Consider the following 57,204-nt stretch of genomic DNA (forward strand, 5'->3'; position numbering starts at 1 on the left):
CCTGCCGTCGGTGGCGCCCTGGGCGTTCAGCTCGCTGCGGAACTCGGCAAGCAGCGCGGTGAGGTTCTGCTTGTCGCTCGGCGAGGAGTGGTTGCCGACGTGACCGCCACCGCCCGGGTACTCCCAGTCGATGTCGAAGCCGTCGAAGATGCCGGCCGCCGTGCCGGTGCCGCCGTAGCCGTTGCGCACCGGCAGGTTCCCCTTGATGAACATGTCGATGCAGGAGGAGACCAGCTTCTTGCGCGAGGCGTCGGTGGCTGCCGCGTCCGAGAAGTACTTGGAGTAGGTCCAACCGCCGATGCTCAGCAGCACCTTGAGATTGGGGTGCTTGGCCTTCAGCTCCTGCAGTTGGTGGAAGTTGCCGGCCAGCGGCTGGTTCCAGGTATCGGTCGAGCCGTCCACCGAGGTGCCGTTGGCGAAGGTCTTGCCGTAGTCGGCGTACGAATCCCCGGCACCGTCACCCGCGTTGGGGTTGTTCTCGTCCTGCGAGGCGGCCGAGTCGGCCTCGAAGCAGGTCAGGTTGACGGGGTCGATGTTCTCGAAGTCGTAGATCAGGTAGGTGAGTTTGCCGGCCTCACCGGTGGTGTCCAGGTTCTTCGGGTAGAACGCGTTCTGGTAGACCGACCACTGGTCGTAGTAGGCGACGTTCATGCCGCCCGAGGTGGCCGGCGCCCCGGTGGTGTTGCCGGGCACGGCCGCCGGGGCGCTCGCGGTGGCCTGGGCGTGCGCCGTGCCCAGCACCGAGAGGGCACCGCCCAGCAGGAGTCCGGCCGCGGAGGTCACCGCCCAGGCCGTGCGACTGCTTCTGCGCATTCGGTTCTCTTCCTTCTCTCTTCGTGGGGGGAGAGATGACGGGGTGTGGGGCCCCGTGCCGAGGTCAGGGCATGCTGTGGAGGTGGCCACCGACCGAGTTGGCGATGGAATTGCCGTTGCCCGCATCCCAGTTGGTGGACCAGGTCATCGCGCCGCCGATGCCCGGCCAGCTGGTGGGCGGCTTGAAGGAGCCGCAGCCGGTGCCGCTCGCCAGGCAGTCCAGCGCGTTGTCCACCACGCTCGGCGGGACGTAGCCGCTGCCCGCCGCACTGGTGGAGGCCGGCACGCCGATCCCCACCTGACTGGGCGCCAGGCCGCCCTGGAGCTGGATGCAGGCCAGCGCGGTGAGGAAGTCCTCGCTGCCCTGGGCGTACACCTTGCCGTCGCAGCCGTTCATCGAACCCGAGTTGTAGTACTGGGTGTTGACGATGGTCAGGATGTCCTTCGCGGCCAGCGCCAGCTTGAAGTACTCCATGCCGGTGGACTGCATGTCGATGGTCTGCGGCGCCATGGTGAGCACGAAGCCGCTGCCCACCCGGCTCGCCAGCGAGTGCAGCGCCTGGCTCAGATAGGTGGAGTTGACGCCGTTCTCCAGGTCGATGTCGACACCGTCGAAGCCGTAGGTCTGGATCAAGGCGTAGGCACTGTCGGCGAACGCGGCGGCGGAGGCGGAGTCGCTCACCGAGACGGTGCCGTTCTGACCGCCGACCGACAGCACCACCTTCTTGCCGGCCGCGCGCTTGGCCGCGATGTCCGCCTTGAACTGGGCGTCGGTGTAGCCGCCCAGCTTGCCGGCGAGGGTCGGATCCAGGCTGAAGCCGATCGCACCCGGCGTGCCGGTGGCGTTGGCGAAGGCCACCGCGATGATGTCGTAGGCGGGGTTGACGTCGCTGATCCGCTGGTCGGTGGCGCCGTTGTCGAAGTCCTGCCAGTAGCCGGTCAGCAGGTGCTTGCTGCCGCCCGGGGGCTGGGAGGTCGGCGGCGGCGTGGTGGGCGGCTGGGAGGTCGGCGGCGCCGTGGTCGGCGGCTGGGAGGTCGGCGGTGCCGTCGTGGGGGTCGGCGAGCCGGTGCCGCCCGGCCCGGAGAGCACCAGGTCGTCCGCTCCGTAGGCGCCGGTGCCGTACCAGCCGTGCAGGTAGACGGTGACACTGGTGGTGCCGGCGCCGGTGGTGAAGGTGGTCTTCAGCTGGTTCCAGGCGGAATTGCTGCTCCAGGTGGAGGTGTCGGTGCCGCCGGTACCGCTGTCGCCCAGGTAGACGTAGTTGCCCCGCACCCAGCCGCTCAGCGTGTACGTCGAGTCGGGCAGCACCGCGACCTGCTGGGTGCACTGCGCGTCGTCGCTGCCCGCCGGGGTCGCCTGCAGGGCGTAACTCCCGCTGTGCACCGGGCTGGTGACCGCGGCGCCGGAGTTCGCGGTACAGCTCCAACCGGCCAGGGTGCCGGATTCGAAACCGGGGTTCTGCAGCAGGTCGGCGGCGTCGGCGCCGGCGGCGCTGCCGGTGGTGAGCAACACGGCGCCGCTCACCACGACGGCGAAGGCCGCCACGCCCGCCAACGCGGTTGCGAGCACGGGTCTGCCGGGCGGCTCATGGCCGTGGATCTGTCTGGTCGCTCGGTGCACGGGGCAACTCCTTGATGGCGGATGCGGGCGTGGGGGTGGGAGTGCGAAGCAGGCCGAGAGCACCTCCGGCCCGTTCGCACGCGGGGGCGGGGGGCCGGGGGCCGGGGCCGGGGCCGGACTCAGAATGGACTAGACCAAATGGGCGGTCAAGGGGACTGCGGGGCCCGATGGCACCGGGATTCCATCCGCCGTCCATCCGCCGCACGCCCGTAGAGAGCGGTCAGCGGGTGCAGCCGCGGTCGCCCGTCCGGGGAGGCCAGCAGCAGCCCGTACTCCACCAGCAGCTCCGCGTGCTCCTCCGGCAGCGCGGCCAGCCTCCCCGCCAACTCCCCCGGCGCACACCGGCAGAGCCGTCGGAAGGCCGCCAGAGCGGCAGGCCCGCCCACCGCCCGGTCGAGGCGCCACTCGGCCGAGCCGAGTGCCTGCGCCACTCCCCGTCCGCCCAGCCCGAGTTCGGCCAGTCGCCGGCTCTCGTCCGCCAGCCGGGCGGCCAACGGGCCGAGCCCGCGCCCCGGCCGCGCGGCGGCTCGCGCGGCGGCCGCCCGCAGGGCCAGCGGTAGTCCGGCGCAGGCGGCCACCACCCGCTCCTCGTCCGGGAGTTCCGGCGCCCCCAGCAGTCGGCGCCAGAGCCGGACGGCCTGCGCGGCGGGCAGCACGTCCAGGGGCACACCGCGGGCCCCCGGCAGCCCGGTCAGCCGTCCGCGACTGGTGGCCAGCACCGCGCAGCTCGGCGACCCCGGCAGCAGCGCGGCCAACTGTCCGGCGTCCGCCACGTCGTCCAGCACCAGCAGCAGCCGTCGCCCGGAGCAGAGCGACCGCAGCAGCGCGGCGCGCCGTTCCGGCTCGACGGGCTGTGCCCGCCGTTCGACCCCGAGATCCGCCAGCAGCCGGCCGAGCAGCACCCCGACATCGCCCGGCGTGCCGTCCGGCTCGTGCAACGCGGCATACAACTGCCCGTCCGGGAACCGCTCACGCACTCGGTGCGCGGCGTGCACGGCGAGCGCGGTCTTGCCCACCCCCGGCGGCCCGCTGACCACCACCAGCGGCACCGGCCCCGAGCGCCGCCCCGCAACCAGACTCCGGGTGACAACCCGCAGCTCCCCGGCCCTCCCGGTGAAGCCCGGCACGTCGGACGGAAGTTGAGCGGGCGGGCAGAGCACCGCAGGCCCGGGCCGCGGCGCGACGGGCTGCTCCAGTGCCGGGTCCGAGCGCAGGATCCGCTGCTGGAGCCTGGTCAACTCCCGTACCGGTTCCAAGCCTTGGTGCTCGATCAGGAACTGCCTGGTCTGCCCGTAGACCGCCAGCGCCTCGCCCGGCCGACCGGCCCGGTGCAGCGCCAGCATCAGCAACGCGCGCAGCCGCTGGCGGGCCGGATGGGCGACGGCCAGCAGGCCCAACTCGGCCACCGCCTCGTGGTGGTGGCCGAGCAGCAGCGCCAGCTCGAACCGCTCCTCCACCGCGGACAACCGCAGTTCGGCCAGCCGCCCCCGGTGCAGCGCGGCGAACGGCCCGGGCAGCCCGTCCAGCCCGCTGCCGCGCCAGAGCGCCAGCGCCTGGTCGAGCACCGCCAGCGCCTGCTCGGGGGCTCCGGCCGCCCGGCACTCCCCGGCCCGCCGCCGGGCCGCCTCGAAGTCGTGCAGATCGAGCTCGCCCGGGCCGACCGCGAGCCGGTAGCCGGCTCCCCGAGTGGCGAGCAGCCCGTCCACGGTGCGCCGGGGCCGGTCCGGCTCCAGCACCTGGCGCAGCCGGGAGACGTAGGTGGCCACCAACCCCGGCGCGGTGGCACCGGCCCGCGCGCCCCAGACCGCCCGCACGATCTGCTCCCGGGGCACCGGTTCGCCCGCCCCGAGCAGCAGCACGGCCAGCACCGCCCGCTGCATCGGCGGCCCCGGGTCCACCTCCCGTCCGGCCCGCCGCACCACCAGCGGCCCCAGCAGCTCGTAGCGGAGCGGCCCGGCCGCGCGCGCCGAGTCCATGCCGTCCTCCCCTCCGACCCGGGGCGGCCGCTGCCGGGTCGGAGCACACGGTGGACTAGACCAAAGGTGGCGTCAACGGGGTCCGGCCATCCTTGTCCGGATCGCGACGAACGCACGACGAGCCCGCTGGCGGGGCGGACTGGGTGGGGGCGGACTCGCGTGGGGAGCGGAAACACCGAAGGCCCGGAGGCGAACCTCCGGGCCTTCGGCCTGAGTAGCGGGGACAGGATTTGAACCTGCGACCTCTGGGTTATGAGCCCAGCGAGCTACCGAGCTGCTCCACCCCGCGTCGTTGTGGGACAACCATAGCACGGTCGCGGCGGCCCCCGCGCACACCGCCCGTCCCGGCGGGAGCGCGGAGGCACAGCTCAGCGGCTACGGCGAGGGGCTGGCCGACGGACCGGGGCCGGTCGAGGGCGGCGGCGCGGCCGCCGGCGCGGGGCCACCGGAGCCACCGGTACCGCTCGGTCCCCCGGCGCCACCGGGGCCGCCCCGGCTCGGTCCACCGGGGCTTGCCGACGACGGCGAGGCCGGTGAGGCCGGCGAGGCGGGGGGTGAGGCCGACGGCGAGGCCGGGGATGGGGCCGACGGCGAAGCCGGGAGCGAGGCCTGCGGCCCGGTGACGGCCCCCTCGTTCAACGCCTCCTGCAGCGCCTTCTCGGCCGCGCCGTACGCCGCCCAGTCACCCGCCCTGAGGGCGTTCTGGGCGTCCGTGTCCGCCTTCCGGGCGTCCTCCAGCGCCTTCCGCAGCGCGGAGTCGACGTCCCCGGACACCGCCGGCGGCGCGGCCGACGCACCACCGGAACCCGCCGACCCCCCGGCCCCGCCAGGCGGTGCCACCCCGCCCGCCCCGCCGCCGCCGTCGAACAACGCGGCCAGCGCGTCGTGCAGGGTGTCGTCGAACACCACCGTGTCCGTGCCGTAGACCGCCAGCACCTTCTGCAGCACCGGGTACCTGGCTCCTCGCGCCTTGACGTACACCGGCTCCACATTGAGGAACCCGCCTCCCACCGGCAGCGTCAGCAGATTGCCGTACTCCACCTGGGAGTCGCCGCCGTTCTTCACCTGGCTGAGCCAGACGGCCGCGCTGCCGTCGGAGTTGAACTTCGCCTGCACCTGGCCGGGCCCCGGGGTGCCGGAGTCGCTCGGCACCTGGAGGATCCGGATCGTCCCGTAGTCCGGCCCCGGATCGGAGTCCACCGCCATGAAGGCCGCCAGGTTCTCCCGTTTGCTGGGCACGAAGGTGCTGGTCAGCGAGAAGGCGGCGCTCTGGGCGCCGGGCATCCGCACGGTCAGGTAGTACGGCGGCTGGGCCTGGCCGCGGTCGCTGGTCGGGTCCGCCGGCACCTGCCAGATGTCCGTCCCGCTGAAGAAGGAGCTCGGGTCGGTCATGTGGTACATGCCCAGCATGTCGCGCTGCACCTTGAACAGGTCCTGCGGGTACCGCAGGTGCGGCAGCAGCCCGGCCGGGATCGCGGAGCGCGGCTCGACCGTGCCGGGGAAGGCCTTCATCCAGGTCTTCAGCACCGGGTCCTGGGCGTCCCACTGGTACAGCGTCACCTCGCCGGTGTAGGCGTCCACCGTGGCCTTCACCGAGTCGCGGATGTAGTTGACCCGGTCGGCGCCGATCGCGGTGCCGCGGCTGCCGCTCAGCGAGTCCTCGGTGGCCGAGCCCAGCGTGGTCCTGGACGAGAACGGGTAGCCGTCCGAGGTGGTGTAGCCGTCCAGCACCCAGAGCAGCCGGCCGTTCTGCACCACGGGGTACGGGTCCGCGTCGACGGTCAGCCAGGGGGCGACCTTGGCCACCCGCTGCTCCGGGGTGCGGTCGTAGAGCACCCGGGCGCCGCCGCCGATCGCCCCCGAGTAGAGCAGCTGCGGCTCGCCGAACTCCACCGCGTAGGCGGCCCGGGTGATCGGATCGTCCAGCGACACCCCGCTGTCGCCCTGGTAGCGGTAGGTCTGCTGGCCGTTGTCGGAGGTGTAGTCGATCTCGCGGTTGGTGCCGCCGACGATGGCGTAGTCGGTGGTCTTCTCGCCGTAGTAGATCCGCTGCTCGAAGCCGCCCAGCGCGCCGGTGGCCGGCAGGCCGGACTCGGTGAAGACCGGCTGGCCGCGGTCGTCCACCTGGTTGGCCTTGGCGGCCACCACGCCGTAGCCGTGGGTGTACTTGAAGTGGTCGTTGATCCAGTTGCGCTGCTGCACCCCGCTCAGGTCCAGCTCGCGCACCCCGATCACGGTGTCCTGCACGCCGCCGTCGGCCGTCGGGTAGCGGTCCACGTCCAGGGTGCTCGGGAAACCGTAGTAGGAGCGCTGCTGCTCCAGCTGCTGGAAGGTGGGCGAGACGATGTTGGGGTCGAGCAGCCGGATGTCGGCGATGGTGTGCGCGTCCGGGGCCGGCGCGCCGGCGCCGGCCGACTCGGCCGGGACGGGCCGGCTGGTCCGCACGTCGGAGATGCCGTACGCCTGCCGGGTGGCGTCGATGTTCTGCCGCAGGTAGGGCGTCTCCTTGGCCTGCTCATCTGGCTTGACCTGGAACTGCTGCACGATCGCGGGGTAGAGGCCGCCGATCAGCACGGCGGAGAGCACCATCAGACCGAACCCCAGCAGCGCCGGCGCCCAGGTGCGCCGCACCGGCGTGAGGAAGAACAGCACGGCACAGATCAGCGCCACGCAGCACAGGATGGTCTTGGCCGGCAGGTAGGCGTTGGCGTCCACGTAGCGCAGCCCGGTGTAGCCGGCGACACCCTTGTAGGCGCCGGTCTTCACCGCCAGGGCGTACCGGTCCAGCCAGTAGCCGACCGCCTTCAGCAGCACGAACAGCCCCAGCAGCACCGCCAGCTGCCCCTGCGCCCCGACGCTGGCCCGCCGCCCGGGCCCCTGCAGCCGCAGGCCCCCGTACAGGTAGTGCACCAACAGCGCGCCCAGCACCGAGACCACCACCACGCTGAACGCGAAGGCGAGCAGGAACTGGTACCACGGCAGGTCGAAGGCGTAGAACGCCACGTCCAGGTGGAACTGCGCGTCCCGCACCCCGAACGGCGTGCCGTCGGTCCACAGCAGCCACAGCCGCCAGTGCCCGGCCGCCGCGCCGCCCGCCACCAGGCCCATCAGCAGCGAGACGCCCAGCAGCAGCCGGCGGCGGTGGGGTCCGATGCCCGTCCGGTAGCGGTCCAGGCTGTGCTGCTCCGGCGACATCGCCGAGAGCGGCGGCCGCAGCCGGTACGCCAGCCACATGTTGACCGCGCAGGCCACGGCCATCACCAGCCCGAACCCGCCGAAGAGCCCCGACTCGACGACCAGCCGGGTGCGGAAGACCGAGGAGTAGTGCACGGACCGGAACCAGAGCCAGTCCGTCCAGACGCCGGCGAACACCATGAACGCCAGGAAGACCACGACCAGCGCGGCCGCCGTCAGCAGCAGGACCTTGGCGCGCCGGGACGGCGGGCCGCCCCGGGCCCGGGACGCCGGTCCGCCGCGGTCGGGCATCTGGAAGACCAAGGTGGCACCTCTGCTGTCGGGAGTGGTTCGTCCGGGGGCCCACCGAGCCCGGCGCCCCACCGTTACGCAACTTAACCAGGCTTCTCCCGAGTTCCCGGGCCGCACCCCGCTGCCCCGCGCCCGGTGCGTCCCGGCGTCGCGCCCCGGCGACCCGGGCGGCATGTGAGGATTGAGTCATGTCCGATGCCAGCTTCACCCCCGACGGTTCCGGCCTGCTGCCGGCCGCCACCCCGCTCACCCGTGCCGCCCTGGAGATCGACGAGTACGTCGGCTCGCTCGGGTGGGACCTGCCCGCCCGCCTGTTCGCCCTGGTCGACAGCGCCGAGCTGCGCCGCAGCAACCCGGCGGTCGCCCGCCAGCTTGGGCTGGACGCGTCGAACGACGGTTCGCTCACCCCGGTCGAGCAGGACGAGCTGCCCGCCGGGATGGCGCTGGACAAGTTCCTCGGCACCATCGCCTGGCCGCCCGGTGTGGCCGGCTGCGCGCTGGTGGTGGAGCGGCTGATGCTGCCGCCGAACGCCGAGCGCACCAGGCCGGCCGGTGCCGGCGAGGCCCAGCTCAACGACTGGGTGGCGAACCACCCGGACCGCCAGGAGGTGCGGATCACCGCCGCCGTGCTGCGCGACGGCAGCAAGGAGACCGCACTGCGGCTGCGCGAGAAGGACCTGCCGCGCGAGGTGCTGACCGGCCCCGACCTGGTGCCGGGGCTGACCGACGCGCTGCTGGCGACCTTCGCCTGAGCTCGTCTCCCGCGGTCAGTGGGCCGGGCAGGACGGCAGCGCCGCGTCCTGGCCAGCCCGCAGCTGGGCCAGCGCCTTCAGCGCGCCGTCCAGGGTGTCCACCTTGATCAGCCGCAGCCCTGCGGGGGTGTTGCGGCTCGCCTCGGCGCAGTTGTCGCTGGGGGTGAAGAAGTAGCGCGCTCCGGCGTTGCGGGCGGCGATCACCTTCATCGAGATGCCGCCGATCGGCCCCACCTTGCCGCTGTCGTCGATCGTCCCGGTGCCGGCCACGAACCGGCCGCCGGTCAGGTCGTCGGGGGTGAGCTTGTCCACGATGCCGAGCGCGAACATCAGCCCGGCGCTCGGGCCGCCGACGTCCTGCAGCCCGATGTCGATCTTGAACGGGTAGCTGTGCCCGTTGGTCGGCACGATCCCGACCATCGCCCGGTCGGCGTCCGGGGCCTTGGTGGTGGTGATCGGAACCTGGTTCTCGTCGGCCTGGGTCGGGTTCGGACTGTCCTTGTCGTGCGGCACGACGGTGAAGACCACGGTCTCGCCCGGCTTGTGCGCGGAGACCAGTTTGGCCACCTGGCTGTCGTCGGTGACCGGGGTGCCGTCCACCGCCATGATCCGGTCACCGGCGTGCAGCTTGCCCTCACTGGGGCCGCCGGCCACCACCGAGGAGATCATCACCTCGGTGCCGACCGGGATGCCGAGCTGGGTCAGCGCGGCGGTCTTGGCGCTGTCCTGCGAGTTGACGAAGTCCTCGGCGTTCTGCTGCTGCGACTGCTGCTCGGTCTGGCCCGCCGGGTAGACGGTGCCGTGCGGCACCACCAGCTGGTCGCTGCTCAGCCAGCCGACCACCACCGAGACCAGGCTGGGCTGGTAGTCGGCCCCGGTGACCTGCACCGTCGTCATGTTGAGGTGACCGGTGGTCGGATACGTCCGGTGGCCCGAGATGGAGATCACCGGGGTGCCGGACTTGTCCTGCGCACCGAGCGTGTTGTAGGTCGGCCCCGGGCTCAGCTGGGTGTACGGGACGTGGAACACGACCGAGACGCAGAGCAGCACTATGAGCATCAAGGTGGCGGCGAGCATCGTCGCAGAGCGGCGTGGCATGCCACGACAGTACGGGACCGGGGCCGCCGTGCGCCCGCCGGGTCAGCGGGCCCCCGGGATCAGCTCCCCTGGCGGTCCGGGACCTTGTCGCTGCCGGTGCTGCGCTCCATCGCTGCCAGGAACCGCTGGTGCTCGGCGAGTGAGGCGCCGTCACCCGTGGCCCGCGGCGGACGCGCGGCCCAGGCCGCCCAGAGCAGGGCCAGCACCCCCGCGCCGACGGGGATCCCCAACCAGGCCAGCGCTCCCATGTCCGTCCTCCCTGCTCCGTCCTGCCTATCAGCACATTAACCGGCCGGACGGAGAACGGCGCTGACGCCATCCGGGTTACGGCGGTCCCTTTGCGGCCACCCGGGGGAATGATTGATCTACCCGGCTGCCACCGATCGGGTGATCCGACGGGACCGGGCGCCCGGTCAGCATGGTCGGGCGCGTCGGCAGGACAATGCGCCCTCAGCGGCAACGCGCGCCCTCAGCAGGAGCCCGCGCCGACCCACTCCTCCTGACCGTCCGTGAAGACCTGGTGCTTCCAGATCGGCACCTCGTGCTTGAGGTCGTCGATCAGCTTGCGGGCCGCGGCGAAGGCCTCGCCGCGGTGCGGGCAGGAGACCGCGACGATCACCGCGGCGTCGTTGATCTCCAGCCGCCCGGTCCGGTGCACCGCCGCCAGCGCCCGCACCGGGTAGTCGGCCGCCACCTTCTCGGCGATCCGGCGCATCTCGCGCTCGGCGGTCGGGTGGCAGCTGTACTCCAGCGCGGCCACCGACTTGCCGCCGTCGTGGTCGCGGACGGTCCCGACGAACACCGTGGTGCCACCGGCCGCGTCGTCGCCGACCGCCGCGTAGACCTCGTCGAGGGAGAGCGGAGTCTCCCGGATCGCGAGCAGGCGGATGGGGTCGTGATTCTCGGACATGGCCCCATCATGGTCCACCGGCGGCCCGACCGGGCAACTGTCGGACCGCACGAACCACCGGGCCTCAGTAGCGGCGCCGCTTGCGCGCCCGGCGCACCAGCGCGGCGGTGCCGACCAGGGCCACCGTGGCGCCGGCCGCGCCCAGGCTGGTGGCGGCCTCCTTGCCGCCGAGCCGCCGCCCGGCCACCGCGTGCCGGCCCGCGACCTGGGCCAGCAGCTCGGCCAGCACCTCCTCGTTGCCGTACCGCGGCCGCCAGCCGGCCTCGTGCAGCCGGCTCCCGGAGACCACCCACGGGTACATGGTGTACGCCAGGTCCCCGGCCGGCGCCGGGGTCAGGCCCAGGCGGTGCAGCCGGGCGGCGGTGCCCAGGGCCAGCGAGGCGGGCAGCTCCATCCGCCGGATCCCGGAGAGCGCCTCCACCTCCTCCTGCTCCAGCCAGCCGTCGCAACCGACCGTCACCTCGCCCTCGACCAGGCCGAGCGCCGCGTACTCCAGGGCGGCCGCCAGGTCGTCCACGTGGCAGAACTGCCAACACGGCCGGGAGCCGGCCACCACCAGCAGCCGGGGTGCCTCGAAGTGCCTGGTCAGCACGGTGTCGATGCCCGGCCCGACCACCACGGCCGGCCGCAGCACCGTCACCTGCAGGCCCGGGTGGGCGCGCGGCGCCCGCCGGGCCAGCCGCTCGATCTCCAGCAGGTCGCCGACCAGGCTGGCCTCCTCGGTGGCCCGCAGCTCCGAGTCCTCGGCGAGCGGCACCTCGTTGTCCGGCAGCGCGCCGTAGACCATCGCGGAGGTGCAGAGCACCACCCGCTGCACGCCGGCGGCCGCCGCGGCCGTCACCACGGTCTGGGCGCCGCGCACGTTGTAGGCGCTGCGGACCCGCGGGTCGGACTCCATGCCGAGGTCCATCGCCAGGTGGACCACCACGTCCACCCCGCGCAGCCGCTCGGCCACCGCCGGATCGCGCACGTCCAGCACCCGCCACTGCACGCCGGCGGTCTCGCCCCGGCGGTCGTCGATCGCCAGGACCTTGCGCACCCCCGGCGAGGCCACCAGCCGGGCCGCCACCCGGCCGCCCAGCACCCCGGCCGCGCCGGTGACGGCGACGGTGAGCGGTCTGCCGCCGTAGGCTGGGGGCGCGGACCCGGGCACCACCTGGGCTTCCTCGTCTCCGGTCAGCCCAGAGCGAACGTCCGAAGACGGGGAACTCACCGGCCATCCTCCACGGTTAGCTTATGTGCGTACGTACGAGTGTCACGTACCGTCCATCCTGCCCGAGGAGCGGGCCCGGCTACGCACCCGGCGCGGGCGTGCCCGCTCCCACCTGCTAGCTGCATTCCCGCCACAGCACCCGCGCGTGACGGCCGACCAGATCGAGGACCCAGTGAGCGACCTCCCCTTCGGATTCGGTGTCCCGCCCGAGGAGCCCGAGGAGGGCAAGGACAAGGGCGGCGAGAAGAACGACAAGCCCGGCGAGCCGACCGGCGGGTCCGGCGCGAACCAGCCGCAGGAGCCCTTCGGCTTCGGCGGGGCCAACCCGTTCGGCGCGTTGTTCGGCGCCGGCGGCCCCGGCGGCCAGGGCGGATCCGGTGACAACCCGTTCGCGGCCATGATGGGCGGCCTCAACCCGGGCGACCTGGGCGCCGCCTTCCAGCAGCTCGGCCAGATGCTGTCGTTCGAGGGCGGCCCGGTGAACTGGCAGCTGGCCAAGGACATCGCCCGGCAGTCCGTGGTGGCCGAGCAGCCCGAGGGCCGCAGCAAGGACCGCTCGGTCGGCACCGCCGAGCGCGCCGCGGTCGAGGAGGCGGTCCGGCTGGCCGAGCTCTGGCTGGACTCCGCCACCGAGTTCCCGACCTCGTCGGCCGGCGCGGTGGCGTGGAGCCGGGCCGAGTGGATCGAGGCCACCCTGCCGGTCTGGCAGGAGCTGGTCGACCCGGTCGCCGAGCGGGTCGGCAACGCCATGGGCGGCGTGCTGCCCGAGGAGATGCAGGCCGTGGCCGGCCCGCTGATGGGCGTGATGCGCTCGATGGGCGGCGCCATGTTCGGCACCCAGATCGGCCAGGCGCTCGGCGCGCTGGCCGCCGAGGTGCTCGGCTCCACCGACATCGGCCTGCCGCTGGCCCCGGCCGGCAAGGCGGCGCTGCTGCCGCAGAACATCGCCGAGTTCGGCGAGGGGCTGAGCGTCCCCGCCGACGAGGTGCGGCTCTACCTGGCCCTGCGCGAGGCCGCCCACCAGCGGCTCTTCACCCACGTGCCGTGGCTGCGCGCCCACCTGTTCGGCGCCGTCCACGCGTACGCCCAGGGCATCAAGGTGGACACCTCCCGGATGGAGGAGATGATGGGCCGCCTCGACCTGGAGAACCCGGAGGCGCTCCAGGAGGCGCTCTCCGGCGGCATGCTCCAGCCCGAGGACACTCCCCAGCAGAAGGCCGCGCTGGCCCGCCTGGAGACGGCGCTGGCCCTGGTCGAGGGCTGGGTGGACGCGGTGGTGCACGCCGCCGCCGAGCCGCACCTGCCGCAGTCCTCGGCGCTGCGCGAGACGCTGCGCCGCCGCCGGGCCAGCGGTGGCCCGGCCGAGCAGACCTTCGCCACCCTGGTCGGCCTGGAGCTGCGCCCGCGCCGGCTGCGCGACGCCTCCCGGTTGTGGGCCTCGTTGGCCGACGCCCGCGGCGTCGAGGGCCGGGACGCCCTCTGGCAGCACCCGGACATGCTGCCGACCGCCGCCGACCTGGACGACCCGGACGGCTTCGTGCACCGGGGCGACACCGAGTCCACCGAGGACGGCCTGGACTTCGGCGCGATCGAGCGGCTGCTGGGCGAGGCCGCGGGTGGTGCCGGCGAGCCGGGTGACGGGGAGCGGAAGGCCTCGGGCGGCACGGACCGGGGCGAGACCGGCACGGACCGGGGCGAGACCGGCAAGGACCAGGACGAGTCGGGCGAGACCGGCAAGGACCAGGGCGAGAAGAAGGACGGCCCCGAGGCATGACGCACGCCGACGCCGTCCAGGTGCTCGACGCCTGGACGCCCGCCGATGCCGCGCAAGAGGGGCTCCGCCGGGACTACCTGGCGCACCTGGCGGCCCATCAGGACGGGCTGTACAAGTCCTGCCTGCCCGCGCACGTCACCGCCAGCGCGCTGGTGGTGGACCCGTCGGCCGGCCGGGTGCTGCTGACCCTCCATCCGAAGGTCGGGCTCTGGCTGCAGATGGGCGGGCACTGCGAGCCGGCCGACGCCACCCTGGGAGCCGCCGCGCTGCGCGAGGCCACCGAGGAGTCCGGGATCGCGGGGCTGGTGCTGCTCGCCGCCGACGGCACGGCCGGTGGCCGGCCGGCGCCGGTGCAGCTGGACCGGCACGAGGTGCACTGCACCGGCAAGGACCGCCCGGCCAACACCCACCTGGACGTGCAGTACCTGGCGCTGGCCCCCGCCGGGGCCCGGGAACTGATCAGTGAGGAGTCGCTGGACCTGCGCTGGTTCGGCTGGGACGAGCTGCCGGAGCTGACCGATGACTCGGTGCGGCGGCTGGTCGGGCTGGCCCGCGGGCTGGTCGGCTGAACCCCTTCGCACCGGCGGACGGCTGGTCGGACCGGTCGGCTGAACCCCTTCGCACCGGCGGACCGCTGGTCGGCTCCGCTGACGGCCGGGGTCAGCCGCACACCTCGGGCTCGCCCGTGCCACGGGCCCCCGGGATGTGCGGCAGCCGGGCGGCGGAGGCCACCCCCTCCAGGTAGCCGCGGGCCCGCTCGGTGCGCGGATAGGCCTCCAGCAGGGACCAGAACTCCGGTCCGTGGTCCGGCACCAGCAGATGGGCCAGCTCGTGCAGCAGCACGTAGTCCAGCACGTATCCCGGCATGCCCTGGAGCCGGTGGGAGAGTCGGATGGAGCGTTCGCTGGGGGTGCAGGAGCCCCAGCGGGAGTTCTGGTTGGTGACCCAGCGGACCTGGTCGGGACGGGCACGGCCGCCGAGGTAGTCGACGGACAGCCGCTGGGCCCGCTCGGCCAGGGCGTCGTCGCCGAGGGCCCGGCGGCTCTCCTGGGCGGCGAGCCGGTCGAGCATCTGGGCCACCCAGCGCTGCTCCTCGGCCACCGACATCCGGGCCGGGATGAGCACGATCGTGCGGTCGCCCTCGCGGTAGGCGGAGACGGTGCGGCTGCGGCGGGCGCTGCGGCGGACCTCGACCGGGCCGTGGTGGCCGGGGGACTGCGGCGGCGGAGCCTGGGCGGTGGGCAGCTCCTCTCCCGTCGTCGGGGGCGCCGGCCGCCCGCGCGAACCGGGCGTCGCGACCGGTGACCCGGCAGCTGCTCGGGCACGCCGAGGCGACGCCGAGGGCTTGGGGTCCCGTTCGGCTGCCATGGCACACGACGTTACCGGCTGTCCCTGACAGAAGTCCGGTGCCCCGGCCGAATTCTTCGACCCAATCGACCGGAAAGCACCGCCTTGGTCCCCGCCGCCGGTCAGATCATCATCCCCAGTCTGTGGATAACGCATTTGGTGAACCGGCGGCACCGGAGCAGGATTTCCTCACCGAGTGGATTCGGCCGATTCCGGAGCGGAGTTTCCCATGCGTCCCGTGCTCAAGCCCGCGCTCTCCCGCACCTGGCGCGACCAGGAGACCTTGCAGTTCGGCACCCTTCCCGACCGGGCCCAGCTGGTCTCCCGCGCCGATGAGCGGTTCTGTGCCTTCCTCGCCCTGCTCGACGGCGAGCGCGATGCCGCCGCCGTCACCGCCGCCGCGCAGGATCTCGGCTTGGAACCCTCCGCAGTCGAACAGACCCTGCATTCGCTGGCCGATACCGGCCTGCTCGACGACGCGGGCGCGGTCGATCAGGCCCTGGCGGGCCTGCCGCCGAGCCGGCGGGACCAGCTCGCGCCCGATCTGGCCTCGCTCTCGCTGCTCCATCCCGGGCCGGGGCAGGGCGCCGGGGTGCTGGGGCGGCGGTCCGGGTGGCGGGTGGAGGTGCGTGGCGCCGGGCGGGTCGGGGCCGCGCTGGCGACCACCCTGGCGGCGGCCGGCATCGGCTCGGTCGAGGTGCTGGACCACGGCCGGGTGGTCGCCGGCGACTGCGCCCCCGGTGGATTGACGGCCCGTGAGATCGGTCGGCCGCGGGCCACCGCCGCGCGCGAGGCGGTCCGGCTCGCCGCCGGTCGGGCGCCGGCGCCCGAGGGCGCGCCCGAGGCCGGCGGAGCCGTCCCGCCGGCGCCCGATCTGGTGGTGTTCGCGCCCCGGGACGGCAGCGGGGCGTTGGCCGGCAGCGCGGCCGCCGCCCGGGAGCTGATGCGGGCCGGCACGCCGCACCTGTACGTCGGGGTGGTGGAGCACCTCGGGGTGGTCGGTCCCCTGGTGCTCCCCGGCGCCTCCGCCTGCGGCGGCTGCCTGGTGCTCAGCCGCACCGATCAGGACTCCGGCTGGCCCCGGCTGCTCGCCCAGCTCGCCGCCGAGGGGCCCGGGCGGCCCAGGGAGCCGGCCTGTGACGGCGCGTTGGCCACCGCAGTGGCCGGGCTCGCCGCGCTGCACGCGCTGCTGCTGCTCGACGGGGAGCGGCCGCCGAGTATCGACGGCTGGTGCGAGATCTCGGCGGCCGACGGCATGGCCCGCCGACTGCGGCTCTCCCCGCATCTGGAGTGCGGCTGCTTCTGGCCCTGACCGGCCGGGCCCCGCCGGCCGGCGGCCGCGGCCGGTGCGGTCGGCGCTGGGCCGGGCACTGGCCGAGCCGCCAGGAAGAACGGGCACAATGGGCCTAGTGACCGCCGTCCCCGGTCATCAGCGGCCCCGCGAGGAGCCGCCAACGGCAGGCCCGCAGAGGGTGGCAGGATTGGGAGGCCCGGGTGAGCGATCTTCCGCGCAAGGCTATGACCCGCACCGCACGGCTCGCCGCCCTGCCCTTGGGGATCGCGGGGCGGGCCACCCTGGGCCTGGGCAAGCGGATCGGCGGACGCTCCGCGGAGGCCGTCACCGCCGAGCTCCAGCAGGCCACCGCCGACCAGCTCTTCAAGGTCCTGGGGGAGCTCAAGGGCGGGGCGATGAAGTTCGGGCAGGTGCTGTCGGTCTTCGAGGCCGCCCTGCCGGAGGAGATCGCGGGTCCCTATCGCGCCGCCCTGACGAAGCTTCAGGACGCCGCACCCCCCATGCCCGCGGCCCGGGTGCACGCCGCCCTGGCCGAGCGGATGGGCAAGGACTGGCGGGCCAGCTTCCGCAGTTTCGACGACCGCCCGGCCGCCGCGGCCTCGATCGGCCAGGTGCACAAGGCGGTCTGGCAGGACGGTCGCACGGTCGCGGTCAAGGTGCAGTATCCGGGCGCCGGTGAGGCACTGCTCTCCGACCTGGCTCAGCTCAGCCGGGTGGCCTGGCTGGTCGGGCCGCTGATCCCGGGGCTGGACATCAAGCCCCTGATCGGCGAGCTGCGGGAGCGGGTCACCGAGGAGCTGGACTACGCCCTGGAGGCCGAGGCCCAGCAGGTGCACGCCGACGAGTTCGCCACCGACCCGGACATCGTGGTGCCCGCCGTGGTGGCCCAGGCCGACCAGGTGCTGGTGACCGAGTGGCTTGACGGCACCCCGCTGGCCGAGGTGATCTCGGGCGGCGGCCAGACCGAGCGCGACCGGGCCGGGCAACTGCTGGCCCGCTTCCTGTTCGCCGGTCCGGCCCGCACCGGGCTGCTGCACGCCGATCCGCACCCCGGCAACTTCCGGCTGCTGAAGACCGACGGGCCCGCCGAGAACTGGCGGCTCGGGGTGCTGGACTTCGGCACGGTCGACCGGCTGCCCGGCGGACTGCCCCGGCCGATCGGCGACTCGCTGCGGATGGCGCTGGCCGGTGACGCGGTGGGGGTGCTGGAGATGCTGCGCGCCGAGGGCTTCGTCAAGCCCACCATCGAGCTGGACCCGGACGCGGTGCTCGACTACCTCCGGCCGATCATCGAGCCGGCCGCGGTGGAGGACTTCCACTTCACCCGGGCCTGGATGCGCGCCCAGGCAGCCCGGATCGCCGATCCCCGCTCCCCCGCCTACAACCTCGGCAAGCAGCTCAACCTGCCGCCGGACTACCTGCTGATCCACCGGGTCACGCTGAGCACCATCGGGGTGCTCTGCCAGCTCGGCGCCCAGGCGCCGTTCCGGGCCGAAATGTTGGACTGGCTGCCGGGCTTCGCCGAACAGGACTGAGCGGCGCCGCTCGGCAGCTGGTCCCGGAGGGCCCGGTCGCCGAGCGGCTGAGCCCTTCCGGACGGCGCCCGCCGGCCGCCCGCGTGCCCGGACGTGCCGATGCCCCGGCCACCCCCTGCGGCGGGGTGGTCGGGGCATCGGCACGTCCGGGGCCGACACTGACGGGCGCTCAGAGCACCGCGTTGGCCAGTGCCTTGCGGGCCCGCAGCGTGGCGCGCTCCGCCTTGCGGCGCAGCCGTGCCACCCGCAGCGCCGTCAGCGCCAGACGTTGGTCCTCGGCCTCGTGGAGGCGTTCTTGCATATGGGCACGGGCCAGGTTTTCCTGCAGTAGATGCATCTCAAGGGTCCTGTTCTTGAAGGAGAGTTCGTTGGTCTGCTCGGCGCGGGCGCTGGGCCCTGCGGTGATCGCCATGTCGTGGTCCTGCTCGTGGTGCGTCGTCGGGTAGGTGGTCTGGGTCGCGGCATCGGCCTGGGCAAGGGCCGTGCGCACGGAGAGGCGCAGTGCGCCGTCCGCCGGGGGGCATTCCCGGTGGACTACCGCTGCTCCGAGCCTGGGGTTCACGCCATGACCTCGCTCTTGCGCGGGCGGCCACGGGGCCGCTTGCGGGCCACCACGACGCCCTGGACGAAGAGCTCGCCGCCCCAGACGCCCCAGGGCTCACGCCGGTCGAGGGCGCCGGCCAGACAGGCCTCCTTGACCGGGCAGGTGCCGCAGAGGGACTTGGCGTACTCCACGTCGGCCGGGGTCTCGGCGAAGAAGACCTCGGGGTCGAAGGAGCGGCAGGGGATGGTGGCACCGAGGGCGTCGGCTTCGTCGATCGAGGTGAGCTGCATGAGAGAGCCTTCCGGAGGAGGGGGAGGTACGAGCGGAGCCGTGGTCGGCGTTGTCGGCGGTACGGACGGGGTGGGCGGTGTGATGACCGTGGACACTGGTGGCGTCTTCCTCGTCTTGATTCGGTTCCGGTCCAGCTGACTGGTCGGGCTGGGCCGGAGGCCCCGAGGGGCCTGGTGGTCGGTCGTACCGGACAAACAGAAGGGCCGCGGATCCCGGTTGACGGGTTCCGCGGCCCTGGAAAAGTGCCGACCTGAGGGTGCTCAGGTTCGCTCTCTCCAGGGTTCAGGCCCGCGGAAGGCCCGGATCCGGGCGGCTTCGGCGCCGATGAAGGCGACCTTGGCCTGGTTGATCAGCTGCTCGTCCTGCTGCTCGGCTGCGGCACCGATGACCTGCAGATAGGCGCCATGCTTGGCCGCCGCATCCACCGCCTTCGGTGCCTCGGTCGGTCGTCCGCCACGCATGCCGCGCGAGCAGTCGACGGAGCCCGCGGCCCAGCCGAGGGACAGACCGGTACCGACACTCAGACCGAAGGAACCGGCAACCAGCGAGACTCCACCCGCGACAAGAGCGGTGGTGGAGGGACGCAGGGAAGCGGCGACAATGGTCTGGCCAGTCAGTTTGGTGATCATCTGGTTCGTTCCCACTGTGCTCGCCTCCTCTCGGCGTCTCGCGGTGCCCAGTCCCCCGGGCTCCGGTGTTCGGATGTCTGTCGGTCCAGCTGCCCCGCCACGGCGGGGATGGTGCGGGATGGTGCTGTGGTGCAGCAGGGGAAAGCCTGGTCAGGACAGGTCCCGAGTGGCTTCGCGGTCGCGTCCCCTTGACCGCTCCGGCAGGCTATTGCGCTTCACGCACAGCGCGCAAACTATTTTTCCGGCGAGTTTCAGGACTCGTCCTCAGTGAGGTCCGCAACGACCTCCGCCGAGGGGTCGTCCGGCTCAGCGGCCCGTTCCACCTCGGGGTCTTCCCCCGAGCACAACGACAGCACGTCCGCACCGTACTTGTCCAGCTTGAGTGCGCCGACTCCGGAGATCCGGGACAGTTCCGCGACATTTGACGGTGCGTCCTCGGCGATCGCCATCAGGGTGGCGTCGGTGAAGATCACATAGGCCGGCACCGCCTGCTCCTTGGCACGGCGGGACCGCCACTCACGCAGACGCTCGTAGAGGCCCTCGTCCATGGTCGACGGACAGTCCTCGCAGCGGCGCAGCTTGCGCTCCACCGCCTCGGTCAGCGTGCGGCCGCAGACCCGGCACTTGACCGGCCCGCGCGCCGCGCGCCGACCGGCGGACCGCTCCGCCCCGCCCTCCGCGCCCCCGCGCCCGCCGGTCCGCCCGGCGCCGGCGGCGGACCCGGGGCGCAGCCCGTCCAGGAACCGGCTGGGCTTGCGGCCGGCCCGGCCGCCCGGTGAGCGGGCCAGCGCCCAGGAGAGACCGAGGTGCTCCCTCGCCCGGGTGACTCCGACGTAGAGCAGTCGGCGCTCCTCCTCCAGCTGCTCGTCGGTCTTGGCGTAGATGATCGGCAGGGTGCCCTCGGTCAGGCCGACCAGGAAGACCGCGTCCCACTCCAGGCCCTTGGCCGCGTGCAGCGAGGCCAGCGTCACCCCCTCGACCGCGGGGGCGTGCTGGGCGGCGGCCCTGGCGTCCAACTCCGCGACGTAGGCGGCGAGGTCGGCCGGCTCACCGGCGGCGCGCCGCCCGGCCTCGAACTCCTCGGCCAGCCGGACCAGCGCGGCCAGCGACTCCCAGCGCTCGCGCACCGCCCCGGAGCCGGCCGGCGGCACCGGGGTGAAGCCCCGGGTGGCCAGCACCGCCCGGACCTGGGCGGCCAAGTCGGGCGCGTCGGCGGTCAGCGGATCGCCGACGGCCCGGGCGGCGCCCCGCAGCAGCAGCCCGGCCTCGCGGATCTCGGGCCGCTCGAAGAACCGCTCGGCGCCCTTGAGCTGGTAGGAGATGCCGAGATCGGCCAGTGCCTGCTCGTAGACCTCGGACTGGCCGTTGGTGCGGAACAGCACCGCGATCTCACTGGCCCGCACTCCCTCCGCGAGCAGCTCGCCGATCCGGCGGGCGGTGCCCTCGGCCTCGGCGGGCTCGTCGGGGTACTCGGTGTAGACCGGCTCGGGGCCGGCCGGGCGCTGCGAGACCAGCTCCAGCCGGTGCCGGGCCGCCGCGCCCCGGGCCTGGGCGAGCAGTCCGTTGGCCAGGTGCACCACCTGCGGGGTGGAGCGGTAGTCGCGGACCAGCTTGACCACCGTCGCGTCCGGGTGCCTGGTGCGGAAGTTCAGCAGGTAGTCGGGGGTGGCGCCGGTGAAGGAGTAGATGGTCTGGCTGGCGTCGCCGACCACGCACAGTCCGGCCCCGGCGCCGACGGCGGCGCCCGTCCACTGGTCCAGCAGCCGCTGCTGCAGCGGCGAAACGTCCTGGTACTCGTCCACCGTGAAGTGCCGGTACTGCGCCCGGACCTGCTCGGCGATCTCCGGGCGGTCCTCCAGGATGGCGGCGGTGAGCAGCAGCACGTCCTCGAAGTCGATCACGTTGCGGTCGCGCTTGGTCTGCTCGTAGGTCGCGTAGACCCGGGCGATCTCGGCCGGGTCGCGCGGGGCCTCGCGGCCGGCCTTGAGCACGGCCACCGGATAGTCGTCCGGCACGATCTGGGTGACCTTGGCCCACTCGATCTCGCTCGTCAGGTCGCGCAGCTCGGTGCGCTGCACGCGCAGCCCGCTGCGGCCGGCCGCCTCGGCGACCAGCTGCACCTTGCGCTCCAGCAGCCGGGGCACCTCGCCGCCGACCGCACGCGGCCAGAAGTACTGCAGCTGCCGCAGCGCGGCCGCATGGAAGGTGCGGGCCTGCACGCCGTCGGCGCCGAGCTGGCGCAGCCGGCCGCGCATCTCGCCGGCGGCCCGCGCGGTGAAGGTGACGGCCAGCACCTGCTGGGGCTGGAAGACACCGGTGCGCACCCCGTAGGCGATCCGGTGGGTGATCGCCCGGGTCTTGCCGGTGCCGGCACCGGCCAGCACGCAGACCGGACCGTGCAGCGCGGTGGCGACCGCCCGCTGCTCGGGGTCGAGCCCGGCCAGCACGGCGTCCGGATCACCCGGGCGGGCGCCGTACCCACCGAAGCCGCCGTCGATCATCAGCTCTTCCTGCATGGGCTCCATCCTCTCAGCCCGCCGGCTCGACCGGGCCGGACCGGCCGGACCGGACCCTTCCGCCGGCAGCCCGGCTCTCCCATCCTGGCAGGCCGGACCGACACCGTGCGGCCGGTTGTCCACAGGCCCGGGCCGATCATCGGACCAGCTCACAACCGAACCGGACGCCGGCGCCGGACCCGGGGAATCGACCGGCGGTCACGTGCGTTGACCAGACGGCAACGCCCCGTCCCGCTCACGAAGGAGCCTCCTCGATGTCCGGCAGCGTCACGATGTACAGCACCACCTGGTGCGGCTACTGCACTCGTCTGAAGGGCCAGCTGACCCGTGAGGGCATCGGCTACGACGAGATCAACATCGAGCAGGACCCGGCCTCCGCCCAGTTCGTCGAGTCGGTCAACAACGGCAACCAGGTCGTCCCGACCGTCGTGGTGGTCGGCGCGAGCGGTGAGCAGGCGGTCATGACCAACCCGTCGCTCGCCCAGGTGAAGAAGGCCCTCGCCGCCTGACGGCCCGTCGCACCGCGTCCGCCCCGCCCCGGGTCAGGCGCGGTGTCCCCCGGGATCAGGCGCGGCGCGCCGCCCAGGCCTCGGGCGACAGTCCGTAGACCACCAGGTCGCGCGGCCCGTCGGCGAGCACCGCGCCCTGCGGCAGCACCGACTCCCGGACGAACCCGAGCCGCTCGGCCAGCGCCCGGCTGCGCACGTTGTCCACCACCGTGCGCAGGCCGACCCGGCGCAGCCCGAGCGGCCCGAAGGCGTGCTCGATCAGCAGCTCGGCGGCCCGACGGATCAGCCCGCGCCCCTCGAACTCGGCGAACCGCGCGTTGTTGGCGGCCAGTGCCGCGTGGTAGGCGTCGGCGATCGCGACCGTGCGGGGTACCAGCACGGCGTCCTCGGTGCGCCGGTGACTGAAGAACATGGCACTGCGCATCCGGGGCTCCCCTCCTGAACCGGGTTGCCACCCTAGGGCGCGGATCCGACGAGCCGTCAACCTCAGCGCCCGGCCCGGGCGCCCAGCTGCCCGAGACCGTAGACCAGGCGGCAGCGGTCGGCGGAGTACCTGGTCTCGATCACCCGGACCGGGCCCCGGCGGTCGTAGGTGACCCGGGTCTGCACCAGCAGCGGCACGCCGGGGCCGCCCTGGAACCACTGCGCCTCCTCGGGCCCGGGCATCCGGGCGACCAACTGGTCCACCGCCCCGATCTCCACCCGGCCCAACGCGGCCAGCACCGCCTCGTCGCCACCGGGAACCGGGTCGGGCTCCATCAGCGCGGTGCCGGCCGCCACCCCGGCCCGGTAGTGGCTCTCCTCGATGGAGTAGGGCTCCCGGTCCAACAGCCGCAGCTGGCGCCGGACCACCACCGCCTCGCCGGGCCGCACCCCCAGCCGTTCGGCCACGTCCACCCGGGCCCGCACGATCAGCATCTCGAACTCGGCGCTCAGTTGCCGCCCGGCCTGCTCCGCCTCCGCCGTGTAGACCTCGCTGGGCCCGGCGAGCCCGTCCCGCTGACTGGGCAGCAGCGGCCCGAAGGCCCGGTGGTCGAGCACCGGGTGCTCGCGCAGGAAGGTGCCCTTTCCCTGCAGCCGGACCAGCAGGCCCTCGTTGACCAGCACGTCGACGGCGAGCCGCACGGTGTTGCGGGCCACGCTGTACTGCTGCTCCAGCTCTGCCTCCACCGGCAGCGCGGTGCCGCCCGGCCATTCGCCCGCCGAGATCCGGCGGCGCAGATCGGCGGCCAGCCGCTGGTACTTGGGGGACGGCATGCTGCCACTGGAGATGGTCACGCTGGAAATGTAGCGAGCGATCTGACCCGCTTTCAGCTAAACCGACCATAATTGGCCATGATTCCGCGCCGACCGGCCCGGCGGCCGGCCGACGGAACCGCGCTGGCCTGCGCGGATGCCGCCACCTCGAATGCCGTCCCGGCGATCCGCGCGCACCAGAGCAACCAAGGCAAATGGGGGGCGTGCACGAATGGCACACGCCCCCCACTGCTCATTTCCTTTACCAGCGCTCACTGCTCGGCAGCGGTGCGCCGTACCACTGCTCGATCAGGTGACGGGCGATCGAGATTCCGCTGGGCGGCACGATCTCGCCGGACTCCCAGCCGGCCCGCAGGTCCTCGCGGGAGAACCAGCGCGCCTCGGCCAGCTCCTCCCCGTCCACGGAGAGCTCGGCGCCGCCCGGCGCCGCCTTCCCCACGAAGCCCAGCATCAGACTGGCCGGGAACGGCCAGGGCTGACTGGCCCGGTAGCTGACCTCGCCGACCCGCACCCCGGCCTCCTCGAAGACCTCGCGGACCACCGCCTGCTCGATCGACTCGCCGGGCTCGACGAAGCCGGCCAGCGTGGACCAGCGGCCCTCCGGCCAGAGTGCCGAGCGACCCAGCAGGCAGCGGTCCTGCTCGTCGGTGATCAGCATGATCACCGCCGGGTCGGTGCGCGGGTAGTGCTCCGCCGCACAGGAGGTGCAGCGCCGCAGGTGCCCGGCCCCGGCCTTCTCGGTCGGGTGTCCGCAGCGCGAGCAGAAGCTGTGCAGCCGGTGCCAGTGCTCCAGGGCCACCGCGTGCACCAGCAGCCCGGCGTCGCGGTCCGACAGGGCGCCGCCGACCTCGCGCAGCCCGGCCGGGCGGGCGTCGCCGTCCAGCCGGCCCGGCAGCGTCTCGCCGGCCAACGCGAAGTAGGAGACGCCGGCGTCGTCGGTGCCCAGGAAGTAGCGGTCGCCCTCCTGCGGTGCTTCGAACGAGGGCAGCAGGACCAGCTCGGTGCCGGTCGGGGTGTCCACCACGAAGGCCTCGCCGCCGGAGATCGGCAGCACCTTGGTGGTCGGGTGGCTCCAGGCGGCGGCCAGCCAGGGCTCGTCCAGCCGGTGATGGGCGGCCCGGTCCACCCCGGCACGGGCCAGCGGCAGATCGCCGAACCGCTGGATCTCAGGCATGGTGCTCATGGTGTTCCGTCCCCGTCCACAGTGTCATCAGCGTCATCGTCAGTGGCAGTCGGCGTCGGTCGGCCCGCATCCGGCGTCGGTCAGTCCGCATGCGGCCGGTAGGTCTCGGCGAGGTCGGCCCAGAGGTGCGCGGAGGTCTCCACGCCCTTGCGCAGCAGGTCGAGCTCGACCTTCTCGTTGATCGAGTGCCAGCCGTCGGACGGCACCGAGATGCCCAGGAACAGCACCGGGGCGCCCAGCACGTCCTGCAGGTCGGCGGCCGGTCCCGAACCGCCCTCGCGGGTGAACAGGATCTCCTGCTCGAAGGCCCGGCCCATGGCCCGGACCACGGACTGCAGCGCCGGGTGGTCCAGCGGGGTCAGGCACGGGCGCGTGACGCTGCCGAACCTGATGGCGTGCCGGATGCCGGCGGGCAGCCGGTCCGCCACCCAGGCCTCGATGGCCCGCTCGATCCGCTCCGGGTCCTGTCCGGCGACCAGCCGGAACGAGAGCTTGAGGTGCGCCTCGGCCGGCACGATGGTCTTGCTGCCCGGGCCGGTGTAGCCACCCCAGACGCCGTTGACCTCGGCGGTCGGCCGGGCCCAGATCCGCTCCAGGGTGGTGTAGCCGGCCTCGCCCTGGGCGCCGTGCGACTTGGCGGTGGCCAGCCAGCGCTGCTCGTCGAACGGCAGCTTGGCGAAGAGCTCGCGCTCCCGCTCGGTCAGCTCGACCACGCCGTCGTAGAAGCCGGGCACCGCGACCCTGCGGTCCGCGTCGTGCAGCGCGGCGGCCAGTTCGGCCGCGCTGGTCGCCGGGTTGGGCACCGCGCCGCCGAAGGAGCCGGAGTGGATGTCGCTGTCCGGGCCGGACAGGTCGATCTGGCAGTCCAGCTTGCCGCGCATCCCGGTGCAGACGGTCGGGGTGGCCGCGTCCCACATGCCGGTGTCGGAGACGAGCACCAGGTCGGCGGCCAGCCGCTCGCGCTCCCGGCGGATCAGCGCGCCGAAGTTGGGCGAGCCGGACTCCTCCTCGCCCTCGATCAGCAGCTTGAGGTTGACCGCCGGCGCGGTCCGCCCGGTGGCCGCCAGGTGCGCGCGCAGGCCCAGGGTGTGGAAGAACACCTGCCCCTTGTCGTCGGCCGCACCCCGCGCGTACAGCCGGGCGCCGACCCGGGTCGGCTCGAACGGCTCGGTGTCCCAGCCGTCCGCCTTGGCCGCCGGCTGCACGTCGTGGTGCCCGTAGACCAGCGCGGTCGGGGCGCCGGCCGACTCGGCCGGCCACTCGGCGAAGACCGCCGGCAGCCCGTCCGTCTCCCAGACCTCGACGACCGGGAACCCGGTCTCGCGCAGCTTCGCCGCCAGCCACTCGGCGGAGCGGCGGACGTCGCCGGCCCGCTCCGGATCGGCCGACACGGAGGGGATGCGCAACCAGGCGCCGAGGTCCTCCAGGAAGGCGGCCTCGTGCTGGTCGATGAAGGAGCGGACGGCGCTGTCCGGGGTTTTCGTCATACGGACGACTTTAGTTGGCGAGGCCGCGTACGTGCCGCCGCGGTCCGGCAGCCGGGCCGCGGCGGCACTGTGCGATCCGTCACCCCGGGCGGTCAGGCGGCTCGGCGCACCAGGGTGACCCGGGAGCGGGTGAGCAGCGCGGCCAGTCCGGTGGCGAGCAGCGGCAGCACCAGCAGGGTGAGCCCCAGGGTCGACCAGGGCAACGCGATCACCGTGTGCCTGCCGGGGACCGTGCTGCCGGGCGGCGCGGCGTCCATGACCCGGCGCAACGCCACCGCCGGAACGATCCCGCACACGGCACCGAGGAGGGCGCCCATCGCCGCGATAGTCCCGCACTGGAAACCGGAGAGCCGCCGTCGGATCCCCGGGGCGGCGCCCACCGCCGCCAGGGTGGCCAGGTCCTGCTGGGAGTCGGCGGCCGCCAGCCCGGTGGCGATGCCGGCCGCGCCGAGCGCCACCAGACCGGCGAACGCGGTGAGGCCGAGCACCAGCGTGGGTCTGCGGGGCCGGAACCCACGCTCCACCCTGAGCACGTCGCCGCCGTTCGGCTCCAGCTCGCTCAGCGCCCCGGTGGCCCGCTGGACGGCGGCGTCCGAGGGCATCGCGGCCGGCAGCCAGACAACGGCGCTGTCACGGGTGCCCATGCCCAGCCGGGCGGCGGTGTCCGGAGCCAGGTACATGCGGGCCGCCGGGTGCGGCACCGGTGCCAGCACCGCGTCCACCAGCACGTCACGGTAGGGCGGCGGGGGGCTGCCGGCGAGGCCGAACGGCTCCTGCAGCCGGACGATGGCCTTGCCGTCCTGGAGCATCGACGGTTCGAAGACCACCGCCTTGCCCGCCGCCGCGGCCTGCTCGGCGGCCTGGCCCGGCAGCCCGAACAGATTGTGCAGCACCCCCGGATCACCGCTGACCACGCTGCCCAGCCCGGCCGGTCCGGTGCGCTGGCAGCGCGGGTCCTGGTAGAGCCCCATCGGCACCGGCTGGTTCTTCGCCGACAGGTCGTCGGCGGGGCAGCGGGCGGCGGGCGGCGGTTCGGCCGTCACGTCGCCGCAGCGGCCCCCGGTGCCGCAGTCGCCGTACCGCAGCGCGAGCACTGTCGCACCCGGGCCGAGGTCCGGCATCGCCCGCTCGACGGCGGTGCGCTGGGCAGCCGCCGTGCCCTGGCCGTGCCCGCTGTCGGTGAGGAACAGTGTGACGGCCTTGTCGGGAGCCGACGGCACGTAGGCCGCTCGCTGCTCGGCGTCGTTGCTGGCGGCGTAGACACCGACCGCCACCGAGCCGGCCACCGCGGCCATCACGGCGGCCACCGCCGGTGCGGTGCGCCCGCGGTGCCGGACCGAGTCGCGCAGCGCCAGCCGGGGCGCCAGCGGCAGGACCCGGCCGAGCCGGCCGAACAGGCCCACCAGCGTGGGGGTGCAGGCGACCATGCCGAGCTCGGCGATCACCGAGCCACCGAGCACCGCGATGCTGCTGTGACCACGGTCCAACGCGGTGGGGCCGAGCAGCGCCATCGCCGTCCCACCACCCACCATCAGCACGCCCAGCGCCAGCAGCCGCTTGGCCGGCGGCCTGACGGTGCCGCGCCCGGTGAGCGCCGCCACCACGTCCTGCCGGGCCGCCTGCACGGCCGGCACCACGGCCGCCAGCAATCCGGTGACCAGGCCGATCGCCGCGACTCCGAGCAGGTCGCCGGGCACCAGGGCCAGCGCGCCGAACCGCTTGCCTGACAGCAGCTCCAACTGGTTGCGGGCGAGCACCACCAGCAGCACGGCCAGTCCGGTCCCGACCACGGCACCCGCCAGGCCCAGTACCACGCCGCCCCCGAGCACCACCGCACGCACCTGCGCCCGGTCGCCGCCGGCCGCGGCCAGCAGGCCCAACTGCCGCCGGGAGCGCCGGGCGCCGACCGCGAAGGCGGGGCCGGCGAGCAGCACGATCTCCAGCAGCGCCATTCCCACCACAGTGATCAGGGTCACCTGGTCGGCCCGGTCGAGGCCGGCGGTGAGCGAGGGGTCCTGGTCCGGCCTGCCGTAGTACGGCACCTGGGAGCGGGCCGGCGGGTGCAGCACCACGCTGCGCGAGGTGGCGGAGAACCCGTACTTGTTGAGCTCCAGCACCTTCGGCCAGTCGACGGCCGTGCCGGCCGGCAGCTTCACCAGCCATTCGTGCACGCTGTCCGCCGCCTGCGGGTCGCTGCCGCCGGACCCCGCGGTGTCGGCGGCGGCCACCGCGGCGACCGCGCTCGGCCGGCTCACCAGCGCGGTCGTCTTGAGGTCGTCCGGGTACTCCGCGACTCCGGTGATGGTGAACGACCGGTCACCCAGACTGGTGGTGCTACCGACCTTGAGGCCGGAGCGGTCCAGGAAGGTGCGGGTGGCCGCGAGTTCGCGGTCACCGGCCGGCGCCCGGCCGGACACCAGGTCGATCCGGCCGCGCCAGACCGGGTCGGCCAGGTCGGCGGCGGCCACCGTGGCCCGCAGCCGGCCGGTGGCGCTGGTGGCCAGTTCCGCCCGGTCGGCCGGGATCGGTACCAGCGCCGACCCGGGCGGCAGCAGCCGGGCGGCCAGCACCGCCGGATCGGTGTTCCGGCTGCGCTGCTGCTCGGGGGTGCCGGCCTGGCCGTCCAGCAGCGGCACCACGTCCTGCCCGTCGGAGGCCAACGGTGCCTGAATGATCCGGGCGCCGGGCTCGTCGAACTCCAGCAACACGTCGGCGGTGCCCAGTTCCCGGGTGGCCCGCTGGGCGGGCGTGAGTTCGGAGCTGTGGTACACCACGTCGACACCGGCGACGCCGAGCACCGGCAGCGCGATCATGGCGAGCACCAGGGCGCTGCGGCCCTTGGCCCGCAGTGCGTCCCGCCGGGCGATCCGCAGCGCCACCCTCCAGGAGCCGAGCCTCATCGGGCACCCGCCTCGCCGGCCCCGGTCACCAGCAGGCTCTCCGGCTGCTGCCGCCCGGTCTCGTCGACCAGCAGGCCGTCCCGCAGGAAGACCACCCGGTCGGCCCAGGCCGCGTGCCGGGCCTCGTGGGTGACCATCATGGCCGCCGCACCGGCGTCGCAGCGGGCCCGCAGCACCGCGAGCACCTCCTCGCCGGTGCCGGAGTCCAGCGCCCCGGTGGGCTCGTCGGCCAGCACCAGGCGGCGCTCGCCGATCAGCGAGCGGGCGATCGCCACCCGCTGCTGCTGGCCTCCGGACATGTCGTCGGGGAACCGGTCGGCCAGCTCGGCGATGTGCAGCTCCTCCAGGGCGGCCAGCGCCTCGCGGCGCGCGGTGCGGGCCGACACCCCGTCGAGTTCCCTGGGCAGGGCGATGTTCTCGGCGGCGGTCAGCGCCGGAATCAGGTTGTAGTCCTGGAAGACGTAGCCGATGGAGCGGCGGCGGACCTCGGCCAGCTTCTTGCGGGAGAGACCGGCGAGCGGCCGGCCCTCGACCAGCACCCGGCCCTCGGTCGGCGTATCCAGCCCACCGGCCAGGGTGAGCAGGGTCGACTTGCCGGAGCCGGACGGGCCCATCACGGCCACGAACTCCCCCGGCGCCACGGCCAGGTCGACGGCGCGCAGTGCGTGCACCTCGGCGGCGCCGCGGCCGTGCACCCGGCTCACCCGCTCCAGCTGGAGCACCGGCTGGCGGTCGGTCATCGTTCCTCCCCGTGGGTCCTGGCGACCCGCCTGGCCGGTGCGGCGGCCTGCCGGATCGGCGGCTTGCGGTTGGCCAGCCGGGTCTCGCAGTGGTCCAGCCAGCGGACCTCGGCCTCGGTCTGGAAGATCAGCTGGTCCAGCACCAGCAGCCAGGCGAGGTCGGTGCCGGCGGAGTCCTCGTCGCCGACCGCGGTGAGCGCCCTGGCCTTGAGCCGGGTGTAGTCCTGCAGCGCCTTGACGCTGTGTCGGCGCTGGCCCTGGACCACGGCGTGCACATCGACGCCGGGGACGGTCACGGCCATCGCGAGCTTGATCGCCAGCTCGTCGCGCGGCGGGTTGGTGCGCGCCACCGGGGTGTCGAACCAGGTCCGCAGTTCGGCGCGGCCCTTCTCGGTGACGGCGTAGACCTGGTGGCCCTCCTCGTCCTCACCGTCCGGGACGACCAGGCCGTCCCGCTCCAGGCGGCTCAAGGTCGTGTACACCTGACCGACGTTGAGCGGCCAGGTGGCTCCCGTCCTGGCCTCGAACTCGGTGCGCAGCTGGTAGCCGTAGCTGGGGCCCTGGTCGAGCAGGGCGAGCAGGCCGTGTTTGATGGACATACCGAGTATGTATACCCGGAATCCGGCACCGTGTATACCCGGTATGCACGGTGCCGGACGTGTCCCGACGTGCCGCCGCCGGCCCCCCGTAGGGCGTACCGTCACCGGGTGAGCCCTCTGCGAATCGCGACCTTCAACGTGCTGCACGGCCGGCCGCTGGCCGCCGACGGCAGCCCGCTCCCCTTCCCCGCCCAGCCGGCCGAGCCGCTGCACGAGGCGATCGCCGCGCTGGACGCCGATGTGCTGGCGCTCCAGGAAGTGGACCGCTACCAGCAGCGCTCCGGACTGGCCGACCAGACCGCCGTGGCCGCCAAGGCGATGGGCGCCGCCGACTGGCGGTTCGCCGCCGCCCTGCACGGCACCCCGGCCCCGGTCGCCGGCTGGCTGCCCGATCCCGAACCGCGCGGCCTCACCGTCTACGGGCCCGAGGACGAGGAGCGCGCCACCGACCGCCCCTCCTACGGCACCGCCCTGCTCACCCGGCTGCCGGTGCGCCACTGGCGGGCCCGGCGGTTCGCGCCCGCGCCGTTCGGGCTGCCGCTGCGGGTGGCCGGGCGGCGCGGGCTGACCCCGGTGCCGGACGAGCCGCGGGCCGCGCTGGCCGCGGTGCTGGAGGGCGAGCGCGGGCCGTTCACCGTGGTGGCGACCCACCTGTCCTTCGTGCCCGGCTGGAACATGGCGCAGCTGACCGGGATCCGGCGCTGGATCGCCGACCTGCCGCGGCCCTACCTGGTGCTCGGCGACTTCAACCTGGTCGGCCCCGTCCCGCGCACCGTGCTCGGCGGAGCCACCGCACTGGACCGGGCGCCGGCCTCCCGGCAGCGCCTGCGCGAGCTGCGCGCCGCCCGCCGCGCCGGCGGCGCCCCGCTGCCCCGCCGCCGGCTCGGTCGCGAGCCGGGCACCCGCCTGCCGGGCTGGCACGACCTGGCCCGCACCCCCACGTACCCCTCGCACCGGCCGGCCGTGCAGTTCGACCACGTGCTGGCGGTCGGCCTGCCGCACACGGCCGTCGGCACCGTCACGGCCCCCCGGGTCGCGGTCTCCGACCACCGGCCGCTGCTGGTGGAGGTGGAGTTGTGAATGGGTCCGGTGACAGGGTTGTGACCGAACTGGCAGCCCTGTCCGCGACCTGATTGACTCTCAACCGCACGAGGGTGACGGAACGACGGCTATCACGGGGGAAGGGATCAGTGGCCGATACCACCATGGACCCGGCTGCGGTGCAGGCCGCGGGCACGGCGGCGGAAGGACTCTCCAACCAGGTCTCGGGGTACCAGCCCCAGCTGGCCCAAGCCGCCGGCGAAGCGGCCGGCGGCGTGCCCAAGACCGCCACCGCGAGCTCGGTCCAGAGCAACGGCGGAGCCTGGAGCCAGGCGATCGGCAAGCTCGCCGCCACCATGGACCAGCAGGGCATGAACCTGGTCACGTGCAGCCAGCGGCAGTCCGGCACCGAGAGCACGGTCGCCGGCAGCCTGCGGGCGATCCAGACCGGTTGACGGAGGACCGATGGACTTCACCACCCTGCGCGACATGCAACCGGGCGCCCTGTTCAAGGCCGCCGATGAGTACACGGCGATGGCGCAGAAGTTCGGCCAGGCCGCCGCCGACTGGGGCAGCCAGGTCTGCTCGGCCGCCAAGAAGGCATGGACCGGCCAGGCGGCCGGCGCGGCCGAGGCCTCGCTCGACACCACGACGAACCGGCTGACCAGCGCGTCGTCGCTGCTCATGCAGAACGGCGACCTGCTGTCCGCCACCGGCCGGCAGTTCCTCCAGCTCCAGCAGGAGCTGCGGCAGCTGATCGCCTGGGCCGGGCAGAACGGCCTGGTGATCCACGACGACGGCAGCGTGGCGCCGAACCCGCAGGCGCCCCAGCCGCCGGGCGGTGCGTCTAGCCAGGCCGTGGCCCAGTCCGCGCTGGCCGCCCAGCTCGCCGAGGTGCTGGCCCGGGCGTCGGCCGTCGACCAGAACGCCTCCCAGTCCCTCGACATGAACTCCCTGGCGATCGGCTCCGACGTCACCAACGATCCGGGCGGCCCCGGGCAGCCCGCCGGCCCGAGCGGAACCAGCCGGGGCGGTCGCAACGCGCCGGCCGCATAGCTACTGCCGGGTCAGCCGGCCGTTCTGGTGCGGCAGCTGCCGGCTGCCGTGCGCGACGGGCTCGTACTGCAGCAGCAGCATCGCCGCGTCGTCACCGAGCGGCCGGCCGACATGGCGGACCACATCGGCGTGCAGGCGGTCCAGCACGTCCACCGGGCCGCCCTGCGCGCAGCGCGGGAACCGGTCGGCCAGCGGGTAGAAGCGGCCCGCCCGGTCACGGGCCTCGATCACCCCGTCGGTGAAGAGGAGCACCCGGTCGCCGGGGGCGAACGGCACCCGGTGCACCGGCGGCGACACGTCGGCCGGGTCGAGCACGCCCAGCGGCGGCACGGTCTCGGGCAGCTCCAGGGGCCGCACGGTGCCGTCGCCGGTCAGCAGCAGCGGCGCCGGGTGCCCGCAGTTGACGATCTCCGCGGTGCCGTCCGGGCCGACCCCGATCAGCACCAGGGTGACGAACTCCTCGTCCACCCCGGGGTGGTCGTGCTCGTGCAGCGCCCGGTCCAGGCTGACGGCCAGCCAGCCGGCCACCTTCCCCAGGGCCGGCTCCTGGTGCGCCGCCTCCCGGAAGGCACCGAGCACCGCGGCGGCGGTCTCCACCGCGCCGAGGCCCTTGCCGCGCACGTCGCCGACGACCGCGCGCACTCCGTGCCGGGTGTCGACCACCTCGTAGAGGTCGCCGCCGATCCGCGCGTGCGCGGCGGCCGCGGCGTAGTGCACGGCGGCCCGCACGCTGCCCACCCGGTCCGGCACCGCGCGCAGCAGCACCCGGCGGGCGATCTCGGCCACCAGCTGGGCGTCGGCCAGCGCCTGCTCCTGACGCACCCGCAAGGTGGCGCTGACCCAGCTGATCGCGGTGACCAGGGCGATGGCGAAGACCGTGGCGCTGTGCACCGACTGGCCGAGCACGCTGTCGTAGGCCGCCATGGTGAAGGCCACGCCCTCGGACAGCAGGCCCATCAGGATCGGGTACCAGACCCGCCGGCTGACGATGGCGGCGAGCGCCGGCACCGCGGTCAGGGCCGGCTCGACGGTGACTTGCAGGGTGCTGAGGTAGTCGAGGCCCACCACCAGGGCCATTCCGATGAACGGCAGGGCCAGGGCCGTCCGAGGCCAGGTGCCCGTCGTTCGGACGGTCGCCGGGCCCCGGGTCGGACCGGCCAGCAACTCTCTGAACCATCCGGTCGCGCTCAACTTCGGTGTCTCCAGCAAGAGGCGCCCGGTGCATCGGCACCTGCGGCGATGACTGAGGGTGAGGAAATGGGGCCTGGCCGGTGGCCGAGCAAGCGCGGGTGACCGGTTACCGACCCCACAATAGGCGCGAAACGTGCATCGCGCAGCGGTTTCACGCGACTGTGTGACGAGTTGGATGCTCTCTGTGACCTAATAGTCACTGTTCCCGATCAGAAGCGTTTCCAACGCCTTCCGTCCAGGAAGTCCTGACGGTCTTTCGACCCGACCGCTGCGGATGTGGCAGAACGCCGCGGTGACCTGCTCCGGATCCAGGCCGTGCTGCTCCGCCCAGGCCAGTCGGTAGACCGCCAGCTGCAGGGGGTCGGCGTTCTCCTCGTGACCGGTCTTCCAGTCGACGATCTCGAACCGTGACGCACCGTCAGCGTCACGCTCCCGGTACACCGCGTCGATCCGGCCGCGCACCACCCGGCCGCCGAGCACCACCTGCACCGGCACCTCCACCCGGTGCGGGCGCCGGTCGGCGTACGGCCCGCGCAGGAACGCCTCCTTGAGCTGCTCGAGGTCGTGCTCGTCGGCGATGTCGTCGTCGTCCAGGCCGGGCAGCGCGTCCGGGTCGAGCAGCGGCAGCGGGGCGAACCGGGCCTGGATCCAGGCGTGGAACCTGGTGCCCCGGCGGGCCGCGGTCTGCGGCGGCCGGGGCAGCGGGCGGGCCAGCTCATGGGCGAAACCGTCCGGGTCGGCCGCCAGCCGCATCAGTTGGGAGGCGGAGAGCGCCGCGGGCAACGGCACCTGACGCACCGACTGCCGGGACCGGCGCAACTCGCCGAGCAGCGCGTCCAGATCACGGTCCCAGGAGTCCACCAGGCGCTGCTCCTCCGGGGCCAGCGCCTCCGGCGGCGGTGCCGGGTGGCCGGCCACCCGGCGGGCCACCACCTCGGCCACCCGGCGGCGGGCCAGCTGGGCAGCCGGATCCAGCGGCAGCGGCCAGGGCGTGTCGCCGAGCTGTCGCAGCGCCGGGTTGTCGGCGCCGTCCACCGGCGGATCGGCCCAGTGCTCCACCTCGCCCGCGCCCGGTCGTTCGGCGTGCTCGCGCAGCCTCTCCAGGTACTCGGACGGACCGCGCACGGTCCGCTGGGTAGGCCCCCACCAGTGCCCGGACGCCAGCAGCAGCGAACGCGGCCGGGTGACCGCGACGTAGCCGAGTCGCAGTTCCTCGGTGCCGGTCTGCTCCTTGAGACCGCTCTTGAACGCCGTCATGCCCTTGGCGTGCCAGGCCGGTACGGCGGGCAGGGTGGCCGCGTCGCCGCGCAGCGGATACGGCAGCACCTGGCGGCGACTGGTCCACTTCTCCCGGCTGCGGTTGCTCGGGAAGGCGCCCTTCACCAGTCCGGGCAGCGCCACCACGTCCCACTCCAGGCCCTTGGACTTGTGCACGGTGAGCACCTTCACGGTGTCCTCACCGCCCGGCAGGCCGGCGTCCAGCCCCCGGTCGTACTCCTCGGCGGCCCGCAGGAAGGCCAGGAAGGCCGCCAGCCCCGGGTCGCCGTCCAGATCGGCGAATCCGGCCGCGACGTCGAGGAAGGCGTGCAGGGTCTCCCGGCGGCGGGCCGCCAGCGCCTGCGGGGAGGCGGCCAGCTCGACCTCCAGGCCGGTGACCGCGAGCACCCGGTGCAGCACGTCCATCAGCGGCTCGGCGAGCGCCCGGCGCAGCTCCCGGAGCTCCCGGGCCAGATGGGCGAACCGCACCCGGGCCTCGGGCGAGAACGGCAGCTCTCCCCCGGCCTGAGGCCGGGTGGGGGTCCCTCCCGGCCGCCCCCGGCCTCCGGCCGGGGGCGTGCCCCCGTGCTGGTCCGGCTCCAGGAAGGTCTCCAGCGCGTCGGCCAGCGAGACCACCTCGGTCGGGTCGGTCTCGGCCACCGCCTTGGCCAGCGCGTCGCCACCGGCCGGATCCGCGGTGCGGACCAGTTCGGCGGCCCGGCGGCCGAGCAGCGCCAGGTCGCGCGGGCCGATCCGCCAGCGCGGACCGATCAGCAGCCGCACCAGCGCGGCATTGGCCGTCGGATCCTGCAGCACCTCGCAGACCGCGACCAGGTCGGCCACCTCGGGCAGCTGCAGCAGCCCGCCCAGGCCCACCACCTCCACCGGCACCTGACGGGCCACCAGGGCCGCGTGGATGTCGGGGAAGGTGGTGGCGGACCGGCAGAGCACCGCCACCGAGCCGGGCGGGGTGCCGGTGCGCACCAGGTGCGCGATCGAGTCGGCCAGCCAGTCGATCTCCTCGGCGTGGGTGGGCAGCAGCGCCACCCGGGCGAAGCCCTCCTGCTCCGCGCCGGGCGCCGGGCGCAGCGCCGCCACGCCCTCGTGCAACTCGCGCAGCGGTGCCGCCAGCTCGTTGGCGAAGGCCAGCAGCCGACCGCCGCTGCGCCGGTTCTCACTCAGGGCGTAACGGGCCGCCGGGGTGCCGTCGGCGGCCGGGAAGTGGGCCGGGAAGTCGTCCAGGTTGGCCACCGAGGCACCGCGCCAGCCGTAGATCGCCTGGCACGGGTCGCCGACCGCGGTGACCGGGTGGCCACCGCTCGCCGCGCCGCCGAACAGGCCGGCCAGCAGCAGCCGCTGGGCCACCGAGGTGTCCTGGTACTCGTCCAGCAGCACCACCCGGTACTGCTCGCGCAGCAGCCGGCCGACCTCGGGGCGCTCGATGGCCAGCCGGGCGGAGGCGGCGATCTGGTCGCCGAAGTCCATCAGGCCCGCGGCCTGCTTGCGGCGCCGGTACTCCTCGACCAGGGTGAGCAGCTCCAACCGGCCCCGGGCCGCCTCGGGCACGTCCCGCAGGTCCTGGTTGGTCAGCTTGACGGTGGCCAGCTCGTCCAGCAGCGCGGTGTCGAACTCGCGCAGGGCCGCGGGCGCCACCAGGTGCTCGGCCAGCTCGGCGTCGAGGGCGGTCAGCTCGGCGACCAGGGTCGCGAAGCGGTCCTTGAGGTGCGGGAACGGACCGGGCGCGGAGCGCAGCACCCGGGCGGCCAGCTGGAACCGGGTGGCGTCGGCCAGCAGGCGCACGTCCGGCTCGATGCCGATCCGCAGGCCGTGCTCCTTGAGCAGGCGGCCGGCGAAGGCGTGGTAGGTGGATATCTCCGGATCGCCCTCGACCTCGGCGCCGTCCCGCAGCCCGGCCCGGGCCAGCGCGGTGCGCACCCGCTCGGCGAGCTCCGCGGCCGCCTTGTTGGTGAAGGTCAGGCCCAGCACCTGGTCGGCCCGGACCGTGCCGGAGCCGACCAGCCAGACCACCCGGGCCGCCATCACCGTGGTCTTGCCCGAACCGGCCCCCGCCACGATCACCGCCGGTGCCGGCGGCGCACCGATCGCCGCCAGCTGCTCCCGGTTGAACGGGATGCCGAGCAGCTCCTTGAGCTGGTCGGGGTGGCTGAGCATGGGGTCAACGGTAACCGGCCGCCCCGACAGCGGGTCTAGTCGATCAGCTGCCGGCCGTCCCGCTGGGCCGAGCAGCTGCGCTTGAAGGCGCAGTGGCCGCAGGCGTCACCCGCGGTCGGCACGAACCGCTCGGCCAGCACCCGGCCGGCCGCGTCGGCGAGCAGGTTCTCGATCCACGGCTCGCCGTCCGGCGGCGGCTGGTGCTGCACCTTGGGCGCCTCGGGCGCCTTCTTGTCCTCCAGCCGCAGCTGCACCAGCTCGGCGCCGCCGAGCGGGGGGCGCTCGTTCAGCAGCGGGTCCAGCGCGCCCTCGCGGACCGCCAGCTGGTAGACCGCCAGCTGCTTGTGCTCGGGCAGCGACTTGTCGCTGGGGGCCTGCTTGCCGGTCTTGAAGTCCACCACGTAGGCCCGGCCGACGGTGTCCCGCTCCACCCGGTCCAGCACGCCGCGGATCCGCACCGCGACGTCGCCGACCGGCAGGGTCAGGTCGAAGCCGTGCTCGGTGGCCAGGACGGCCCGGCCGCGCTCCAGCACGTGCCAGTGCAGGAACCGCTCCAGCGCGGCCCGGGCGTTCGCCTTCTCCTGCGCCGACTTCCACGGCGCGTCGAAGGCCAGCGCGTCCCAGACCGTGTCCAGCCGCTCCAGCAGCACCGCGAGGTCGGCGGGGGTGCGCCCGGAGCCCACCTCGTCGGCCAGCGCGTGCAGCACGTTGCCGAAGCCCTGGGCGCCGGAGCTGCCGGTCTGGGCCCGCACCTCCTTGGTCAGGAACCACTGCAGCGAGCAGCTGTCCAGCTGCTCCAGGCCGCTGCCGGAGAGCTGCACCGGGCGGTCCGGCTCGCGCAGCGGGACCGGGTTGCTGGTCGGGTCGGCCAGGCCCCACCAGCGGTCGGGGTGGGCGGCCGGGACCAGCGGGGCACCGGTGTCGTCGGCGGCGGTGGCCAGCCGGGCCAGGCGTTCGGCGGCGGCCCGGCGCAGCTCGGGCGAGCGGTCGGGGTCGACGGTGACCGCGCGCAGCTCCGCCACCAGGGCGGCGACCGAGAGCGGGCGGCGCGGGCGGTGGGTGACGTCCTCCACGGTCACGGCGGGGGTGCGGCGCAGCACCTTGCCGGTGCGGGGGTCGAGCTCCTCGCGGTAGAGCTCGCGGAGCAGCCGGGAGGGTTCGTCGCCGTCCTCGGCGGGCGCCTTGACGGCGGTGACGATCAGGCGCTCCTTGGCCCGGGTGGCGGCCACGTAGAAGAGGCGGCGCTCCTCGGCCAGCAGGGCGCCCGGGGAGAGCGGCTCGGCCAGGCCGTCCCGGCCGATCCGGTCGGCCTCCAGCAGCGAGCCGCGGCGGCGCAGGTCGGGCCAGAGGCCCTCCTGCACACCGGCCACCACGACCAGCCGCCATTCCAGGCCCTTGGCGCGGTGCGCGGTCATCAGCCGGACCGCCTCGGGGCGGGCGGTGCGGACGGTGAGGGTGTCGGCGGCGATGTCCTGGGCGGCCAGCTCCTCCAGCAGGTCGAGGGCGCCGCGGTGGCCGGTGACCCGCTCCTCGGCGCGGGCGGCGGTTTCGAACAGGGCGCAGAGCGCGTCCAGGTCGCGGTCGGCGTTGCGGCCGGCGGCACCACCGCGCAGCGCGGCCCGCTCGAGCCGTTCGCGCCAGCGCGGGCTGCCGTCCCAGAGCTGCCAGAGCGCCTCCTCGGCGGTGCCGCCACCGCGCAGCAGGTCCCGGACCTTGCGCAGCAGCGTGCCCAGTTCGCGGGCCCGGCGGGCCGGGGCCGAGTCGAAGACCACCAGGCGCTCGGGTTCCGCCAGTGCCTCCCGGACCAGCTCTTCGGCGGAGCGCACGATCGGCTGCGGGCGCCCCTCGTCCGTCTCGTCCGCCTCTCGAAGGGCCGCGCGCTCCTCCTCGCGCAGCTCGCGGCCCAACCGGCGCAGGTCGGCGCCGTCGAGCCCCCCCAACGGGCCGGTGAGCAGGGTGTGTGCGATCTCGGCGGTCAGCGGCTCGGTGGCCGCGGGGCGGGCGTGGTTCGCCGGTTGAGCGTGGCTCGCAGGGTGAGCATCGCTCGCAGGTTGAACGTGAGAAGTCGGCTCGGACGACTTTCGCTGCGCGGGGATCAGGTCGACGGCCCGTTCGGCCGCCGCCCCCTCCGCACAGACCCGCAGCGCCAGCAGGATCGGCACCACCGCCGGCTCCTCGCGCAGCGGCAGGTCGTCACCGTCGATCTCCAGCGGCACCCCGGCCACGCTCAACGCCCGCCGCACCCCCGGTATCGCCCGGGCCCCGGCCCGCACCAGCACCGCCATCTCGCCCCACGGCACCCCGTCCTCCAGGTGCGCGCGGCGCAGCAGGTCGGCGATGCTCTCCAGCTCCGCCCCCGGGCTCGGGTAGGTGTAGACCTCGACGCTGCCGGCGGTGGCGTGCGGCCCGGGCAGCAGCGCCCGGTGCTCGGCCAGCTTGTCGGCCGGCAGCCGGCCCATCGGCATCCGGGCCGCCAGCTGCCGGGAGGCGGCCAGCAGCACCGGCGCCGCCCGTCGCGACACCCGCAGCACCTTCACCTCGGCCGGGCGGCCGTCGCGCTGCCGGAACTGCTGCGGGAAGTCCAGGATGCCGTTGATGTCGGCGCCCCGGAAGGCGTAGATCGACTGGTCCGGGTCGCCGACCGCGACCAGGTCCCGGCCACCGCCCGCCAACCGCTGCAGCAGTCGCACCTGGGCCGGGTCGGTGTCCTGGTACTCGTCCACGAAGACCGCGTCGTAGCGGGCGGCCAGGTCCAGCTCGGGACGCTCGGCCAGCAGGACCGCGCGGTGCACCAGCTCGGCGTAGTCCAGCACCCCGCGCAGGTCCAGCACGTCCAGGTAGTCGGCCAGGAAGTGCGCGGCCGCCGCCCAGTCCGGGCGCTCCACCCCGGCCGCGAACCGGGCCAGCTCCGCCTCGCCGAGCCCCAGCTCGCGGCTGCGGGCCAGCACCGCGCGCACCTCGTCGGCGAAGCCCCGGGTGGTCAGGCAGGCCCGCAGGTCCAGCGGCCAGTGGATGCTCCCGGTGCCCGCCGCCGCGTCCTGCGCCCCGCCGGCCAGCAGCTCGCGGACCATCACGTCCTGCTCGGGGCCGGAGAGCAGGCGCAGCGGCTCGGCGAACCGCTCGGGTTCCTGCTGGGAGCGGAGCAGGGCGTAGCAGAACGAGTGGAAGGTGGTGGCCTGCGGCGCCGCGGCGAGCCGCACCGCCATCCGGTCGCGCAGCTCCATGGCGGCCTTGCGGCTGAAGGTCAGCACCAGGATCCGCTCCGGGTCGGTGCCCCGCTCGACCCGGCGGGCCACCGCCTCCACCAGGGTGGTGGTCTTGCCGGTCCCCGGGCCCGCGAGCACCAGCAGCGGGCCGCCCGCGTGCTCGGCCACCGCCTGCTGGAAGGGGTCCAGCTCCGGCGGGGCGGGCGTCGCGAGCGGGCTGCGCACCAGTCGGTAGGGGGAGGCCACGGTCGTCCAGGGATCGGGAACGGAAGAGTAGAGCCTACGCTCTACCGGCCGTCCCACCGCGCCCGGCGCATGTCCACCCGGTACTGCTCGACCCCCTCGCGCAGCGGGGTGCCCTCGGTGCGGTAGGCGGCCAGCGCCCGGTGCTCGTGGCCGGGCAGCAACGTGCCGTCCGCCCGCACCACCCGCCACCAGGGCACCGCGCCCCCGTAGAGCGCCAGCACCCGGCCCACCTGGCGCGGTCCGCCCTCGCCGAGATATTCGGCCACGTCGCCATACGTCATCACGCGGCCGGGAGGGATACGGTCGATCACGTCGAGCACCATCTCCGCGAACGGGGGCAGGTCGGTGCTGGGGCCGGGCCCCTCCTCGCCGAAGGCGGGCGGGGCGGGCGGGTCCGCGCTGTTGTCCGTCATTCGGGCATTGTTGCCCATGCGGCGCAGGGCGCGGCCCCCCGCGGGGTATTCACCCCGTCCGGGCCCGCCCCTGTCCGGCGGCGGGGAGTTCGGCATGCCACCATCTTCATCCAGGCGGTGAGTGGTGATACGAGGACAAGACCAGATGACCGGGACGGCTGACGTGGATGTGGAACAGGGCTCTGCCGAGCCCACCTCCGCTGGCGCGCCCGCCGAGCAGCCGAAGGTCTCGCTGGTCAAGCGAACCGCGCCGGGAGCGGGCCGCCCGCCGCGCCGCAAGGGCGGGGGCGAGGGGCCCGTGCCGCCTCCGGGCGGGGCCGGGGGCAGCGGCGGCGCTCCGGTGCCGCCCAACGGGGCCGGTGACCAGGACGGCGACCACCTGGCGGTGGACGAGCCGCTGCTCGCGGCCCGTGCCCACCGGCCGTCCGACCTGATCCGCTTCGCGGTCGGCGTGCTGGGCATCATCGCGCTGTTCGTGATCGCCAACATCGCGATCCAGACCACCAGCGGCATCTCGACCGACATCCACGCCAACATCAAGCACGTCGCCCCCTGGCTGACCACCTTCGGCAACCTGCTCTCCGGCGTCGCGGTGCTGGCCGTGCCGGTGGCCTTCGCCGTCGAACGGCTGATCAAACGCGACGGCCTGAGGGTCGCCGACGGCGTGCTCGCCGCGGTGCTGGCCTACGGCATCTCACTGGCCGTGGACTGGTGGGTGGCCGAGGGCGCCTCGGCGGCGATCCGCACCGCGTTCACCAAGGCCCCGGAGGGCGGCGGGCCGCTCACCGAGCCGGTGCACGGCTATCTGGCACCGGTGATCGCCTTCATGACCGCGGTCGGGCTGGCCAGCCGACCCCGCTGGCGGGTGGCGCTGTGGACGGTGGTGTTGATCAGTGGCGTCACCGAGCTGATCAGCGGGTCCACCACCCCGCTCTCGCTGCTGCTCACCCTGCTGCTCGGCTGGTCGGTCGCCTACGGCACGCTCTACACGATCGGCTCCCCCAACATCCGGCCGACCGGGCAGCATTTGATGCTGGGGCTGCGGCGGGTGGGCTTCAGCCCGCGGTACGCCCACCGCGCGCCCGACGCGCCCGGCGGCACCCGCCGCTACGTGGTGAACCAGCAGGACGGCCCGGCCCTGGACGTCCACATCATCGACCGCGAGCAGCAGGCCTCCGGCTTCTTCTACCGGGCCTGGCGGCGGCTGCGGCTGCGCACCGTCGCGGTGCGGCGCAGCCCGCAGTCGCTGCGGCAGGCGCTGGAGCAGGAGGCGCTCATCGCCTACGCCGCGGCCGCGGCCGGCGCGGACGCCCCGCAGCTGGTGGCCACCTCCGAGCTGGGACCGGACGCGGCGGTCCTGGTCTACGAGCAGGTGTCGGGCCGCACCCTCGACGAGCTGGCCGACGACGAGATCAGCGACGACCTGATGGCCTCGTTCTGGAGGTCGGTCGGCGCCCTGCACGACCGCCGGATCGCCCACCGCCGGCTGACCGGCGAGTCGCTGCTGGTGGTTGACGAGCGGCGGGGCGTGCTGGTCAACCTGTCCGGTGGCGACATCGCGGCCGGCGACCTGACGCTGCGGATCGACGTCGCCCAGCTGCTCACCACCTTCGCCCTGCGGATCGGCCCGGAGCGGGCGGTCGCGGTCGCCCGGAAGGAGCTCGGCCGGGACCGGGTGGCCGCCGCGCTGCCGCTGCTGCAACCGGTCGGGATGAGCCGGCAGACCCGGGCCGACCTGGCGAAGCAGGCCAAGGAGCGCCGGGCCGCCGCCCAGGCGCTGGCGCTGGAGCAGGTGGCGGCCGGCGAGCGGACCCGGGAGCAGGCCGAGGAGGACATCGCGGCGGCCTCCGAGGACCTGCTCAGCCGGATCCGGCAGCAGATCCTGGAGATCGCCCCGGAGGCCCCGGAGGCGCCCGCCAAGCTGGAGCGGCTGCGGCCGAAGACGCTGATCACCGTGGTGGGTCTGGCCTTCGCCGCCTATCTGGCGGTCACCACCATCCAGCCGGGCGAGCTGAAGCTCTCCCAGCTGGACCTGCCGTGGGCCCTGGTGGCGCTGGCGTGCGCCGGGGTCACCTACATCGCGGCGGCGATGAGCCTGACCGGCTTCGTGCCGGAGAAGCTGCCGTTCGGCCGGACCGTGGCCGCACAGCTGGCCAGTTCGTTCGTGAAGCTGGTGGCACCGGCCGCGATCGGCGGGATCGCGCTGAACACCCGCTACCTGCAGAAGGCCGGCGTGCGGCCCGGGCAGGCGGTGGCCAGTGTGGGCGCCTCCCAGCTGGCCGGGTTGGGCGGCCACCTGGTACTGCTGTTCTGCTTCGGCCTGATCACCGGCAGCGCCAGCAACGGCAACGCGGGCAGCGAACGCGCGGTGATCATCGGGGTGCTGACGGCGGCGGTGCTGGCTCTGGTGGTGGCCGCGGTCGCGCCGCTGCGGCGGTTCGTGCTGACCCGGCTGCGCTCGCTGTTCTTCGGCGTGGTGCCGCGGATGCTCGACCTTATGCAGACGCCCAGCAAGCTGGTCACCGGCCTCGGCGGCATCGTGCTGCTGACGCTGACCTTCACCGCCTGCCTGGACGCGTCGGTGAAGGCGTTCGGCGGTTCGATGGACTACGCCACGGTCGCGGTGGTCTTCCTCACCGCCAACGCCGCCGGCTCGGCGGTGCCGACCCCGGGCGGGATCGGCGCCATCGAGGGTGCGCTGATCGTCGCGCTGAGCCTGGGCATGCCGGCTGCCACGGCGACCTCCGCGGTCTTCCTCTACCGGGCTCTCACCTTCTGGCTGCCGGTGCTGCCCGGCTGGATCGCCTACAGCTATCTGCAGCGCAAGGGCGCGCTCTGACGACGGATCGGCCTGCGCTCCGACTCGGTGCGCAGGCCGGCCCCACGGCGTGGTGCGATCAGTAGACCGGCTTCTCCGGCTCGATCTGGTTGACCCAGCTGATCACGCCGCCACCGAGGTGGACCGAGTTGGCGAACCCGGCCGCCTTCAGCACCGCCAGCACCTCGGCCGAGCGGACACCGGTCTTGCAGTGCACGACGATCTTGCGGTCCTGCGGCATCTTCTCCAGCGCGTTCCCCATCAGGAACTCGTTCTTGGGGATCAGCACCGCGCCCGGGATGTTGACGATCTCGTACTCGTTCTGCTCCCGGACGTCGATCAGCAGGACGTCCTCGCCGTTGTCCTGCATCTCCTTGAGCTGCTTGGGGGTGATGGTCGACCCCAGCGCCGCCTCCTGCGCCTCCTCCGAGATCACGCCGCAGAACGACTCGTAGTCGATCAGCTCGGTGACGGTCGGGTTCTCGCCGCAGAGCGCGCAGTCCGGGTCCTTGCGGACCTTGACCTGCCGGTAGTTCATCTCCAGGGCGTCGTAGATCATCAGGCGGCCGACCAGCGGCTCACCGACGCCGGCCAGCAGCTTGATCGCCTCGGTCACCTGGATCGCGCCGATCGAGGCGCAGAGCACCCCGAGCACGCCGCCCTCGGCGCAGGACGGCACCATGCCCGGCGGCGGGGCCTCCGGGTAGAGGCAGCGGTAGCACGGGCCGTGCTCGGCCCAGAAGACGCTCGCCTGGCCGTCGAAGCGGTAGATCGAGCCCCAGACGTAGGGCTTGCCGAGCAGCACCGCCGCATCGTTCACCAGGTAGCGGGTGGCGAAGTTGTCGGTGCCGTCCACGATCAGGTCGTAGCCGGAGAAGATCTCCATGACGTTGTCGTTGTCGAGCCGCTCGTCATGGAGGACCACGTTGACGTACGGGTTGATCTCCTTGACCGAGTCCCGCGCCGACTCGCCCTTGGAGCGCCCGATGTCCGACTGCCCGTGGATGATCTGGCGCTGCAGGTTGGACTCGTCGACGGTGTCGAACTCGACGATGCCGAGGGTGCCGACGCCGGCCGCGGCCAGGTACATCAGGGCAGGGGAACCGAGACCGCCGGCGCCCACGCAGAGCACCTTGGCGTTCTTCAACCGCTTCTGTCCGTCCATCCCGACATCCGGGATGATCAGGTGGCGGGAGTACCGGCGGACCTCGTCTACGGTGAGCTCGGCGGCGGGCTCGACCAGGGGTGGCAGCGACACGGGGACTCCGATGGTCGTCAGATCAGTTGTTCCTGTGAAACAGTCTCACGCCCGACCGGTATTCCGAGACAGCTCGTCCAACTGGCGAGACGGCTTCGCCGGATGATGGGACCGGTGCCCGTCGGCCCGCGCCCGCCCGCCGCACCGCCGGCGCCTCAGACCCGGCAGGCGGTCTCCAGCCAGACGTCGCCCAGCGACTCCTCCAGCGGAGTCTGCGCCCGCCAGCCGAGCCGCTCCCGGGCGGTCCGCACATCGGCCTGGCGCCAGAGCACCGGCTCCGGGGCAGCCCGGTGCTCGGCCGCCGCCGGGTGCGCCGCCGCGGGGTGCGCCGACGACGACTCGCTCGCCGCCCGGACGGATCCGCACGGTTGGGCGGGCAATGGCGCGGCCCTGGTCTCCTCGCTCAGCAGCCCGTCGAAACCAGAGGCCCGCACCAGCAGATCGGCCGCCTCCCGGACCCGCACGGCCCGCCCCGAGCCGATGTTGACCACTCCGGTCGCCGCCGAGTCCACCGCCGCCCGGACCGCCTCCGCGACATCCCGGACGTCCACGAAGTCTCGGAATGCGGACAGGTCCGGCACCCGCACCCGCGGCTCGCCCAGCTCCAGTGCCCGGCGCAGCCCCTCGGCCAGCCGGGCGAACAGCGAGGCGGCCGGCGCGCCCGGGCCCACCACGTCGAAGACCCGCAGCACCAGGGCGTCCAGCCCGGAGGAGAGCACCAGTTCGGTGCCGGCCAGTTTGGACACCCCGTACGGGCCGACCGGCCGCGGCTCGGCGGACTCGGAGGTGATCGAGCCCACCGGCACCGGCCCGTACTCGGCGGCCGAGCCGAGGTGCACCAGCCTGGCCGGCTCCCGGCTGCGCCTGATCGCCTCGCAAACGGTCGCCACCGCGAGCGAGTTGGCCCGCACCAGGGTGCGCGGTGCGCCCTGGCTCGCCCCGGCGCAGTTGACCACCACCTGGGGCGCCACCGCGTCCAGGAACCGGGCCAGCGCCCCCGGGCTCCCGGACGCCAGATCGAACCTGATGTCGGCGGCATCCCGCCGACCCAGCACGGTGACCTGCAGATCGGCGTCCAAGAACAACCGGTCGGCGACCCGGCGGCCGATGAAGCCACCGGCCCCCAACAACAGCACCCGCATGGGGTGTCCTCCCACGTGATGTCGAAACAGTATGGACGGGCATGACCGACGGGACGTCAGCCGAACGCCCCCGGTCGCCCGGTGGCGGCCCAGGCCGCGGGCAGCAGGACCGCCGCGGCGACGCCGGCAGCCAGCGCCGCCAGCGCACCGGGGACGTCGGCCCAGCCACCCAGCAGGCCGCCCTCGCGCAGCGCCACCAGCAGCAGCCCCGCGCCGTCGGCGACCAGCAGCCCGGCCAGTGCCAGACCCGCGCGCCCCAACCGGCGCAGCACGGCGGCCGTGCCCACCAGCAGACCGAGCACCGCCTGGCCGTACCACTGGACCGCTCCGGCCCGCTGGACCACGGCCGGCAGCAGCCCGGCATGGCTCACCGGACCGGGCGGCGGCACCAGCGCGGTCAGTACGGCCAGCGCGATGAAGCTGGTCAGCGCGAGCACCGCCAGTTGCAAGCCCAGGGCGACCGGCAGCACCGGGCGCATCCGGGCCCGGAACTCCGCCGCGGTCGCCGCGCTGCGCACCTGACCGCGCCCGGTGCGCCGCAGCCAGCGGGCGGCCCGGTCGGCGGCGCCGGCCGCGGGCCAGCCGGCCACCGCCAGGGTCAGCGCCGTGCCCAGCGCCCCCGGCGGCGCGGTGGCCAGTGGCAGCAGCAGCGCGCCCAACAGCCCGGCCAGCACGCCGAACCGGTGCCGCCAGCCAACTGGTCGGGGACCGGGGGCGACGGGCACCGGCTCCACCGGGCGGCGCGGCACCCGGGCGAACAGCTCGTCGGCGAGCGCGAAGACGTCGGCGTGCCGGTAGCGGCCCACCAGGGCCGCCCCGATCCCGGCCTCCTCCAGCCCCGCCGCGATCTCCAGTGAGTCCACCGCCCGCTCGCACAGCCCCCGGTGCGCCGCCATCAACTCCCGCACCGGGTCCGCCGATCCCCGCGCGCCGGGATCGTCCGGGGGCCTCGCCCGACGGTCCGCCGGCTCGTCGCCGCCGCACCGCGCCGTCATCCGACCCACGCCGTCAACCCGCCTTCACCAACGCGCCCGCCGCACCCGTGACCCAGTACTCGGCGGGACGCGCGAACGGCCTGGGCAGCACGCCCGACGCCCGCTCGGCCGCCGCGAACGCCGGCCAGCGGGAGACCAGTTCGAGGTAGACCTCGCGGAACGCGGCCACCGAGGGCTCCACCGCGAACCGCTCCGCGGCGCGCTGCCGCCCGGCCCGGCCCAGCCGCTCCCGGCGCTCCCGGTCCGCGAGCAGCGCCCGGCAGGCCGCCGCCAGCGCGGCCGGCTCCCCGGGCGGCACCAGCAACCCGGCCGGGCCGAGCACCTCACGGGCCACCCCCACATCGGTGGCGACCACCGCGCGCCCACTGAGCATCGCCTCCACCAACGGGCGCGGCGCGGGCAGCGAGCGGTGCGAGAAGACCGCGACCGTGCCGCGCTCCCAGGGCGCGGCCGAGAGGTCGGCGTCGTCGAAGCGGACCTCCCGCCCGGGGCCCACCGCCAGCCCCAGCCGGTCGGCCAGCTGCGCGCAGTGCGCCCGGTAACCGGGCTGCCCCTCCGGTCCGTGCAGCAGCAGCCGAGCGCCGGGGACCTCGCCCCGCACCCGGGCGAAGGCGTGCAGCATCGACTCCGGGCCTGCGGCGGGGGCCAGCCGCCCCGCCCAGACCAGGGTCGGTCGCTCGGGCTCGGCACCGGCGGCCGGGCGGGCGGCCGCCGGCACGTCCCGGTGGACCACCCGGATCCGCGCCGGATCGGCGCCGCAGCGCAGCTGCCACTCGCGGTCGTAGCCGCTGCCCGGGGTGAGCAGGGCGGCCTGCCGGTAGCTCTCCGCGGTGAGCTGCCGGAAGAAGCCGAACAGCAGCGCCCGGACCGGCCAGCGGTAGGGCGCCTGCCGGTAGCCGAGGTACTGCTCGCGCAGGTGCAGGCCGTGCTCGGTGAGCACGAAGGGCACCCCGTGGAGCTCCTTGGCCACCAGCGCGGGCAGCACCGCCGGCCCGCCGCCGACCACGTGGCACAGGTCGGCGGCGCCCAGCCCGCCGCCGTCGTCGCCGTACCAGTCGGCGGCGAGCGGGCGCAGGCACTGCTCCAACAGGTCGCCCGCGACCAGCACGTCATGGACCAGCGGCTGGCCGGCGGCGGTGTCGGCGCCGGGCGAGCGCCACACCTGCTCCAGCAGCTGGTGGGCCCGCCCGGAGGTCAGGAAGGCGGGCAACGCGCCGTCCTGCCGGGCCAGTTCGGCCAACCGGTGCAGCGCGGCGGCGAACCCCGCGCGCTCGCCGGGCAGCACCAGGGCCCGGATCAGCTGCTCGTAGGCGGCGGCGTACAGCCGGCGACGCACCGGCCCGGGCGACCGCCCGGGCGGTCGCGGCCCACGCAGCGCGAGCGCCCGCACCCCGGGGCCGGGCGGACCGGCGGGCTCGGCTCCGGGCGGACCGGCCACCAACACGTACCGCTCGAACTGGTGCTCCGCCAGCCCGGCGACCAGCCGGTCGCACCAGCCTCCGGCGCGGTGGGGCACCGCGCGGGCACGTTCGGTCAGCAGGGCGATGCGCACGACGACCTCCAGGACGGGACGCAGGACGGGAACAGAACGCCGAGCCGGAGCACCGGAACGGCACAGCGGGCACCACACGGACGGAGGATTCGCACCGGCGATCCCGAAACCGGATCGCCCCACGGGCTCGACGGCACCGGGGACTCGACAGCCCCGGTCGCCATCTCGGACCGCTCACACCCACCGGACGACCCACGCCGCAGTGGTCCGCCCCTCGCCCTCACACCCCTGTCGGGCGCCGCCAGGCGGCCACGCCCCCACATCTGTTCGGTCCGACACCACGACGGTAGAACGGATGACGGCCGAACAACCCCGGAGCGGCAGGCTGCCACCTGAACGAGTGAACTCGCGTAACGCCGGACGGCCCACGGCGTTGCCGCCGCACTGACGCCCCGTCACCCCCTGCCGGCGCGCCCCGCCACCTCGGCCAGGAACTCCCGCACCGCGCGCGCCACCTGCACCGGGTGCTCCATCATCGCCACGTGCCCGGAGGCCGGCAGCACCAGCAGCCGGGAGTCCCGGAACACCGCGCAGGCCCGAACCGCCGAACGGTACGAGACCAGCTTGTCGCGCAGCCCGTAGACCAGCAGCACCGGCACCCGGACGCGCGCGGCCTGCCGCCACAGCGCCTGGTCGCCGCGCTCGGTGTAGGCCGAGACGATGCCGCGCGCCGAGTCGACCATCACCTGCATCGCGTAGGGCAGCTCGAGCCGGCGGCGGTACTCGGCCGCCACCAGTGCGCGCTTCTCCGGCGGGACCGCCCGGGCGTTGCCGTAGACCAGGTCGAGCAGCCCGTCGGTGGCCTGCTCCACCCCGCGGGCGTCGCCCGGCAGCCGGCGCAGCAGCCGCAGCATCCCGGGCAGCGCGAGCATCCCGGTGGGCAGCGCGGTGCGCTGCGGCGGCAGCTCGGGCAGCGCCGGCGAGATCAGCACCAGGCTGCGCACCAGGTCGGGCCGCAGCGCCGCGAGCCGGACGGCCACCGAGCCGCCCAGCGAGTTGCCGACCAGGTGGACCGGGCCCCGCCCGGTCTCCTCCAGGTAGCCGATCACCGCCCGGACGTGGCCGTTCACCGACAGGTTGCCGTCCGCGGGCGGGGCCGACCAGCCGAAGCCGGGCAGGTCCAGCGCCTCGCCCCGGACCGTTCCGTCGAGCTCCGCCATCAGCTCGGTCCAGTTGTCCGCCGAGCCGCCCAGGCCGTGCACGAAGAGCACCTCCGGCAGGCCGGCCGAGGCTTCGGCGGTCGGGCCGATCACCGAGAGCGCCGCACCGGGCACCCGGACCACCCGGGTGCCCCAGAGCCCGGGCGGCCGCAGGCCGCCGACGCCCTGGTCGGGCGCGCTTCGGGCCCGGTCCTGCGGCCCGGTGCTCATCGGAGAAACTGCCGGGTGTTCATGGGAGAAGATGGTAGTGAGACTCTGGCGCCCCAGGGGGGCCCGCGCCGTATTGTGGGCACCCGACAACCTCAGAGCTGCGCTTTTCCACATTCACCGAAGCGCGTGAGGGGTTACCGAAAAGTAGAATTCAGCCGCCCAGCAAACGAAACGACCGTGAAGTGAGGAGCGCCGTGACGGCCATCCAGGAGGCTCAGGACCGCCCGCGCGGCGCCCGGCTGCCGCGTAGCGCCCGACGGGAGCAGTTGCTCGGAGCCGCGCAGGAGGTGTTCGTCGCCCAGGGCTACCACGCCGCGGCGATGGACGACATCGCCGAGCGCGCGGGAGTCAGCAAGCCGGTGCTGTACCAGCACTTCCCCGGCAAGCTGGAGCTCTACCTCGCACTGCTGGACAAGCACTGCGACGCCCTGGTGGAGGCCACCCGCCAGGCGTTGGACGCGACCACGGACAACAAGCAGCGGGTGGCCGCGACCATGCAGGCCTACTTCGACTACGTGGCGGCCGAGTCCGGCTCGTTCCGGTTGGTCTTCGAGTCCGACCTCACCAACGAACCCGCGGTCCGCGAGCGGGTGGAACGGGTCGCCGACCTGAGCGCCACCCTGGTCAGCAAGGTGATCGCGGAGGACACCGACCTGCCGGAGGCGGAGGCCAAGCTGCTGGCCGCCGGAGTCTGCGGGCTCGCCCAGATCACCGCGCGCTACTGGCTCTCCCAGGGCGCCGAGATCCCGCGCGAGGAGGCCGTTCGACTGGTCGCCTCGCTGGCCTGGCGCGGTCTCAAGGGCTTCCCGATGCACCCCGGGGAGCAGCAGCAGGCGGCCCCGGCCTCCGAGTGATCCACCCCGTCGCCACCCGGTTGCTCTAAGGTGAAGCCGTACGGCGCGGTCGGCCGCCACCCCGATCGGGTGGGGACTGCCGCGCATGGTGGCTGCAACCCCGGAGGGACGAAAGCCGTGGAGGTCAAGATCGGCGTGCAGAACGCGCCGCGAGAGATCGTCATCGAGAGCTCGCAGACCGCTGAAGAGGTCGAGAACGCGGTGGCCAAGGCGCTGGAAGGCACCTCGAAGCTCTTGTCGCTGACCGACGAGCACGGCCGTCGCATCCTGGTTCCGGCCGACCGCCTGGCCTACATCGAGATCGGCGAGCAGGCCGCCCGCAAGGTCGGCTTCGGCACCATCTGAGAGACCGCTCGTCCAGTGCGGCCCGCCACCCCACCAGGTGGCGGGCCGCACTGGGTTCGGCAGGCGTAGAACCCGGGCGGGCCGGGTAGGGGTCGCGCACCGCGTCCCGCCGCCGCGGTCGACCCTCCCCCAGCCTCCGGCCGGGGGTCCCCTCCAGCCCCGGGAGGCCGCCGTGCCGCTGCCTGTCGAAGCCGTGCTGTTCGCCGTGATCGGCGTACTGGCCGGGACCGCCGCACTGCTGCTGCGACCGGAGTACTTCGCACGGACCCGCGGCCTGGTGCTCGCCACCGGGCTGGTCTCGGCGCTGCTCAGCGGCCTGGTGATCCGCTACGCACTGGCGGGCGGCGACCCGTCCGCGACCCTGCTGCTGACCGTGATCGCCACCGCGCTGCTCACCTCGGTGCCCGCCCGCCCCGACCTGGCCGCGCGCCGCGGCACCCACCGCCGCCGGCGGCACGCGGCCTGACCCCGGCTCAGCCGAAGCCGGGGAACGGTCAGGAGGACAGCCCCAGCGCGCTCATCCGCTTGGTGTGCGCCTCGGTGATGCGGTTGAACATCTTGCCGACCTCGACCAGGTCGAAACCGCGCACCTCGGCACCGCCGACCAGCAGGTTGGAGAGCGCGTCCCGCTCCGCCACCACGTGCTGGGCCTGGCTGAGCGCCTCGCCCATCAGGCGCCGGCCCCAGAGCGCCAGCCGACCGCCGACCCGCGGGTCCTGCTCGATCGCCTGGCGCACCTTGTCGACGGCGAACTGGGCGTGCCCGGTGTCGTCCATCACCCGCAGCACCAGCTCCCGGGTGTCGTCGTCGAGCCGGACGGCCACCTCCCGGTAGAAGTCGGTCGCGATGGAGTCACCCACATAGGCCTTGACCAGGCCCTCCAGCCAGTCCGACGGGCGGGTCACCCGGTGGAAGGACTCCAGCGGCTCGACGAACGGGGTCATCGCCTCGGTCGGGTCGGCGCCGATCTCGGTCAGCCGGTCGTGCAGCAGCTGGTAGTGCTGGAACTCGGCGGACGCCATCCGGGCCAGCGCCGCCTTGTCGGCCAGGCCGGGGGCCAGCTTGGCGTCGTCGGCCAGCCGCTCGAAGGCGCTCAGTTCGCCGTAGGCCAGCGCGCCCAGCAGGTCGAGCACCGCCGCCCGGTAGCCGGGGTCGGCCGCGCAGGTGGCCCAGTCTCCGATCGAGCCGTCCTGGCCGGCCCCGCCTTGAGTCTCCATGGACCGTCACTCTAGACCGCTCGGCGCGGCGTTCCAGCCGTGCTCAGCGGGCATGTCAGGGACATCACGTGTTCGAGTCGGCCGCGTTCGGTACAGTGGTAGCGGGACTCGTATACCCGCACGGTCATGGATCGCGCGGGTTCGCTGCATCCGGACCGTTCCGGCGCGGCGCACCGTCCCCACGTACGCGGATGCCCGGTCGGAGACCCGATCGGCTCCGACCTTGGCTTGGACCTCAAGCCAGGCACCGCATCAGTGGCCGAGCGAGGGCCGCCGCGGACCGCGCTGCGGAGCGCCGGTCCCGCGCCGGATTCCTCAAGGGACATCTCCCCCATGCCACGGGACGCCGCGGCCCAGCCAGGGCCGGCGCCCGCGCGCAGCAGGGACCGGCGCGGTTGTGCACGATCTCGCGGCTTGCGAGCAGGGCCCTGACCGGCCCCTGACAGCAGCGGCGTGACTGCACCGCCCCCCACTCGCTCTCGGCCCGCCACACGGAAGAGGCAGCACCCTGTCCACCACGACTGAACCGACGAAGACCACCTTCCGCCAGCTCGGCATCCTCCCGGAGACCGCCGAGGCCCTGGAGGCGGTCGGCATCATCCACCCGTTCCCGATCCAGGAGATGACCCTGCCGGTCGCGCTGACCGGCCACGACGTCATCGGCCAGGCCAAGACCGGCACCGGCAAGACCCTGGGCTTCGGCCTGCCGCTGATCGAGCGGGTGGTGGTCCGCGCCGACGTGGACGCCGGCCGGGCCACCGAGGACCAGCTCTCCGACAACCCGCAGGCACTGATCGTGGTCCCCACCCGCGAGCTGTGCACCCAGGTCACCAACGACCTGCAGACCGCCGGCAAGGTCCGCAACGTGCGCGTCCTCGCGGTCTACGGCGGCCGGGCCTACGAGCCGCAGGTGGAGGCGCTGCAGAAGGGCGTCGACATCGTGGTCGGCACCCCGGGCCGCCTGCTCGACCTGGCCGGCCAGCGCAAGCTCAACCTCTCCGGGGTCCGCGCGCTGGTCCTGGACGAGGCCGACGAGATGCTCGACCTGGGCTTCCTGCCCGACGTCGAGAAGATCCTCACCATGTTGCCGGCGAAGCGCCAGACGCTGCTCTTCTCCGCCACCATGCCGGGACAGGTGATCAGCCTGGCCCGTCGCTACATGAGCCAGCCGACCCACATCCGGGCCGCCGCGCCCGACGACAGCGGCCACACCGTCGCCTCGGTCGAGCAGCACGTCTTCCGCGCCCACTCGCTGGACAAGGTCGAGATGGTGGCGCGGATCCTGCAGGCCGAGGGCCGTGGGCTGGCCATGATCTTCTGCCGCACCAAGCGCACCGCCGCCGACGTGGCCGACCAGCTGACCCGGCGCGGTTTCGCGTCCGGCGCGGTCCACGGCGACCTCGGCCAGGGCGCCCGCGAGCAGGCGCTGCGGGCCTTCCGCAACGGCAAGGTCGACGTGCTGGTCTGCACCGACGTCGCGGCCCGCGGCATCGACGTCGAGGGCGTCACCCACGTCGTCAACTACCAGTGCCCCGAGGACGAGAAGACCTACCTGCACCGGATCGGCCGCACCGGCCGGGCCGGCGCCTCGGGCACCGCGGTCACCCTGGTCGACTGGGACGACATCCCGCGCTGGCAGCTGATCAACAAGGCGCTGGAGTTGACGTTCAACGACCCGGAGGAGACCTACTCCACCTCCCCGCACCTGTACGAACTGCTGAAGATCGCGCCGGGCACCAAGGGTGTGCTGCCGCGCTCCGAGCGCACCCGCGCCGGCCTGGCCGCCGAGCAGATGGAGGACCTCGGCGAGACCGGCGGCCGCGGCGGCCGTCCGGCCCGCGGCGAGCGCGGTCGCGGCCGTGGCGAGCGTGACGGCGCCCGGCCGGCGCCCGGCACCGAGCAGGCGACCGAGGAGCGGGCGGCCCGCGCCCCGCGCAAGCGGCGGCGCACCCGTCGCGGTGCCGAGCTCGCCGCCGCGGGTGGCGCGGAGGCCGTGGCGACGCCGCAGGGCGAGGCCCAGACGCCGGCGACCGCCACCGTGCCCGCGCCCGCGAACCGGGACGGCGAGGGCGGCGGCGCGTCGCGTCGCCGGCGTCGCCGCTCGCGCGGTGGCGCGGCGGCGGAGGCCGCAGGTGCCGCGGGTGCCGTGCGCAGCACGCAGGCGGCTGCGGTGGAGCCGGCAGCGACCCCGGCCGAGCCGGTGGCTGCCGCGGTCGAGCCGGTCGCGGTGAAGGCGGAGCCGGTGGCCCTGGCTGAGGCCGCGCCGGTGGCGACGCTGCCTGAGCAGGCGAGCGCACCCGTTCAGGAGAGCGCCGTCGCCGCGCCGAAGAAGGCCACCACCCGCACTCGCAAGAGCGCGGCGGCGGAGCCGACCGCGGAGGAAGCGCCGGTCAAGAAGACCGCCGCCAAGCGCACGGTCAAGAAGACCGCCGCCACCGAGGCACCGGCCGCCGAGGAAGCACCGGTCGTCGAGGCGGCGCCGGTCAAGAAGACCACCGCCAAGCGCACGGTCAAGAAGACCGCCGCCACCGAGGCACCGGCCGCCGAGGAAGCGCCCGCCAAGAAGACCACCGCCAAGCGCACGGTCAAGAAGACGGCCGCCACCGAGGAAGCCCCCGCCAAGAAGGCGACCACTCGCACTCGCAAGAGCGCGGCGGCGGAGCCGACCGCGGAAGAAGCGCCGGTCAAGAAGACCACCGCCAAGCGCACGGCCAAGAAGACCGCCGCCACCGAGGCACCGACCGCCGAGGAAGCGCCCGCCAAGAAGACCACCGCCAAGCGCACGGTCAAGAAGACGGCCGCCACCGAGGAAGCCCCCGCCAAGAAGGTCACCCGGCCGCGCAAGACCGCCGCCCAGAAGGCGGCGGAAGCCGAGGCGACCGCCTGACGGGACGTCGGCCGAGCCGTCGCGGGGCGGGTGGACCAACCGGTCCCCCGCCCCGCGGCGTCGTCCCCACCTGCCTGGCCGCCGTCCGGCCCCACCGCCTAGGCTCAGCACCTAGTCGATCCGCGCACGTCAGTAGGAGCCACACCCATGAGCACCCCGCCCTTCCTCACCCTTCCGGCGTGCGCGAGTGCCGGTCGGCTGGCGACTGCGCGCGGGGAGTTCGCGGTGCTGCGCGGCGAGCCGAGCGGGGCGGTGCGCGGCACGGCGCTGCTGGTGCCGGGGTTCACCGGCAGCAAGGAGGACTTCATCGCCCTCCTGGAACCGCTGGCCGCCGCCGGGTTCCGCACCGTGGCCCTGGACCAGCGCGGGCAGTACGAGACCGGCGGCCCCGCCGATCGCGACGCCTACGCCCTGCCCGAGCTGGGCCGCGACCTGACCGCCGTGACCGAGACGCTGGCGCCCGCCGGCCCGCTGCACCTGCTGGCCCACTCCTTCGGCGGTTTCGTGGCCCGCGAGGCCATCCTGTCGGCCGCCGGCCCGCTGCCCTGGGCCTCGCTCACCCTGCTCTCGACCGGTCCGGGCCCGATCGATCCGGCCGAGGCGGCCCGCACCAAGATGCTGCTGGACGCGCTGGACAGCCTCGACCTGGAGACCATCTGGCAGCTGATGCGGCAGCTGGACGGCCCGGCCGCGCCGCAGCACCAGCCGGAGGTCGCCGAATTCCTGCACCGCCGCTGGCTGGCCAATGTGCCGCAGGCGCTGCAGGCGATGGGCGAGCGGCTGCTCGGCGAGCCGGACCGGACGGCAGAGCTGGCCGCGGTCGCGCTGCCCAAGCTGGCGGTCTCCGGAGCCACCGACTACGCGTGGCCGGTGACCGAGCAGGCCGCAACCGCCGAGCGGCTGGGTGCGACGTACCGGATGGTCGACGGCGCCGACCACTCCCCCAACGCCGAGCGCCCGACCGAGACGGCGGCGCTACTGGCGGAGTTCTGGGGATCGCTGAGCTGACGAAAGTCGGTTCGACGGCAAGTCGGTTCGACTGCCCGACACCCGCCGACCTGACATGCCGCAAGTCGGACCGACGCGACGCAACCCGGTCCGCCGTGGCGCGAAGCCGGCTTGGACCTGCCGTCAGTTCCCGGGCGGATCCCGCCAACGCTGACCCGCAGTTGAGCCGCTTCCGAGGAAAAATTCATTAGCTCCGGTAATATTTGATTCAGACCGGGAATGAAAGATCGCTCCGGCGCGATTGATCACACTGTCACCCATTGATGAACGAGGGAGCACCATCCGCCCCCAGCCTTCGGCGGGGAGGGACCCCCAGCGCCTCGGACCACCCCGAGGCCGACGAGAGGAGAGGCCCATGCGTTTCGAGATTCTCCGCCTGGACGACCAGCAGGGCTCGGCCGTCGACCGGCAGATCGCCGATGCCGAGACCGTCCGGCGACTGGTGGAGGACGCCGCCCGGACCGGCGAGCGCCTCTACATCCGCCCGTGCCCGGCTGTCTGACACCGCGTCCGTCCTCACTCTCCACTGACTGCCTGACGCCGCGTCCGTTCCGGTTTCGACTGTCCGCCTGACACCGCGTCCGATCCGTTTTCGACTGACCGCCTGGTGCCGCGTCCGATCCGCCGGCCGGACGCCCGTCACCACATCCGTTCCGTACCGACGTCGAGTCCGTACCGGCATCGAGTCCGCTGACGTCCCGT

Annotated in this window: 46 protein-coding genes and 1 tRNA gene (1 of these 47 only partly in view); 16 read left to right on the forward strand and 31 right to left on the reverse strand. The window is 74.0% G+C overall.

Annotated elements, in window-relative coordinates; all coding sequences use genetic code 11:
- From LN042_RS21690 to LN042_RS21710, 5 genes are all read right to left on the reverse strand, one after another.
- On the reverse strand, positions 1-813 hold the start of the coding sequence (locus LN042_RS21690) for a glycosyl hydrolase family 18 protein (protein WP_230052956.1). 1,182 nt of this gene lie to the left of the window's left edge; 813 of the gene's 1,995 nt are visible here — the first part of the coding sequence; it begins with the start codon at positions 811-813; its stop codon lies beyond the left edge, outside the window.
- A 64-nt stretch (positions 814-877) separates the two neighbouring features.
- Positions 878-2,434, reverse strand: coding sequence for a chitinase (locus tag LN042_RS21695; protein WP_372495788.1), 1,557 nt, complete (start codon positions 2,432-2,434; stop codon positions 878-880).
- Positions 2,435-2,580: 146 nt separating this feature from the next.
- Positions 2,581-4,410, reverse strand: a complete 1,830-nt coding sequence (locus tag LN042_RS21700) for an AfsR/SARP family transcriptional regulator (RefSeq protein ID WP_230052957.1) — start codon at positions 4,408-4,410, stop codon at positions 2,581-2,583.
- 215 nt (positions 4,411-4,625) lie between these two features.
- A tRNA-Met gene (locus LN042_RS21705) sits at positions 4,626-4,699 on the reverse strand.
- An 86-nt stretch (positions 4,700-4,785) separates the two neighbouring features.
- Complete coding sequence (locus tag LN042_RS21710) at positions 4,786-7,896, reverse strand: UPF0182 family membrane protein (protein WP_230053001.1); 3,111 nt, start codon at positions 7,894-7,896, stop codon at positions 4,786-4,788.
- Positions 7,897-8,084: 188 nt separating this feature from the next.
- Here LN042_RS21710 and LN042_RS21715 point away from each other — a divergent pair, with 188 nt between their 5' ends.
- Positions 8,085-8,648, forward strand: a complete 564-nt coding sequence (locus LN042_RS21715) for a PPA1309 family protein (protein WP_230052958.1) — start codon at positions 8,085-8,087, stop codon at positions 8,646-8,648.
- A gap of 15 nt (positions 8,649-8,663) precedes the next feature.
- On the opposite strand, the gene LN042_RS21720 is transcribed toward LN042_RS21715, so the two are convergent.
- From LN042_RS21720 to LN042_RS21735, 4 genes are all read right to left on the reverse strand, one after another.
- Positions 8,664-9,746 carry a YlbL family protein gene (locus LN042_RS21720; RefSeq protein WP_230052959.1) on the reverse strand — a complete coding sequence of 361 codons (1,083 nt, stop codon included), beginning with the start codon at positions 9,744-9,746 and terminating at the stop codon, positions 8,664-8,666.
- Positions 9,747-9,805: 59 nt separating this feature from the next.
- On the reverse strand, positions 9,806-9,994 hold the full coding sequence (locus tag LN042_RS21725; RefSeq protein ID WP_230052960.1) for a hypothetical protein: 189 nt from the start codon (positions 9,992-9,994) through the stop codon (positions 9,806-9,808).
- A 221-nt stretch (positions 9,995-10,215) separates the two neighbouring features.
- Complete coding sequence (locus tag LN042_RS21730) at positions 10,216-10,656, reverse strand: molybdenum cofactor biosynthesis protein MoaE (RefSeq protein ID WP_230052961.1); 441 nt, start codon at positions 10,654-10,656, stop codon at positions 10,216-10,218.
- 64 nt (positions 10,657-10,720) lie between these two features.
- The gene (locus LN042_RS21735) at positions 10,721-11,869 is read right to left on the reverse strand and encodes an NAD-dependent epimerase/dehydratase family protein (protein WP_372495789.1); all 1,149 of its coding nucleotides are present in this window, start codon (positions 11,867-11,869) and stop codon (positions 10,721-10,723) included.
- A gap of 172 nt (positions 11,870-12,041) precedes the next feature.
- On the opposite strand from LN042_RS21735, the gene LN042_RS21740 reads away from it, so the two are divergent.
- Entirely contained in the window at positions 12,042-13,643 is a 1,602-nt protein-coding gene (locus LN042_RS21740; protein ID WP_230053003.1) for a zinc-dependent metalloprotease, read from the forward strand.
- Positions 13,640-14,212, forward strand: coding sequence for an NUDIX hydrolase (locus tag LN042_RS21745; protein WP_230052962.1), 573 nt, complete (start codon positions 13,640-13,642; stop codon positions 14,210-14,212). Before LN042_RS21740 ends, LN042_RS21745 begins: the two co-directional genes overlap by 4 nt.
- 91 nt (positions 14,213-14,303) lie before the next feature.
- Here the strand turns inward: LN042_RS21745 and LN042_RS21750 are convergent, their stop codons facing one another.
- The gene (locus LN042_RS21750; RefSeq protein ID WP_230052963.1) at positions 14,304-15,011 is read right to left on the reverse strand and encodes a M48 metallopeptidase family protein; all 708 of its coding nucleotides are present in this window, start codon (positions 15,009-15,011) and stop codon (positions 14,304-14,306) included.
- A gap of 208 nt (positions 15,012-15,219) precedes the next feature.
- Here LN042_RS21750 and LN042_RS21755 point away from each other — a divergent pair, with 208 nt between their 5' ends.
- Positions 15,220-16,302 (forward strand): ThiF family adenylyltransferase, encoded by a 1,083-nt coding sequence (locus LN042_RS21755; protein WP_230052964.1) that lies wholly within the window; start codon positions 15,220-15,222, stop codon positions 16,300-16,302.
- Positions 16,303-16,484: 182 nt separating this feature from the next.
- Positions 16,485-17,819 carry an ABC1 kinase family protein gene (locus tag LN042_RS21760; RefSeq protein ID WP_230052965.1) on the forward strand — a complete coding sequence of 445 codons (1,335 nt, stop codon included), beginning with the start codon at positions 16,485-16,487 and terminating at the stop codon, positions 17,817-17,819.
- 169 nt (positions 17,820-17,988) lie between these two features.
- Here LN042_RS21760 and LN042_RS21765 read toward each other — a convergent pair whose 3' ends face one another.
- The 4 genes from LN042_RS21765 to LN042_RS21780 all read right to left on the reverse strand — a co-directional run bounded on the left by LN042_RS21765 (position 17,989) and on the right by LN042_RS21780 (position 21,808).
- On the reverse strand, positions 17,989-18,309 hold the full coding sequence (locus tag LN042_RS21765) for a putative WhiB-interacting protein (RefSeq protein WP_230052966.1): 321 nt from the start codon (positions 18,307-18,309) through the stop codon (positions 17,989-17,991).
- A gap of 68 nt (positions 18,310-18,377) precedes the next feature.
- Entirely contained in the window at positions 18,378-18,749 is a 372-nt protein-coding gene (locus LN042_RS21770) for a WhiB family transcriptional regulator (RefSeq protein WP_372495790.1), read from the reverse strand.
- Between the two features lie 165 nt (positions 18,750-18,914).
- Positions 18,915-19,283 carry a hypothetical protein gene (locus LN042_RS21775; RefSeq protein ID WP_230052968.1) on the reverse strand — a complete coding sequence of 123 codons (369 nt, stop codon included), beginning with the start codon at positions 19,281-19,283 and terminating at the stop codon, positions 18,915-18,917.
- 251 nt (positions 19,284-19,534) lie between these two features.
- Positions 19,535-21,808, reverse strand: coding sequence for an ATP-dependent DNA helicase UvrD2 (locus LN042_RS21780; protein WP_372495791.1), 2,274 nt, complete (start codon positions 21,806-21,808; stop codon positions 19,535-19,537).
- Between the two features lie 245 nt (positions 21,809-22,053).
- Between LN042_RS21780 and LN042_RS21785 the strand changes: the two genes are divergently transcribed.
- A complete protein-coding gene (locus LN042_RS21785) occupies positions 22,054-22,308 on the forward strand; it encodes a mycoredoxin (RefSeq protein WP_230052969.1) in 255 nt (84 codons plus the stop codon).
- Positions 22,309-22,363: 55 nt separating this feature from the next.
- On the opposite strand, the gene LN042_RS21790 is transcribed toward LN042_RS21785, so the two are convergent.
- The 7 genes from LN042_RS21790 to LN042_RS21820 all read right to left on the reverse strand — a co-directional run bounded on the left by LN042_RS21790 (position 22,364) and on the right by LN042_RS21820 (position 30,474).
- Complete coding sequence (locus tag LN042_RS21790; protein ID WP_230052970.1) at positions 22,364-22,732, reverse strand: GNAT family N-acetyltransferase; 369 nt, start codon at positions 22,730-22,732, stop codon at positions 22,364-22,366.
- A gap of 62 nt (positions 22,733-22,794) precedes the next feature.
- Positions 22,795-23,586, reverse strand: coding sequence for a GntR family transcriptional regulator (locus tag LN042_RS21795; RefSeq protein ID WP_230052971.1), 792 nt, complete (start codon positions 23,584-23,586; stop codon positions 22,795-22,797).
- Between the two features lie 220 nt (positions 23,587-23,806).
- Positions 23,807-24,739, reverse strand: a complete 933-nt coding sequence (gene nudC / locus LN042_RS21800) for an NAD(+) diphosphatase (RefSeq protein WP_230052972.1) — start codon at positions 24,737-24,739, stop codon at positions 23,807-23,809.
- A gap of 89 nt (positions 24,740-24,828) precedes the next feature.
- Positions 24,829-26,235 (reverse strand): dipeptidase, encoded by a 1,407-nt coding sequence (locus tag LN042_RS21805; protein WP_230052973.1) that lies wholly within the window; start codon positions 26,233-26,235, stop codon positions 24,829-24,831.
- 92 nt (positions 26,236-26,327) lie between these two features.
- On the reverse strand, positions 26,328-29,135 hold the full coding sequence (locus tag LN042_RS21810) for an FtsX-like permease family protein (RefSeq protein ID WP_230052974.1): 2,808 nt from the start codon (positions 29,133-29,135) through the stop codon (positions 26,328-26,330).
- Positions 29,132-29,875: an ABC transporter ATP-binding protein gene (locus LN042_RS21815; RefSeq protein WP_230052975.1), complete on the reverse strand. Its 744-nt coding sequence runs from the start codon at positions 29,873-29,875 to the stop codon at positions 29,132-29,134. The genes LN042_RS21810 and LN042_RS21815 overlap by 4 nt, the downstream gene beginning before the upstream one ends.
- Positions 29,872-30,474, reverse strand: coding sequence for a PadR family transcriptional regulator (locus LN042_RS21820; protein ID WP_230052976.1), 603 nt, complete (start codon positions 30,472-30,474; stop codon positions 29,872-29,874). The genes LN042_RS21815 and LN042_RS21820 overlap by 4 nt, the downstream gene beginning before the upstream one ends.
- A gap of 108 nt (positions 30,475-30,582) precedes the next feature.
- On the opposite strand from LN042_RS21820, the gene LN042_RS21825 reads away from it, so the two are divergent.
- The 3 genes from LN042_RS21825 to LN042_RS21835 all read left to right on the forward strand — a co-directional run bounded on the left by LN042_RS21825 (position 30,583) and on the right by LN042_RS21835 (position 32,571).
- A complete protein-coding gene (locus tag LN042_RS21825; RefSeq protein WP_230052977.1) occupies positions 30,583-31,554 on the forward strand; it encodes an endonuclease/exonuclease/phosphatase family protein in 972 nt (323 codons plus the stop codon).
- A 110-nt stretch (positions 31,555-31,664) separates the two neighbouring features.
- Positions 31,665-31,970, forward strand: coding sequence for a hypothetical protein (locus LN042_RS21830; protein ID WP_230052978.1), 306 nt, complete (start codon positions 31,665-31,667; stop codon positions 31,968-31,970).
- A 10-nt stretch (positions 31,971-31,980) separates the two neighbouring features.
- On the forward strand, positions 31,981-32,571 hold the full coding sequence (locus LN042_RS21835) for a hypothetical protein (RefSeq protein WP_230052979.1): 591 nt from the start codon (positions 31,981-31,983) through the stop codon (positions 32,569-32,571).
- Here LN042_RS21835 and LN042_RS21840 read toward each other — a convergent pair whose 3' ends face one another.
- The 4 genes from LN042_RS21840 to LN042_RS21855 form a co-directional block, all read right to left on the reverse strand.
- Positions 32,572-33,762, reverse strand: a complete 1,191-nt coding sequence (locus LN042_RS21840; RefSeq protein ID WP_230052980.1) for a PP2C family protein-serine/threonine phosphatase — start codon at positions 33,760-33,762, stop codon at positions 32,572-32,574.
- A gap of 189 nt (positions 33,763-33,951) precedes the next feature.
- Positions 33,952-37,191: an ATP-dependent DNA helicase gene (locus LN042_RS21845; protein ID WP_230052981.1), complete on the reverse strand. Its 3,240-nt coding sequence runs from the start codon at positions 37,189-37,191 to the stop codon at positions 33,952-33,954.
- A gap of 35 nt (positions 37,192-37,226) precedes the next feature.
- Positions 37,227-40,643: an ATP-dependent helicase gene (locus tag LN042_RS21850; RefSeq protein ID WP_230052982.1), complete on the reverse strand. Its 3,417-nt coding sequence runs from the start codon at positions 40,641-40,643 to the stop codon at positions 37,227-37,229.
- 41 nt (positions 40,644-40,684) lie between these two features.
- A complete protein-coding gene (locus tag LN042_RS21855; RefSeq protein ID WP_372495793.1) occupies positions 40,685-41,056 on the reverse strand; it encodes an MGMT family protein in 372 nt (123 codons plus the stop codon).
- A gap of 145 nt (positions 41,057-41,201) precedes the next feature.
- On the opposite strand from LN042_RS21855, the gene LN042_RS21860 reads away from it, so the two are divergent.
- Complete coding sequence (locus LN042_RS21860; RefSeq protein WP_230052983.1) at positions 41,202-43,895, forward strand: lysylphosphatidylglycerol synthase transmembrane domain-containing protein; 2,694 nt, start codon at positions 41,202-41,204, stop codon at positions 43,893-43,895.
- A gap of 58 nt (positions 43,896-43,953) precedes the next feature.
- On the opposite strand, the gene moeZ is transcribed toward LN042_RS21860, so the two are convergent.
- The 5 genes from moeZ to LN042_RS21885 all read right to left on the reverse strand — a co-directional run bounded on the left by moeZ (position 43,954) and on the right by LN042_RS21885 (position 50,191).
- Positions 43,954-45,132, reverse strand: coding sequence for an adenylyltransferase/sulfurtransferase MoeZ (gene moeZ / locus LN042_RS21865; RefSeq protein WP_230052984.1), 1,179 nt, complete (start codon positions 45,130-45,132; stop codon positions 43,954-43,956).
- A 155-nt stretch (positions 45,133-45,287) separates the two neighbouring features.
- Complete coding sequence (locus LN042_RS21870; protein ID WP_230052985.1) at positions 45,288-46,274, reverse strand: NAD-dependent epimerase/dehydratase family protein; 987 nt, start codon at positions 46,272-46,274, stop codon at positions 45,288-45,290.
- 56 nt (positions 46,275-46,330) lie between these two features.
- Positions 46,331-47,182 (reverse strand): hypothetical protein, encoded by an 852-nt coding sequence (locus LN042_RS21875; protein ID WP_230052986.1) that lies wholly within the window; start codon positions 47,180-47,182, stop codon positions 46,331-46,333.
- Positions 47,183-47,282: 100 nt separating this feature from the next.
- Positions 47,283-48,821, reverse strand: a complete 1,539-nt coding sequence (locus tag LN042_RS21880) for a DUF3492 domain-containing protein (RefSeq protein WP_230052987.1) — start codon at positions 48,819-48,821, stop codon at positions 47,283-47,285.
- Positions 48,822-49,216: 395 nt separating this feature from the next.
- On the reverse strand, positions 49,217-50,191 hold the full coding sequence (locus LN042_RS21885) for an alpha/beta fold hydrolase (protein WP_230052988.1): 975 nt from the start codon (positions 50,189-50,191) through the stop codon (positions 49,217-49,219).
- 194 nt (positions 50,192-50,385) lie between these two features.
- Here LN042_RS21885 and LN042_RS21890 point away from each other — a divergent pair, with 194 nt between their 5' ends.
- The 3 genes from LN042_RS21890 to LN042_RS21900 all read left to right on the forward strand — a co-directional run bounded on the left by LN042_RS21890 (position 50,386) and on the right by LN042_RS21900 (position 51,856).
- Entirely contained in the window at positions 50,386-51,045 is a 660-nt protein-coding gene (locus LN042_RS21890) for a TetR/AcrR family transcriptional regulator (RefSeq protein ID WP_230052989.1), read from the forward strand.
- Between the two features lie 117 nt (positions 51,046-51,162).
- Positions 51,163-51,390 carry a DUF3107 domain-containing protein gene (locus LN042_RS21895; protein ID WP_230052990.1) on the forward strand — a complete coding sequence of 76 codons (228 nt, stop codon included), beginning with the start codon at positions 51,163-51,165 and terminating at the stop codon, positions 51,388-51,390.
- A gap of 172 nt (positions 51,391-51,562) precedes the next feature.
- Positions 51,563-51,856, forward strand: coding sequence for a hypothetical protein (locus tag LN042_RS21900; protein ID WP_230052991.1), 294 nt, complete (start codon positions 51,563-51,565; stop codon positions 51,854-51,856).
- A 28-nt stretch (positions 51,857-51,884) separates the two neighbouring features.
- Here the strand turns inward: LN042_RS21900 and LN042_RS21905 are convergent, their stop codons facing one another.
- A complete protein-coding gene (locus LN042_RS21905; RefSeq protein WP_230052992.1) occupies positions 51,885-52,607 on the reverse strand; it encodes a ferritin-like fold-containing protein in 723 nt (240 codons plus the stop codon).
- A gap of 622 nt (positions 52,608-53,229) precedes the next feature.
- Here LN042_RS21905 and LN042_RS21910 point away from each other — a divergent pair.
- The 3 genes from LN042_RS21910 (at position 53,230) to LN042_RS21920 (ending at position 57,004) form a co-directional block, all read left to right on the forward strand.
- Positions 53,230-55,494, forward strand: a complete 2,265-nt coding sequence (locus LN042_RS21910) for a DEAD/DEAH box helicase (protein WP_230052993.1) — start codon at positions 53,230-53,232, stop codon at positions 55,492-55,494.
- A 147-nt stretch (positions 55,495-55,641) separates the two neighbouring features.
- Positions 55,642-56,502, forward strand: coding sequence for an alpha/beta fold hydrolase (locus tag LN042_RS21915; RefSeq protein ID WP_230052994.1), 861 nt, complete (start codon positions 55,642-55,644; stop codon positions 56,500-56,502).
- 355 nt (positions 56,503-56,857) lie between these two features.
- Positions 56,858-57,004, forward strand: a complete 147-nt coding sequence (locus LN042_RS21920; RefSeq protein ID WP_230052995.1) for a DUF8834 family protein — start codon at positions 56,858-56,860, stop codon at positions 57,002-57,004.
- The last annotated feature ends 200 nt before the right edge of the window (positions 57,005-57,204 follow it).

This window comes from Kitasatospora humi (assembly GCF_020907985.1).
Lineage (GTDB): Bacteria > Actinomycetota > Actinomycetes > Streptomycetales > Streptomycetaceae > Kitasatospora > Kitasatospora humi.

Bases quoted from the DNA above. Each gene is read 5' to 3' on its own strand.
- LN042_RS21700 (WP_230052957.1), bottom strand. From the start codon at position 4,410: ATGGACTCGGCGCGCGCGGCCGGGCCGCTCCGCTACGAGCTGCTGGGG.
- LN042_RS21710 (WP_230053001.1), bottom strand. From the start codon at position 7,896: ATGCCCGACCGCGGCGGACCGGCGTCCCGGGCCCGGGGCGGCCCGCCG.
- LN042_RS21715 (WP_230052958.1), top strand. From the start codon at position 8,085: ATGTCCGATGCCAGCTTCACCCCCGACGGTTCCGGCCTGCTGCCGGCC.
- LN042_RS21720 (WP_230052959.1), bottom strand. From the start codon at position 9,746: ATGCCACGCCGCTCTGCGACGATGCTCGCCGCCACCTTGATGCTCATA.
- LN042_RS21725 (WP_230052960.1), bottom strand. From the start codon at position 9,994: ATGGGAGCGCTGGCCTGGTTGGGGATCCCCGTCGGCGCGGGGGTGCTG.
- LN042_RS21730 (WP_230052961.1), bottom strand. From the start codon at position 10,656: ATGTCCGAGAATCACGACCCCATCCGCCTGCTCGCGATCCGGGAGACT.
- LN042_RS21745 (WP_230052962.1), top strand. From the start codon at position 13,640: ATGACGCACGCCGACGCCGTCCAGGTGCTCGACGCCTGGACGCCCGCC.
- LN042_RS21750 (WP_230052963.1), bottom strand. From the start codon at position 15,011: ATGGCAGCCGAACGGGACCCCAAGCCCTCGGCGTCGCCTCGGCGTGCC.
- LN042_RS21755 (WP_230052964.1), top strand. From the start codon at position 15,220: ATGCGTCCCGTGCTCAAGCCCGCGCTCTCCCGCACCTGGCGCGACCAG.
- LN042_RS21775 (WP_230052968.1), bottom strand. From the start codon at position 19,283: ATGATCACCAAACTGACTGGCCAGACCATTGTCGCCGCTTCCCTGCGT.
- LN042_RS21780 (WP_372495791.1), bottom strand. From the start codon at position 21,808: ATGGAGCCCATGCAGGAAGAGCTGATGATCGACGGCGGCTTCGGTGGG.
- LN042_RS21785 (WP_230052969.1), top strand. From the start codon at position 22,054: ATGTCCGGCAGCGTCACGATGTACAGCACCACCTGGTGCGGCTACTGC.
- LN042_RS21790 (WP_230052970.1), bottom strand. From the start codon at position 22,732: ATGCGCAGTGCCATGTTCTTCAGTCACCGGCGCACCGAGGACGCCGTG.
- nudC (WP_230052972.1), bottom strand. From the start codon at position 24,739: ATGCCTGAGATCCAGCGGTTCGGCGATCTGCCGCTGGCCCGTGCCGGG.
- LN042_RS21805 (WP_230052973.1), bottom strand. From the start codon at position 26,235: ATGACGAAAACCCCGGACAGCGCCGTCCGCTCCTTCATCGACCAGCAC.
- LN042_RS21810 (WP_230052974.1), bottom strand. From the start codon at position 29,135: ATGAGGCTCGGCTCCTGGAGGGTGGCGCTGCGGATCGCCCGGCGGGAC.
- LN042_RS21815 (WP_230052975.1), bottom strand. From the start codon at position 29,875: ATGACCGACCGCCAGCCGGTGCTCCAGCTGGAGCGGGTGAGCCGGGTG.
- LN042_RS21820 (WP_230052976.1), bottom strand. From the start codon at position 30,474: ATGTCCATCAAACACGGCCTGCTCGCCCTGCTCGACCAGGGCCCCAGC.
- LN042_RS21835 (WP_230052979.1), top strand. From the start codon at position 31,981: ATGGACTTCACCACCCTGCGCGACATGCAACCGGGCGCCCTGTTCAAG.
- LN042_RS21845 (WP_230052981.1), bottom strand. From the start codon at position 37,191: ATGCTCAGCCACCCCGACCAGCTCAAGGAGCTGCTCGGCATCCCGTTC.
- LN042_RS21855 (WP_372495793.1), bottom strand. From the start codon at position 41,056: ATGACGGACAACAGCGCGGACCCGCCCGCCCCGCCCGCCTTCGGCGAG.
- LN042_RS21860 (WP_230052983.1), top strand. From the start codon at position 41,202: ATGACCGGGACGGCTGACGTGGATGTGGAACAGGGCTCTGCCGAGCCC.
- LN042_RS21870 (WP_230052985.1), bottom strand. From the start codon at position 46,274: ATGCGGGTGCTGTTGTTGGGGGCCGGTGGCTTCATCGGCCGCCGGGTC.
- LN042_RS21885 (WP_230052988.1), bottom strand. From the start codon at position 50,191: ATGAGCACCGGGCCGCAGGACCGGGCCCGAAGCGCGCCCGACCAGGGC.
- LN042_RS21905 (WP_230052992.1), bottom strand. From the start codon at position 52,607: ATGGAGACTCAAGGCGGGGCCGGCCAGGACGGCTCGATCGGAGACTGG.
- LN042_RS21910 (WP_230052993.1), top strand. From the start codon at position 53,230: ATGACCCTGCCGGTCGCGCTGACCGGCCACGACGTCATCGGCCAGGCC.
- LN042_RS21915 (WP_230052994.1), top strand. From the start codon at position 55,642: ATGAGCACCCCGCCCTTCCTCACCCTTCCGGCGTGCGCGAGTGCCGGT.
- LN042_RS21920 (WP_230052995.1), top strand. From the start codon at position 56,858: ATGCGTTTCGAGATTCTCCGCCTGGACGACCAGCAGGGCTCGGCCGTC.